Raw genomic sequence first — 57671 nt, 5'->3', positions numbered from 1 at the left:
AATATTGTAGGAGCGGGAAAAACAGAAGGCTCTGTAGATGCGGGCAATCTGCTCAAGCCCTCGCTTGCAAGGGGCGAGCTTCGCTGCATAGGCGCTACCACCCTCGCTGAATACCGTAAGCAAATCGAGAAAGATGCCGCCCTTGAGAGGAGGTTTCAGCCGGTGCTGGTGGAGGCGCCGTCTGTGGAGGAAACTGTTGCGATACTGCGCGGCCTGAAAGACCGCTACGACGCCCATCACGGCGTGCGTATTCAGGATTCTGCTCTCGTCTCAGCGGCCACTCTCTCCAACCGCTACATAACAGACCGCTGGCTTCCCGATAAGGCTATAGACCTCATAGACGAGGCGGCCTCGAAGCTGCGCATTGAAAACGACTCGCTCCCCGAGGAGCTTGATAAGATAAGGCGGAGGATCGTTCAGCTGCAGATTGAGCGGGAGGCTCTGAAGAAAGAGAGCGATGAGGCAAGCCAGAAACAGCTCGCAGAAACCGAAAAACAGCTTGAAGAGCTTGAAAAAGAGAATCAAAAGCTTACAGAGCAGTGGGACCGTGAGAAGGAAGGTATCGATGAGCTCAAATCGATAAAGCAGGAAGTTGAGAAGGCTCATAACGAATTCGAGGAAGCCCAGCGCAACGGCGAGCTGGAGAAGGCAGCCCGTATAAAGTACGGCAAGATTATCGAGCTGGAAAAACAGCTTGAAGAGGCCGAGAAAAAGGCACGCGAGGAAGGCAGCGGCGAGCCGAAGCTCATCCAGAACGAGGTAACAGCGGAGCATATCGCAGAGGTAGTTTCCAGCTGGACGGGAATCCCCGTTTCGAATCTGATGGTGGGCGAGAGGGAGAAGCTCATCAATATGGAAACAAAGCTCAAAGAACGTGTTGTCGGGCAGGATCAGGCAGTATCCTCGCTTTCGAATGCCGTTAGGCGGAGCAGGGCAGGGCTCAGCGATCCGAAACGCCCGATAGGCGTATTCCTGTTTCTCGGGCCTACAGGCGTTGGAAAAACAGAGCTTGCCAAGGCGCTTGCTGAGTTTATGTTCAACGATGAGAACGCCATGATTCGAATCGATATGAGCGAGTTTATGGAAGCTCATTCTGTTTCTCGGCTTATCGGAGCTCCTCCGGGATACGTGGGCTATGAAGAAGGCGGCAAACTCACCGAATCTGTGCGGAGGCGGCCTTATTCTGTTGTCCTGCTCGATGAGATCGAAAAGGCTCATGAAGACGTGTTTAACGTGATGCTTCAGATCTTTGATGACGGCCGGCTTACCGACGGGAAGGGCAGAACCGTTGACTTCAAAAACACCGTTATCATTATGACCAGCAACCTCGCAGGCGATCAGATAAGATCGCTCACTCAGGAAGACGGGGCAGACTGGGAGATAGAAGCGCACGTTCGAGATGTGCTTACTCAGGTGTTCCGCCCGGAATTTCTCAACAGGATCGATGAGAAGCTCGTATTCAAAACGCTCGGAAAAGAAGAGCTCAAGCAGATTGTTGAGCTCCAGCTTGAAAACCTCAGGCAGAGGCTCGCGGAGAGGGATGTTGAGGTTGAATTTACCGATGCAGCAACAGAGCTGATTATGGATGAAGGATACGATCCGGTATTCGGGGCAAGGCCGCTCAAGCGGGCTATCCAGCACCGGCTCGAAAACAAACTCGCCTCGGAGATGCTCGAAGGCAAATTCTCACAGGGCGATAAGATACTCATAGACGCCGACAAATACAGCTACACTGTAAAGAAGCTCGAGGCCGGCGATTAATATAGATTTAGGGGGCGCGAGGCTGCGTCCCCTTCTTTCTTTCCGCTGATTATTTCTTTTCCAGCATAAGCCTTTGCGAGGGTTTAAGGGAATTTATCCCTGATTAATGCTGGCTCTCATTTCTGCTTTCCAGTTTTCGTATTCCTTTGTCAGCTTTTTCACTATTTCAGGGTTTTTGTCTGCTAAGTCATTGGTTTCGCCAATGTCATTTTTCAAGTTGAACAGCTGCGGCTTCTCAGGGAGCGGCTGTTTTCTTCCGCTAATAATATCTTTAGTGAACAGCCTTGCCTTAACCAGCTTCCAGTCGCCGTCGCGAACAGCAAATTGGTCGCCGAAATGCCAAAACAGCGGGCCGCGTTTCTGAGTTTTCTCGGGGCGTTTGAGCATTGGCATAAGATTCTTTCCGTCCAGCGGTTTTCCCTGAATATTCTCCTGCCCCGCTGCGGCGAGAAAGGTTGGCAGAATATCCAGCGTTGATACCACATTCTCGCAAACTTTCCCCTTCGCTGCCTTCCCGGCGGGATACCGCATTATTATCGGGATTCGAATACCACCTTCAAACAGGCTGTATTTCGTACTCTTTAACGGCCGATTCACAGAGCCTGTCTCCCTTGTTGGTGCACCGCCGTTGTCAGGCATAAACACAACGAAAGTGTCTTCTTCAAGATTGAGCTTTTCAAGAGTGTCAAGCAGGCGGCCGATATTATCATCCATACATGCCGTATTAGCAAGGCACCACCGGCGATAGGTTTCATCATCAACATCAGCCTTGCCGTGGCCGTAGCGGTCGTAATAAGTGTAATATTTTCCGTTTTCAGGGTCATACAAAGGCACCTTTTTCGCGCCGAAACGCTCTAAATAACGCTCGGGAACAAGATGCACCAGAGCATGCACTGAATTGTAAGATACGCATGCAAAGAACGGTTTTTCTCTTTGGCGTTTTATGAAGTCTATAGCGTAATCGGTAAAGATTTCAGTAGTATAGCCTTTTTCAAATGATTTTTTGGCATTATTATGGAATAAAGTACCTAATGAAGCGCTTGCTCCGTTTGGATCGGGTGTGGCCTTTTCAATTTTCTCAGACAAATGAAAATAATCGTGGGCATGTGCGGAAAATCCTAAAAACTCGTCAAATCCGTGGTTCATTGGAAATTCACGAACATCCGTGCGGTGATAATTCTGCCCGAAATCGCTTTTGCCGAATTTCCCCGTCTTATAGCCAGCCTGTTTGAGATACTCCGCCAGCATCCTTTCATCTTTTGGCAGAGGCTTAGCCCAGCCCCACATACCCCATCTCTGCTGGTATCGACCAGTATTCAATCCAGCGCGGGAAGGGCTGCACGCAGGCCCGGTAACATATCCTTGCGTAAAACGAACGCCGTCCCGGGCTAATCTGTCCATATTCGGGGTGTTCACATCCGGGGAGGAATGAGCATAAGCGCTTACATCTGCGTAACCAAGATCATCAGCTATTATCAGCAGCACATTCGGTTTGCGGTTGTTTTCAGTGAGGAAAGAGCCTCCGCAGCCGGAGAGAAACGAAGCTGAAGCCCCAATGCATACAGACCTTAAAAAGTTACGCCGGTTCATAGAATTCTCCTTGTTTTGAGTGAAATTTTTACTTTTTCATTTATGCAAACTTAAATATTAGCAAATTACTCGAAAGTTGAAACGCAAAATAGGATAAAAATTCCGCAATTATGTGCAATATAAGCTGCAGGATTATGAGAAACGATTTATGAAAGAATATTGCAGAGCTCTGCTTGAATTCCCATACACGCCGACAGGTACAGCTGCAGTGTAAAGAAGCTCAAAGACCCTGAAGGGGATGTGGTTTTAACTGAATTGATTGGCTTAGCAGGTAAACGATGACACAGATAGCACAGACAGTTTTATGAATGTAAAGCATTGTCATAAAGAAACTTACAACAAGACCCTTCGTGCCCTTGGTGTCCTCCATGGTTCAAACCGAATCCCAAGCTCAAAAATCCTGTCAATCACCTTGAAGGTATTATTGAAATGCGAAGGGACGAACCAGTGCTAACACCCCATTTTTAAGCCGCAAAAGATTATTCGTACTTATGCCCTGCGTTTGCGGCGGATAAATAGCCCGCCAAGCCCGATCAGTGCCATCGTCGTCGGCTCGGGGGTGATTGTAACAGTAGTTACGCTAAATTCTGCATATTCCCCGTTTACATTTTCAACTTCGAAATAGCTGCCGTAAGAATCGCTGAAATCATACTCCCCTAAATAATCCGAGAAATACGCTTCGGGGGGTAAGTAGGTCTGGCTGGAATAGTCAAAGCCGAAGCTGCTATTATCTTCAGTAAATTCGACATATTTCAAATAATCATCGTTTGGCGCAGTGATGCTTAGATTGCTGGAATCTGCAGCTGCAGTAAGATTGAATCCTGTAAAGCTATCAAATCCAAGATCTGTAAAATAAATATCCAAACTGTCAGATGGGTCAGAATTATTCGAATCCGGCGTTTGATATTCTCCAGAAACGCCTGAGCCGTAAATATCAAGGAACACAGGGGCATCTGCGGTGAGCTCTGTTTTCCATAAGTTTTGCGCTTGACTGAATACATCTTCCGTTTGTTCGGTTCTTGAACCGTCAGCAACAAAGCTGAAACTGTAAGACTGGCCTTCCTAATAGCCTAATGCTGTTTCTGAGGCCTCGGCATTGATTGTAAACACAGGATTATACGCCGCCAAACTTACCGAAGCGGTAACAACCAGTACAGTTGGAGTCAGTAAATTTTTCATTTTCACACCTGCCAACTTTAATTCCACTAAACTTTATAAAAACTATTATTTCCTAATCTACCAAATAAAAACGCAGAATTCAAATTAAAATTCAGTATTTTTGGTTATTTTTTAAATTTTTTTAGTAGATTTTCTTGTCCAGAGATGATGTTGATTTCGCTAATTTGTTTTTGTTTTACCACGAAACCCGCGAAACACACGAAGGGGATATGGTTTTGATTTAATTAAAGAAGTTTGGCAGGTAAACGATCTCGCAGATTTATGTCGCATCGAAGTTTATTATCCACAGATGACGCAGATTTTACAGATAATTTTATGAACGTAAAGCATTGTTATAAAATATCTTAAAAAAATTCTTCGCGCCCTTGGAGCGCTTAGTGGTTTAATCCAATCCCCAGCAGTTCAAAATCAATAGTGCATAAGTTTTTTTCGCAGAATTTTCACTCTGCGCAGGCGGGCGTTTGCGCAGGTTCGCCCATGCTCGCCAACAAAACCTTCAGGCAAAAAATCCTTAGCGAGTTTTCCGCCGCAGGCGGACTGGCTCAGTAAATAGATAATAAATTCTGCAAAGCATTGCAGCCTGATGATTTGCATTTTGCCAAAAAATATTGTCGCACACTGCTAAGCTTTTTGCGGATTTTCTGATTTATATTTATTCTGCTGAGGTTAGAATATGCTCGAAGGGTAATACTTAAATACACAAGGCAGAGATCTTTAGAATTTTGGATATAGAGCTAAAAAATAGAAAGTCCGCTCAGAGGTCTGAGCTTAAAGCAGCTTTATCCCGCCTTAGCCCTGAAAATATACAGGCCAAATCGCTTGAGATATGCAAGAGGATTGAGCAGCTTGAGGTTTATATACAGGCAGGTGCGGTAATGGGGTATCTAGCTTACGGCCATGAGGTAAATCTGGACTACCTGCTCGCCAGCGCCCTGAAGCAGGGAAAAGCCGCAGCAGTGCCGGAAGTTCAAGAGGAGAAGGGAAAAATGCGGGCTGTTCGGCTTAATTCGCTTGAAAACTGCATTAAAAAAGATAAATTTGGAATAAGAGTGCCGCAAGACGGTGCTGAGGTTTCGCCGGAGAGGCTTGATTTGATTATACTGCCAGGGCTCGGCTTCGATGTTCAGGGCGGAAGGCTGGGTAAAGGCGGGGGCTACTACGACCGCTTCCTAAGCTCCGATAATGTTCGGGGGCATCTTTGCGGGGTCTGCTTTGAGGTTCAAATTGTGGAGCAGGCAGCTTCCGGGGATAGAGATATTTCGGCGGACACTATAATAACAGAAAAGAGAATATTAACACGTCCATAAGACAAAGGATTGACAATGGCAAGGAAGGGCTATGTGCCTTACAGTTCAAGGCAGAAGAAAAAGAACACATTTATTTTTGCGGTTATAGGTGCTATCATTGCGGCGGGGATATTCTTTGCTTTTAAGGCTCTCAACAAGGCGGAGGAAACTGAGCTTCCAGAATCTTCTCAAACAGCTTTATCGGAAGAACAGGCAGCTTCAGCTGAGACTGCAAGCCAGACCGAGCAGCAGTCATCCTCTCAGGAGCCAGCAGAAAATGAGGCGGACACCGAACAGTCAGGCGAGGCCCCGCGTTATCTTGTAGGTGAGGCGGAAGAGCAAACCCGCGCCGAGCGTGAAATGCCTTTAACTGAAGGCGAAGAGGCCGGCTATGCAGACCAAGATGATACTGAGCAAACCCCTGCTGATACAGATGAAGGAGAAGAGCAAGATTCGGCCTACAGCGATACTATAGGAGAAGATGATGCTTCAGATTCGGAGGATTCAGAAGGTTATACGGATGAATCAGATGTTATCAGCGGCAAGATCTCAAATGCCCGTTCGCTTGTTCGTTCAGGTGAGGTTATCAAGGCGAGGGATATGCTAAACAACACCCTCAGCAGGTATCCTGATTCACTCCAGAGAAGGGCGCTGAAGGATATGCTCGAGAAGCTCTCTGAGAGATGGCTTTTCAGCGAGGATGTTTTAAAAGGCGATCCGCACTGCCATTATTATACTGTTCAGAGAGGCGATATGCTTAGCCGAATAGGCGATGAGTATAATGTTCCTTGGGAATTTCTGCTGAAGATAAACGATATGCTCAGGCCAGAACAGCTCCGTGCCGGCGAAGATATCAAGGTGGTTAAAGGGCCTTTCAACCTGATCGTGAATAAAAGCACCTACAATATGGATCTATACCTTGACAATCTTTACGTAAAATCCTATCCGATAGGTATAGGCAGAGAAGAGCATGCCACCCCCACAGGTATGTGGGTTGTAAAACCCGGGGGGAAGATGGTTTCGCCAACTTGGACGGACCCGGATTCCGGCAGAACTTATGACGCAATGGATCCGGACTATCCTCTCGGCAAGAGGTGGATAGCTATTAAGGGCATCTCCGGTGATGCAAAGGGCAGGACAGGCTTTGCTATTCACGGAACCAGCGAGCCCGAGAGCATAGGCCAGAAAAGCAGCCGAGGCTGCATAAGGCTGAGCAACGAGGATGTTGTGGAGGTTTACGACCTTATGATGCTGGGCAAATCGCATGTTCAGATTATAAACTGATTTGCTCTAAAATCCTGCTGCTTTTAAAATGCAGAGTTGAAACCGAATTCTAATGATTTTTTTTTATTTCAATAACTTTTACGGGGATTATAATCTGTCGCTCTAATAAAATTATGCAGATATTTTTTACTTGATGGTAATTGAACAGAAAAAAATAGATTATATTGCCCTTGGTCTCACGGTGCTCGTGCACGTTGTGCTTCTGGGTACATTCGCCCTGATACAGTTCTCCAGAGGCGGATTCAAGGAGCTTTTGAACAACCCTGCTGTTGTTGCAGTTCGTGAGCTGGATTTTTTCAGCTCGGGGGATTTTATCGTTGATACTCCTTCAGTAAAGCGTTCCGGCTACAGCAGCGCAGGTTTCGGGGCAGGCCGGTTTGATGTTGATGTAAATATGCGTTCTGAGGGCGTTGCAAGCCTTTCCGGAGCTGGCAGCCTCAGCTCAGTTCTCGGTATTTCAGGGGGCAGCCCTGAAGGTGCGGGCGGCGAAGGCGGCCCGGGCGGAGGTGCAGGAGGACAAGGCGGCGCAAGCGGTGCAGGAGGCGGAGAAGGCGCTGGAACTGGCCAAGGCGGCTCGGAAAGCGGCGCTGGGCAGGGGCAAGAAGGCCAAGGCAGCGGCCAAGGCGGTGAAGGAGGTGGAGAAGGAGGCGGAGAAGGCTCTTCTGAAGGCGCAGGCGAAGGCGGCGGCGGAGGAGAAGCCGGCGGCGGGCTCAGAAAACAGGGCACATACCGCGTTTCAGGCCCGAGGCTCAGCGGACAGATTGCAGGAGTCCCGCAGGCCACCGAAGAACGCCCTGCAACAAAGTCCAACAGGATTGAATTTTTTGGAAACGTTGCAAGCGCTAGGAAGGTTTGCTTCGTGGTTGACTGCTCAGGGAGTATGCTCGGATTCTTTGGAGAAGTGAAGCAGAAGCTCAATGAAGCAATAACAAACCTCAAGCAGGATAATTTCTTTGCGGTTATAGTGTTCCGAGGCTCGGATATACTGGAGCTCGAGCAGAAAAAGCTCATAAGGGCGAGCGATGCAGGCAAGAAGACAGGCCTTGAGATGGTGAAATCGGTTCCTATGCCAATGGGCGGACCCGATGCAATGGAGGCCATTAAGAAGGCAATTGAATACAAAGACAGCATCGGCGATCATGCCGGAGTGATATATTTCCTTACAGACGGATTCGATTATGCAGGCTTCTCGATGGAAGTTGAGCGGTACAGGAAAGAATTTGCGCCGGCTGTGAAGATACATACAATCGGTTTTAGAACTAACAGTAAAGACGCTGCTATGCTCAGGCGGATGGCTGAAAACAGCGGCGGGAAGTTTACACTTTATTCTGAGGGAGTAAATTAAATTGAAAATGAACAAGAACTGGACAAGACTTTGGCTGCTTGTAATAAGCCTTTTCGTACTTATAGGCCTCTCTGCTCAGCTTCATGCTCAAGGAGAAGAATCTTCGCTGGATGAGAGCGCAGTTTTGGAAGGTGATTACGACGAAGGCGTTTCGTTCTTGAGGCAGTTTGTTATTGAGGGCGGCCCGATTGTATGGTTTGTTCTTATGCCTCTATCTTTCTATTCGTGTTATCAGGCAATCGACTTGAGCATTAAGACAAGCAGGGAAATTCTTCTGCCTGAAGAAAATACCAAACAGCTCAAAAAGATTGCAGAAAAGGGCGATAAAGAGGTTATTAAAGCGGCAGCTGCCAAGCAGGATGATTTGCTCAGTTATTCGCTTTCAAGGGCGTTCAACCTCGTAAAAACAAAAGAGGTTGGGTACATGGGGCTTCAGCAGATGGTTTCTGATGTGCTTCAGGAAAGAACGCTTGAGATATTGAGAAAGGTTGAAAGACTGAACCTTACCGGTAACATCTCTCCTATGGTTGGTCTTTTCGGTACGGTTTTTGGTATGATTAAATCGTTTAACACGATTGTTGAGGCAGGCGGTCAGCCGGACGCATCCCAGCTTGCAGGAGGCATATCAATCGCTCTTGTAACCACGTTCTGGGGGCTGTTTGTGGCTATCCCGTCGCTTTTTATCTACGGCTATCTTAGGAACAAGCTTGAAGCAATGGCCAGTGAGGCTGCTGTTGAGGCGGAAACAGTGCTTGATAAGATAGAGGGTATCTATTAATGCTTCTCGAAAAGCTGAGAAATGCTGCAGGATATTTAGAATTTAATATTACCGCTATCATTGATATTATCTTTATTCTGATTATTTTCCTGCTTTTCCTCGGTCAGTTTATCGCTTCGGAGAACTACCCTGTGGAATTGCCCGAGCAGATGCATAAATCTGTTGCGGATGAAGGCTCTAAGCCCGGTGAGGTGGTTCTGAATGTAATGCGGGAGGATGACGGAACGATAATGTGCATCTTTCAGAATTCAAAGCTTGCCCTGGAACCCGGGCAGGGGACGATAGCTGAATTGGAGAGGATGATAAACAGGGGTATTGAACTGCTTCACGGCGAGGCAATGATTAATCTCAGGATGGACAGAGAGCTTGTGTTCAGGGAATACAAGCCTGTTATAACAGCAATCGCTAAAAGCAACGCCTCAGAAATGATTATATCCGGTCTTCAGGAGAAGAGAGATAAAAACGCTGCAATAGGCACTAATGCCCCGCAAACTGACCCTGCCGCAGAGTAGTCTGTCAATTTGACATTTCCAAGTGAATCCAATTGGTTGGCAGAGAAGTTTAGTCTGCCTGTAATTGAACCTGCTTAAGCTGTGTAAGCTCTTTATTTACAAGCTTTTGCAATTTCTGCCCGATTGGAGTCCCCCGTTTTAGAACTGTGCTGGCATTATAGTTGCTTGCAGAGTAATCAGTAAATTGTAAAAATCGATATTACAGGAGCAGTAAAATATGGCAAAAAAAGAACTTTCCTTCGAAACCGATGCGAGAGCATCGCTGCTTAGCGGTGTTGAAAAGCTCTCGGCGGCCGTTAAATCAACACTCGGGCCGCGGGGACGCTGCGCAATAATAGACAAGGGCTGGGGAAGCCCGACAGTAACTAAAGACGGGGTTACTGTAGCAGAAGAGATAGACCTGTTCGATAAGAACGAAAATATGGCAGCCTCACTTGTTAAGGAAGCTGCGAGCAAAACCAACAAAAAGGCAGGCGACGGAACTACCACTGCTACAGTACTTGCTGAGGCAATCTTCAAAGAGGCCTACAGAAATCTTGCCGCCGGCGCAGACCCAATGGCAATGAACAGAGGCATCAAGAAGGCTGTTGAAGCGGCAGTAAAACAGCTGGCAAAGATATCCAAGCCTGTTAATATTGAGAGCAAGAAGGATATTGTGAGTATCGCTTCGATCTCTGCAAACAACGACAAAGAGATCGGAAAGCAGATGGCCGAGGCATTTACCAAGGTCGGCAAGGACGGAGTGATTACTGTGGAAGAGGGCAAAGGCCTTGAAACCTCAGTAGATTACGTTGAAGGTATGCAGTTCGACAGGGGCTTTTTATCCCCCCATTTCGCAACAAACAGCGACAGTATGCTTTGCGAAATGTCAAAGCCATACGTTCTTATATATGAGGACAAAATCAGCAATGTGCAGAAGATTGTTCCCCTTCTCGAAGAGGTTGCCAAAACAAAGCGTCCCCTTCTTATTATTGCAGAGGATGTTGAGGGCGAGGCCCTTGCAACGCTCGTTGTAAATAAGATGAGAGGCGTGGTTGATGTATGTGCTGTTAAGGCCCCCGGCTACGGCGACCGCAGAAAGGCAATGCTCGAAGATATTGCCGCCTGCACAGGCGGAGAGGCAGTTATGAAGGATCTGGGCGTTGAGCTGGACAGCCTTCAGCTTGCTCAGCTCGGACAGGCCAAGAAAATAGTAGTTGACAACGACAGCACGGTTATAGTTGAAGGTGCAGGTGCAGAAAGCGATATCCAAGCCCGCATAAATATGATAAAGGGCGAGATAGAAGCCACCACCAGCGACTACGACCGCGAGAAGCTTCAGGAAAGAATGGCCAAGCTCACCGGCGGCGTTGCCCAGATTAACGTTGGCGCTGGAAGCGAAGCGGAGATGAAGGAAAAGAAGGCACGAATCGAAGACGCCCTTCACGCTACAAGAGCCGCACTTGAGGAAGGTATCGTAGCAGGCGGAGGTGTTGCTCTGGTTCGCTGCATGGATGCCGTTAAGAAGCTCAAGCTCAAGGGTGATGAAAAAACCGGAGCCAATGCTGTAGCAAATGCCCTGAAGATGCCGTGCCACTGCATTGCAGAGAATGCCGGTGCAGTTGCCAATCTCGTTGTTAATAACGTTTTAGAAGGTGAAGACGGCTACGGATACAATGCAAATACAGGCAAATACGAAAACCTTATCGAGGCAGGCGTGATTGATCCTGTTAAGGTTACCAGAATCGCCCTTGAAAACAGCGCAAGCGTTGCAGGTCTTTTGATGACTACAGACTGCGTTGTAACACAGAGCCCTGATGAAGATTCCGGCGCAGGCGCTGGAATGGACCCGTCCGGCGGAATGGGTGGTATGGGCGGTATGCCCGGCATGGGCGGCATGGGAGGAATGGGCGGTATGCCCGGTATGGGGATGATGTAGTCCCTGCTCCCGTTTAGCTCATAGGAAATTTTGATAATACTAACTGTCTGCCAATTATTATACAGGAGATAAAAAAATGAAAATAAAACCTCTCAGTGATAGAGTAGTGATTGAGCCTTCAGAGGCTGAAGAAGTAACACAGGGCGGGATTATTCTCCCGGATACAGCAAAAGAAAAACCCCTCATGGGCAAGATTACTGCCGTAGGCGAGGGTAAAACGCTCAAAAACGGCGAAAATGCCGAGATGAGCGTTAAAGTTGGTGATCTTGTGGCGTTCGGCCGCTTCGCCGGTACCGATTTCAAGGTTGACGGCAAAGAGTATAAGATTATGCACGAAACCGATATTCTGGGCGTAATTGAGTAATTCATTGACACTGACTTAATGGCCTTAGTCGGCCGGAGGATATAAAATGGCAAAACAAATGATGTACGATACAGATGCGAGAAAGCAGCTGCTCGAAGGGCTTCAAACCCTTGCATCTGCAGTGAAGGTAACAATGGGGCCTACCGGAAAAAACGTGCTCCTTTCTAAAAGCTTCGGGGCCCCGAAGGTAACAAAAGACGGCGTTTCTGTGAGCAAGGAGATCGAGCTTGAAGACCCGTTCAAAAATATGGGCACCAAGATGGTTAATCAGGTGGCCAATAAAACCAGCGACAATGTTGGTGACGGCACTACAACAGCTACAGTGCTCGCTGAGGCTATCTTTTCAGAAGGCCTCAGGCACGTAACTGCAGGAGCGAATCCTGTGGCAGTTCAGCGCGGGATAAACAAGGCTGCTGAGGCGGCTGTTGAGTTTATTCAGCAAAGCTCCAAAAAGGTACGCGGACACGAAGACATAGCCAAGGTGGCATCTATCAGCGCCAACAACAACAAACAGGTAGGCGAGATGATCGCTGATGCTATGGACAAGGTTGGCAAAGAAGGCGTTATCGAGGTGGAAGAAGGCAAGGCAATGCAGACAGAGGTTAGCGTTGTCGAAGGTATGCAGTTCGACCGAGGTTACCTTTCTCCATACTTTATGACCAACACCGAATCTCTCGAAGCCCAGCTCGAAGATGCCTACATCCTTCTCTATGAGAAGAAGATTACTAACGTAAAAGAGATCGTTCCGCTTCTGGAAAAGGTTTCTCAGTCCGGCAAGCCATTGCTTATCATCTCTGAGAACATTGAAGGCGAGGCTCTTACGGCTCTTGTAATAAACCGCCTGCAGGGCGTTCTCAAGATTGCAGCTGTAAAGGCTCCGGGCTTTGGAGACCGCCGAAAGGCAATGCTCGAGGATATTGCAGTGCTTACTGGCGGAGAGGTTATCACAGAAGACCTCGGCGTGAAGCTTGAGTCTGTGGAGCTTTCTCAGCTCGGGAAGGCAAGGAAAGTAGTTGTGGGCAAGGAAACTACAACTATAATTGAAGGCGAAGGAAAGAAGAAAGATATCAAGGCGCGCTGCGAGCAGATCAGGGCTATACTGGAAAAATCAACCAGCAGCTATGATCAGGAAAAGCTTCAGGAACGCCTTGCCAAACTTACCGGCGGTGTAGCGGTAATCAAGGCCGGCGCTGCTACGGAAGTGGAAATGAAAGAACGCAAAGACCTTCTCGACGATGCTCTCTGTGCTACAAGGGCAGCGAGCGAGGAAGGAATCGTTGCCGGCGGCGGAGTGATATTCCTCCGTGCAATTAAAGGCCTTAGCGAAGCGAGAAACAAAGTTCGCGGCGATGAGAAGCTCGGTTTTGATATAATGACAAACGCCCTGAAAGCCCCTGCGATTCAAATCGTGAAAAACGGCGGCGGCGACGGCGATGTTGTTGCAGAGCAGATCCTCGAGATGACGGGCAGCAAAGGCTACAATGCTGCAACAGGTGAATTTGTTGATATGATTCAGGCGGGTATTATAGACCCTGCGAAGGTGTCTCGAATTGCCCTTCAGAATGCAGCGTCTGTCGCAGGCCTTATGCTTACAACGAACGTTATGATTACCGATTACGAGCAGAAGGAAGATGAAGCCGATATTCCGGGCTCTGTTCACTAAAAGATATTGAATCAGCCAGACCGCAGGGCCTTTAGCTCGGAGTTTATTTGAGTTTTGCCCTGCGGTTTTTTCTTAAACGCAGCTCTTCCGAGTTGTTCGGAGTTGCCCGTGTCTCAGGTCTTGCCAAGGCCAGCGGGTTTCTTATGTAAACAGGCGAGGCGGAAATGACAGCTTGAGCTCGGCCCTTGAGTCGGGCTGCGAATTAAAAACGGGCAGAAGTTATGACAAAAAGAGATTACTACGAAATACTGGGCGTAAGCAAAGATGCAAGCGCAGATGAAATAAAAAAGGCTTACAGAAAGCTCGCAGTTAAGTATCACCCCGATAAGAATAAGGGGGATAAAGAGGCTGAGGAGAAATTCAAGGAGTGCGCTGAGGCATACGAGGTTCTCAGCAACCCCGAGAAACGCAAGAAATACGATCAGTTCGGACATGAAGGCCTGAGAGGTTCAGGCGTTCATGATTATTCGAATATGAACGTTGATGATATATTCTCGAACTTCGGCGATATATTCGGCGATATATTCGGCGGCGGCTTCAGCAGCGGCTTTGGCGGAGGTTTCGGGCGAAGAGCAAACCCGAACGCACCGCGCAAAGGTCTCGATCTTGAGACAAGCGTTGAGCTTACGCTGGAAGAGGCAGCTAAAGAGAGCAAAAGAACTATAGACTTTACCCGTCAGGATAAGTGCGATAAGTGTGATGGCAGCGGATGCGAACCGGGGACGAATCCCAAAACCTGCCCAACCTGCGGCGGAAGCGGACAGGTTAGCACTACACGAATGGGCGGTTTTTTCCAGACAATCTCTACCTGCCCAAGCTGTAAAGGCACTGGCAAAGTAATATCCAACCCATGCACAAAATGCAAGGGCAGCGGAAGGATGCCGGTCAAGAGAAAGGTTACCGTTAAGATCCCTGCTGGAATACATGAAGGACAGGCGGTTAGAGTGGCCGGTGAGGGCGAGCCGGGCGTAAACGGAGGCCCGAACGGCGATCTTTACTGCTATGTTGATATAAAAAAGCATCCGTTCCTCGTTAGAGACCGGAACGATTTGATAGCTGTAGTTCCAGTAAGCTTTACTCAGGCGGCTCTCGGGGCAAAGATTGATGTCCCAAGCCTTGAAGGCAGAAAACAGCTTACAATACCTGCCGGAACGCAGTATGGTGATGTGTTCAGGATAAAGGGGCAGGGAATGCCTGATCTGAGAAGCTCAAGAAAAGGCGATGAGCTTGTCCGGGTAACTGTGGAGATACCCAAGAAACTCAAACCAAAACAGGAGCAGCTGCTTAAGGATTTCGCAGAAACGGAAGATAAGCACGTTTCTCCTGAGAGGGATAATTTTTTCAAAAAATTGAAAGATTATTTCGGGAATAAAAAATGACTGAAGAAAAAAACAAAAACACTCAAAATCATGAGCACAGCAAAGCTCAGGACATAAACTCAAAGCCCGAAGAGAAAAAGGCCGATTTGGGCAGCGAGAAAAACGCTAAGGAACAGAAAAAGCTTAGCAAAAAAGAAAAAATTGAGCAGCTCCAGAAGGAGTATAATGAGCTTGAAGAGAAGTTCCAGAGGCTCAGAGCAGACTATGCCAATTATCAAAAACGCGTTCCGAAGATGATTCAGGACGAGGTAAACTACAAGGTGGAGTCTTTTATCAAGGCGCTTCTGCCCGGGCTGGATAATTTTGAGCATGCAATAAAGCATTCTGAAAACAGCGAGAATGTAGAAGGCGTTGTAGAAGGCGTGCAGATGGTGTATTCGAACCTGCTTGAGATACTGAAAACTCAGGGGCTCGAGCAGATTGCTGCCAAGGGCGAGCAGTTCGACCCGTCTGTACACAGGGCAGTTGTGAATCAGAGCCTTGAAGACAAGGACGACGGGGTCGTTCTGGAGGAAATCCAGAAAGGCTACCGCATTAAGGATAAGGTTGTCCGTCCGGCAATGGTGGCAGTGAATAAGCTTCAAAAGCAGAAAAATGCAGAGCAAAGCCAGCAGCCTGAGAGTGAGAATAAATCACAGCAGGCCGAAGCCGCCCCGGATGCCTCTGAGCAAAATGCTGAGAAGGGTGAAAATTCTGAACAAACTCAGGAGGATAAAAACGATGCCGACGTATGACTACAAGTGCAGTGAATGCGGGTATGAGTTTGAGAAGTTTCAGCAGATAACCGCCTCGCCCCTTAGAAAATGTCCCGAATGCGGAAAGATGAAGCTCAAAAGGCTTATCGGCACCGGAGCCGGCGCAATCTTCAAGGGCTCAGGCTTCTATGAAACCGATTACCGCTCCGAAAGCTATAAGGCAGGCGAGAAAAAGGCCAGCGAGGCAAAATCAGAGAAAAAGAGCGGGAAGGATGCCGCCAAAAGCGAGAAATCTCCCAGCTCCGAATCAAAACCCCAAGATGGCAAACCTGCGGAAACAAAATCCGCCTGATTCTACCCCCGCTTTGCTTTTTTCAAACCCTCAGGCACGTCTCCGAGCATAGAGGCGAGCTTTCTTCGCATCGAATTCAAAACCGAATCGCTGCCGGGCTTTTTCGCAAGGTTGTGCCATTCGTATGGGTCGCTGCTGTGGTCGTATAGCTCTTCATCGCCGTTTCGATACACAATATAGCGGTGATTTAGTGTGCGCACAGACCAGTTCTGCTTCATAGGGTCGGTGCCGGTTTCCCCGCCTGCATAGATCATTGAAATCGCTGCATCAGGCCCTTCCCACTCCATACTCTTCGGGTTCTCCAGAAACGGCCTCATGCTGAAGCCGTCGAGCTTTGCGCCTTTGGAATTCTTCCTCGTATCGCCCTTCAGCCCGCAGAGGTCTTTAAGCGTTGGGTAAATATCGATCAGCGAAACAGGATGCTCTGCCTTCGTGCCCGGTTTGGTAAGCCCGGGAGCCCGCACTATCAGCGGAACGCGAGTGCTTTCCTCCCAGAGCGAATTTTTGAACAGATAATCCTTCTCGCCCATATTCCAGCCGTGGTCGCTGGTTAAAACAACGATCGTGTTATCCTTGAATGAGCTGCTGTTCAGGCTATCTAAAACTTTGCCGATGCAGTCGTCAACTGCTGCTATGCTCGCAAGATATCCCTGCGTGAAGTGCCTGAGCCCCTCTTCAATGCTTGAATAGGATTCTCCAAGCGTTTTGAAATATCTCGGGCCTTTCTGTTTCTCGTCGTAAACGTCGAGGTAGTGGGTGTCTTCTTTATCGCCAAGCTTTATCATCGGCACCTTCACATCCTCCGCGGGAAACATATCGAAGTATTTCTTCGGAACGTGAAACGGAGTATGCGGCCTTACAAACCCAACGCCCAGCATAAACGGGCGGCTGTCTTGCGAGTTTTCAAACTCTTTTATCTTCCCCGCAGCCCAGTCTGCATTTTTCTCATCAGGTGTGGGGTCTCTGTGGTCAGGGTCTTTGTATTCCATCTTTTTGTTTTCGCCCCAAGGGTAGCCGTAAATCCAGCCTTTCTTTCCGGATTCATCGTTTGGAAACGGGTTATCGCTAAGCGGTGCGTAAGACCCGTCAACAGCTCCAATCTCGCTGTATGGCTCGGGCACAGACGGGTGAGCGATTCGGTTTTCCCCGTCGAAAACGAACGGCCCATAATCGGGATGGTATTTGTGCTCGTTCCACTCATTCGGCCGGCAGTGGTGCATAAGCTTGCCCGAGCCGGCAGTTTTGTAGCCGTTTTCGCTGAAGTATTTCATCAAGCTCTTGGAATTTTTCAGCACCGGATTCCTGAACCATTTATCGAAGAACAGATTCTTTGATGTTTGCGGGTATATCCCGGTGAGGAAGCTTGCCCTGGAAGGAGCGCATACCGGATTGCTGCTGTATGCCCGTTTGAAGAGAGTACCCGATTCAGCGAGCTTCTCTATGTTGGGCGTTTTCGCCTGCGGATGGCCTCCCATCCCCTGAACATAGTCGTTGAGGTCGTCGCAGACAATCAGCAAAACGTTCGGCTTTTGTTTCTCAGCAGCTGAAACGCTGGAAGACCATAGCGTGCTCAGCCATGCTGAGGCGCAAACCCCTGCAGCACTTTTTAAAAAAGTTCTTCTTTGCATGGTTATAATCCTCTGATTAAAGTATGTTTTCATCTAAGTATGTTTTTAAGCGTGTTTTTTTTTCTAATTTTTTAGGGAAAAGGTAAAAAGACTTTAATCCGAGTCCGTACTTTTTTAGAGCTGCTCACTTGGCTAAGTACTCTCTTTTATTCAATAATTTGAAGATTCAATTACAGCTGCACGGGAGACAACAAGGGCGTTATCCCAACGGCGGTAAACTGGGCAGGCAGCGACTGCTGATTTTCGATTTTGGGATTAAGCTTGAACATCCCGCCTTTAGTTTTAAAATGCTGTTTTGGCCTGAGAGCTTGATTATGAAAATATTTAGAAAAAAAATTAATGCCAGAAGAAAGCAGGTTCGCAACACCAGGGCTGCTGAGCGGGCATCGAGATACAACGAGTTTGTAAAGCAGGGCTATATGGCAGCTGTTATCACTGCTGTTATATTTGCTCTTCTATGCAGTGCGGTTCTCTCGTTCAGTCTGGAAGGTTCGGTTGTGAAAACAGTCGGATTGGGGGAATTTCTGGCTTATTTCGCTTTGATGATGCTTATCACAGCCGGCATGGGCGTTTATACATACCTATACCGGCCTCGAATTGTCCGCAAACGGGCAAGGCTCCTTGCGTTAACAGGCCTCCTTCTGCTTCTTCTTGTTATCGCAAAAACAGGCTCAGGTTCGGAGGAATGGGTTTACCTTACAACGGGTACAGGTGTAGTCTCAGCTATGATTCTAACAATCACCTACTCCCAGCGGTATTCACTCACCATATCCCTTTTTTATGCACTTATGGCCTCCTTTGTTTTGCCCGGGCAGGAGGCTGTGGAGCTGTTTTTAACGATGGTTGCCGGCATATTTGCCTGCTGTTTTACAATGAAGGAAATACGCAACCGCTGGAAGCTCATACAGGTAAGTATGTTTGCTGCGATATGCGTAATGGCGGTATCGGTTTCCATGGGAGTTATCAACGGGCTTGAGGGGCTGCAAGTGGTTCAAAAGGCCGGTACGGCCGCTTTATCAACGTTTTTCGTAGGCGTGATAATTCAGGGGATTCTTCCTGTAATAGAGAAGGTTTTTGGCGTCGTTACGAGTATGACTCTGCTGGACTATTCCGATGCAAACCAGCCACTTCTCAAGAAGCTTGCCATGGAGGCCCCCGGAACATACAGCCACAGCCTCCTGCTCGGTTCGCTTGCCGAAAATGCTGCCGAAGCTATCGGCGCAAACGGACTTCTTTGCAGGGTTGGGGCGTATTACCACGATATCGGCAAAACAAATAAGCCAAAGTATTTTGTTGAAAATCAAATGGGTCAGGCAAACAAGCACGACACAATCACCCCTGCTATGAGCCAGCTTGTGATTGTAGGGCATGTAAAAGACGGGATTGAGATTGCAAAGGAGTATAACCTCCCCCCGACGATAAGGCAGTTTATAGAAACCCATCACGGCACCACAATTATTAAATATTTTTACGAAGAGGCGAAAAAGCAGAGGGGCGAGCAGAACGTATCTGAAGATGATTTCAGGTATCCAGGGCCAAAACCCAGCACCAGAGAGGCGGCTATCCTGATGCTCTGCGACGGGACAGAAGGAGCTACAAGAGCCCTCTCCGAACCCACGCCTTCAAAGATCTCGGCTGTGGTTCATAATATTCTGATGTCCCGCCTGAGGGACGGGCAGTTTAACGACTGCGAAATAACGATTAAAGAGCTGAGCAAAATAGAGAAGGCGCTTGTTAAGAGCCTTACGGCGCATTATCACGGCAGAGTTAAGTATCCGGAAGAAAATAACGGCGAACAGAAAGCTGAAAACGGTAATGGTGGAAACGGAAATAAACATTCAACTCACAAAACTCAGCCTCTGCGAGAGGCGATTGAGAAATCTGACTGAGTTTGCATGCGAGAGACTCGAGCTTGAAGATGCATTTATAAGCATTGCGGTCGTGGGCGACGAGGCTGTCAGCGAGGTGCACAGGCTCTTTATGGCAGACGATAAGACCACCGATGTAATAAGCTTTGACCTCACAGAGCCGGAAGGCGGAGAGGTTAATTTCGAGATTATCGTAAATTATCAGATGGCCGCAAGAACCGCTGAAGACATGCCCCACTCAGCAGAAGATGAGCTGATGCTGTACTTGCTTCACGGCCTTCTGCATAACCTTGGATTTGACGATACTACCGAAGAGGCTTTCCATAAGATGCACAAGGAAGAAGACGATATACTCGAGGAATTCGGAGTCGGCCGCATCTTCGGCGAGAGAAAGTTTGAGCCGAAGGGTTAGCTTCAGCTTGTGTGGCTCTGGATAATGCTTATAAATTTCGCTTCTAAAATATCAAACTGCCAGTCGTTCAGCTGCAGCACTTCTCTAAGCTCGGCTTCGGTCTGAGGTTTTCTTCGGGAAATTTCCTCAATACCTGCCTTGTTTACCAGAATGGACGGGTCTATGCCTCTTTCTTCCGCAGCCTGAAGAACAAAAGACCTTAGTTTTTTTGTGAGAGCCTTGTCGTGTGAAGGCGGTTTTCCTCTTTTTACAAACCTCTCCGGCCATCTGCTTTCGGGAAGCTTTCTTGCGTGTTCTATTCGCTTCTTCAGCACACCGTAAAACTCGCCTTTGCATGTTTTCGGCAGGAATTTGCTTTTTGCAAGGCTGTAAGAAGGCTTCTCGGCAAGTTTTTTAGACAGCTCAATCATCGATGAGCTTCTCATTACCTTGAACGGAGGCAGGTCTATTTTAGCGGCAATATCTTCGCGCAATTCCCATATTTCCCTTAGAAATCTCAGCCCCGCCGGTTCGAGAGCGGAGTACCCTTTTACCCTCCACTTTTCGCGGGAGCTTTTAACTTTGTATTTCGGCGTATTTTTTGCCCTGTCTTTCATAGACTGGCTCACCCATTCGCTTCTTCCCATACTATCAAGAAGCTCTGTGAGCTTATCGGCAAGCGGTTTGAGGTAGGCCGTATCTGCAGCTGCATAGGAAAGCTGTTTTTCTGTGAGCGGTCTTTTTGTCCAGTCCGAAAGCTGCTGGTCTTTGGGATGTGATAATCCGAGAAACTCTTTGAGCAGCTCCGAAAGGCTTGTCTTTTGGATTCCTGCTAGGGAGGCGGCCTGCTGAGTATCAAAAATTTTAAACTTCGGCTTGAATCCAAAATCTTTATCAAGCATACGCAGGTCGTAGTCGCCGCCGTGAAGGATTAAAAGCTTTTGTTCGAGTGTTTTAGTAAAGCCGGAAAAATCAATATCCTTTAACGTGTCAACAATAAAGCTGCCGTTTTCTATACTTATCTGCATAAGACACACCCTTTCATAGTAAGAGTGCATCGAATTTCCTTCTATATCTAAAGCTGCGAAGCTTGATTCGGCAATACCCTTTTCAAGTTTGTCAAGCTGGATTTGCGTGTCTATGTATTTATAAGAAATTGTGTTCATAAACTGAATATTACCAGCAATTGCTAAACAAGTCAATCCCGACTTCTAATTGCTTTTCTGGCTGGAAATAAAAAGATTTCGCCAAGAAGCCGGACCAGCCTTAAAAATTAAGTTTGTGTGCTGGATTGGCTGTCGAGAAGATAATTGTGCAGGATTTCCTAATACGCTGTTTTTATCATAATTTTCTTGCTTCCTGAGCTTGTTGTTATCTCGATGTTTGCAAGATTTACTTTGGAGAGAAGGGTTTGAGGCAGCTATGATTTTTTTTATTCTTTTTTGCAATTTGTCTAAATTTTTCCTTCACAATGAAATTTAATCGATTAGAATGTTTCTTTATGCAGTTACGCATTACTCTTTATTGAAAGGTTTTTGTTATGTATATGGGTATTGAAAGCGGGTTTGTATTCACCGGGTATATACTCTGTATAGCCAGTGCCGTTCTGTGTGTGGTTTACGGGCTCTTGAACTGGAACAAGGGCAGCGAAAAGGTTGACATCGAAGATGTTAAGTGGGCAGACAAAGAGAAGGATGTAGAAAAAGAATTTTAGCGTTTTTAAAATTCATCTAATAACTGTCATTTAATAGCAATTGAGAGGAAAGTTATGAAAAGGTTAGTTTTACTGCTTGTGTTGTGCGCATTTCTACCGAAGTTTCCGGCAAAAGCCGAAAATTCACTCTTGGAAACGCTCAAGAATCCTGTAGAAGGTATGGAGATCTACGGCGATTTCCGATACCGCAGGGTTTACGGGGAAGAGTGGTTTCTGAACAACTCCGCCAAAGACGGTCATCAGAATTACGACAGGATCCGTGCCCGCCTCGGGGCAAAACATCAGTTCACCGATGAGATTGGCGTTGATTTCAGGCTGGTTCAGGAGATGTACTGCTACGACGATCCTAAGGAGAATTCCGTTGATTTTGATGAGGTGATTATAGACCGCTTGAATGTGAAGCTGGGCAATTTCCTTGATATGCCCGTAACGGCAGTAGTAGGTCGTCAGGATATTATCCTGAGCAAGTGGCTCGTTTTAGACGGCACGCCTCTTGACGGTTCAAGGACGATCTTTTTTGATGCAGCAAGGTTCACAGTGGATATGGAGGAAGGCAGAACGCTGGACCTTGTGTACACGCAGAACTACGCAGATGCATCAAAGACGCTTGAGCCTTTCGGCGAGCAGGCAGACCGCCGGCTAACGCAGCACGATGAACAGGGCGTAATAATGTACTACACAGACAAATCGCAAGAGGCCTTCAGCTGGGAAGCATACTTTATGCTCAAGGAAGATGATGTGGCGGAAATCGCTCCGAGATACAATCCGGACTGGAGCAGGGAATCCGAGATCTACACCTTCGGCGGAGCTCTCAACGGCGGGATTAGTGAAAATATGAGCTACCGCCTCGAAGCAGCAGTTCAGACGGGCGAGAAGGCGATCGATTCCAGCTCAGAACCGCAAGACCTCAATGCCTTCGGAACGCTGAACAGCCTCTGCTACTCGTTCAACGACGAAATGAACAATATGCTCACGCTCGAATACGAATATCTTTCAGGCGATAATCCTTCCACAGACGACAACGAAGGCTTCGACCCGCTCTGGGGTGAGTGGCCGAGATACTCTGAGATGTACGTGTACACTCAGGCCCTTGAAGGCTCGCTTGCAGACCATACCAACCTTCACAGAGTTGGGCTTACCCATAAATTCGATCCTACCGAGAAAACGAAATGGACAAACGCCTTCCATCTGCTATGGGCAGCTCAGGACAGGCAAGGCGCACCTTACGGCGGCGACAGCGACGTATTCAGAGGACAGCTCTTAACAAGCGTTTTGAGGCACAGAATTTCGAAGCATTTCTCCACAAGACTCAACGCAGAATATTTCATTCCGGGCAATTATTACTCAGATGACTTTCGGAACGAATCTCTCTTTTTGAGGGCGGAAGTGGTTTACTCATTCTAAAAAGAGAGTAAAATATAAGACTAACGCAGCCTGTTGTGCTTGAGCATAGCAGGCTTTTTTAGTTGTTTTTCGGAACCTTATTTTTATGTGGATAACGCTTGGAATATTAAGCTCGCTTTTTCTCGGCCTCTACGACCTGAGCAAAAAGCATTCGCTGCAGAACAACGCTGTTCTGCCGGTGCTGTTTCTATCTACCCTCTCAGGGCTGGCTGCGGTGCTTCCGTTTCTGTTTATCTCAAGAGCTGCCCCCGGGATTCTTGAGGACACCATCTTTTACGTGGCCCCGCTGAGCCTAAAGAGCCATCTTATCATAGGCGCGAAATCTTTTATTGTGGCGGGAAGCTGGGTTTTCGGATACTATGCCCTCAAGCATCTGCCTATATCTATCGTTGCCCCGATAAGGGCAACCTCGCCTTTCTGGGTGCTGATAGGGGCTGTGCTGATATTCGGTGAATCGCCAAATCTTATTCAGCTCTCCGGTGTGATTATCATCATAGTATCTTTCTACTGCTTCTCTGTTTTGGGAAGGCTCGAAGGGATACATTTCGAGAAAAACCGCTGGATTATTTTCACTCTCATAGCAATGGGGCTGGGCATATGCAGCGGTCTGTATGATAAGTTTCTCATCTCTCGGGCGGGGTATGCCCCGATAGCCGTTCAGCTCTGGTTTACTTTTTATATGGTGCTGATATTCGGGCTGATGAACATTTTCCTCTGGTATCCCTCGCGCAAACAGACCACGCCTTTCCGCTGGAGCATCAGCATAGTGCTGATCGGGGTATTTCTTATCCTCGCAGACTTTGCATACTTCACCTCGCTGAGCATTGAGGGCTCACTGCTTACTATCCTTGCGGCTCTCAGAAGAGCAAGCGTTTTGTTTGTATTTACCATAGGAGCGGTTATATTTAAGGAAGTGAACAAAGGCAAAAAGGCATACGCGCTGATTGGCGTTGTTGCCGGCGTGATGTTAATATTATTCGGTTCACAGGGATAACGATATGAACTCGCAGAAATTCATACTCGCCTCCGCCTCCCCGAGACGCAGAGAACTGCTTGAGGAGGCTGGATACATTTTCGATATTGTGCCTTCCGGCGTGGACGAAGAGGGCTTCAAATCCGCCGGCCTAACCCCCGCGGGCTACACCGAAAAGCTTGCAGGGGCCAAGGCTGAGGCTGTGGCAGAGGATTATCCGGATATCCCCGTGCTCGGTTCAGACTGCATTGTAGAGCTGGAAGGGGAGATCTTCGAAAAACCCGAGGATGGCAGGGATGCTGAGAGAATTATCAGAACGCTTTTCAGCAGTCCGCACAACGTTATAACATCAGTTGCTGTTGTGCTCAGGTCAGGCGGGAGGAAGAGCGTTCGCACAGCGATTACAAGAATCTACCCCGCCAAGCTTACTCAGGAACAGATCAGCCATCATATAAGTACAGGCAAATGGCGCGGCAGGTCTGGCGGCTACGGCGTTCAGGACCCGCACACCGAGGAATATATCGAGAAGATTGAAGGCAGCTTTACGAATGTTGTAGGTCTGCCGATGGAGCTAACAAGCGAAATGCTCAAGGAATTCGGTATTACACCCGAGCTTCAGGAGAATTAGAATAAGGAGTTTTTATTATGTATGAATCGCCTTGGATACTGATAATTGTTTCAGCGGCTGTTTTTGTTGCGGTTTCGCTTTTCAGGATGTTTATGCCTGAGAAGAAGGCTTGGTATCAGCTTTTGATTCCCGCTGCTGTTCTTGCCTCGGCATTTATCGTTGATTTTGCCGTTGAGACGGACAGAGAGGCTATAAAGGCTGTAATCAGTAATACGAAAGAGGCTGTGGTAACCCGAGATGTTGAGCTTCTGAAATCCACGGTTTCAAAAGACTACAGAGATTCAAGAAACGGCACATATCAGGGGCTGATTTCAGTGTTTGAGAGGTTTTTCAAAAGCCCTTTTCTAAAGGATTTGAACCTGCGCGGAGTTGAGATATCACACGACAATTCCAAAGGCAGCTTCTCGGCGACTGCCTTCTGCAAATTCGACCCGCAGAGCGAATACTCCTCTTATGCGGGAGTGGTGATAGTGGAAGGGAAGGCCAATCTGGAAAAGCAGGGCGGTGAGTGGAAGATTGTGAACGTGGATATAGACAGTATAAACAATCACGACGTAAGCAATTTAGGCTTTTGAAACCGGCTCAAGCAGGTAGTTTTCACCTTCAGCAGAGCTTATTCGGAAAATCCCGCTCAATATCCTGCCTGTGAATTTTAATTTTTCCCCTTCCAGCGTGATGTATTCCCCCTGGTCTGCTCTTCGTGCATAACCCTTGCCCTTGTTCACCGGCCCTTCGTATGTGAGGAATTTTTTGTCGTGGTCTTTGATTTTAACGATCATTCTGGCTGTTCGCGTTAAATCTGAAAGCTCCTCAACACGGTACGTTTCCAGATGGTTTTCCCTTTCGAGCATAAGATCGAAATGGTCATTGGTGTACGGGCATTTATGTTCTATAAGTACAAATCTCATTTCTCAGGCTCTTTCAATACATCGGGCTTGAGATTGTCGAACTTGTCAAAGGTTGTAAGCGTGGTAAGTTTCAGGTTCAGATAGCCGGTAAAGGTCATAGTAATGAATATCGCAATCATTATCGCAATCTGATACTTAATTGCAGTCATGGGCATAGAGCCCCCGAGAATCTGGCCTGTCATAACGCCCGGAAGAGAAACAATGCCAACCGTAGCAATTACTGTGAGTGTGGGTATAAGCGAGGCTCTCAGGGCTTCGGTCATAAAAGGCCTCATCGCTTCGCTGCGGGTGGCTCCCATAAGCAGATAACTTGAATAGAGCTTTCGGCTTTCTTCCATCTTCGTGTAGAACCGCTCAAGCACAAGCACATTGCCGCGCATTGAGTTGCCGAGAATCATACCGGTAAGCGGGATGAAATATCTCGCATCGTAGAACGGCTCGGGACGTATTACCAGAATAATCAGAAACGAGGCTACAATTATCGTGGAAATGGCGATTCCTGCGAGAACGGGAAGAAAAAAATATTTCTTTCTCAGACCTGCGTTTGATGTAACGCTCAGATTTGCCGCAACGAGCATAACCATAAGCCATGCCGTATTCAGCAGAAAATTATTGAAAAGGAAGATATACTTCAGGAAAATCCCTACCAGAAGAAGCTGGCCTGTCATCCGAAATATCGCAATCACAGCTCTCTTGGTAAGACCGAGCTTATAGCGGATTATTATCGCAAGCGACGGGATCAGCAGGGCATACATAAAAATAAGCTTCCAGATTCCAATCTCTATCGTTTGACTGTTCATATCAGCAGCCTGCCTTCCTTCATTGTAAGCTTTTCATGGCAGAAGCCGATCCAGTCTGGGTCGTGGCTTACAGAAAGCACAGTATATTCATTCTCGCCAAGGAGCTTGAGCAGTCTTTCCTTGCTCTCGGGGTCTAAGGCTGATGTTGGTTCATCCAGAAGAAGAACGTCTTTCTCAAGAAGAATCGCCCTTATTAGAGCTAACCGCTGCTTCTCCCCGCCTGAGATGAATTTGTTTTTCTTTTGCAGGATTGATTTATCCAGAGCGAGTTTTTCAGCAAGCTGCTCCACTTTCTCCCTCGGAGGCATTTTATGTTTATTCGCCTTGAATTCGAAAGGCTTTAGCACGGCTTCAATGGCCGCAGTGCTGCCGAGCTCGGGTTCCTGAGATACAAATCCTATCTTTCTTCTCAGTTTGCCTATAGAGAAATGATCAATCTTTTCGCCTTCAAAGAGAATCTGGCCTTCAAATGCCGGAAGAATGCCTGCGATTGCCATCAGAAGCGATGTCTTTCCCGAACCGGACGCTCCGGAAATCACATATCGTCTGCCTTGCTTAAAAGAGAAGCTCACATTATCGAGGATCAGTGCATCAGCGTTTTTTGCTGTTATATTTTTCAGCTCAATCATTGTATAAGCTTTTTTTATCTTCAGAGAGGATTTTTTCTGCTCTGCGGCAGTCTGCATCTATCTGCTCTGCGAGCTTATCCTTATTCGGGAACACCCTCTGCTCACGCAGCTTTGCGATAAAGTCCATAGCCATCCATCTTCCTTCAAGGCCTTCCTCAAGCTCCCTGCTGCTTTGCAGAAGGTGCGCTTCTGTCAGGATGGGGTTACCTTGTTCAAAGGTTCTTGCCCGCCCGATGCTGTAAACTGAAGGCTGAAGCTTTTGCCTGTCTATCCTGCAAACCTCCTCACGGCTTTCCCCTATCTGCACAAATCCTGTATAAACTCCGTCCGAAGGGCGTATCTGCATAGTCGGATTGATATTCGCTGTTGGGAAACCAATCTGGCGGCCAATCCCGCGCCCCGGTACAACTTCGCCTATGAGCCTATAAGGACGCCATAGAGCTTTCATAGCATCCTCTGCAAGCCCCTGTTCGATAAATCCACGTATCAAAGAGCTTGAAACCCTTCGCCTGCCTACCGAGAATTCTAACTCGGCAAGCTCTTCGCAGCAGGCCCTGAAGCCGTGAACTTTCCCTAACTCCTTCAGCGTGTCTATATCGCCGCTCCTTGAGTATCCGAAGCGAAAATCGCACCCCTCTACTATAGCTGCAGGATTGAATCTGCCGGTAAGAAAATCCTTGGCAAATTCTTCCGGTGCCATATTTAAAAGCCGAGTGCTGTCTGTAATAACAGCGAGCTCATCAACCCCAGCCTTTTCCAGAAGGTTCGCCTTCATCTCTAGCGGGGTAATTATCTTCGGAGCTTTATCGGGTTTGAGAAGGTAAACAGGATGCGGCTCGAATGTTACCGCGGTAATTTTCTCTGCATCTAATTCTTCTGCCGCTTCAAAACATTTATTTATTATATGCCTGTGGCCTCTGTGGATGCCGTCGAAATTTCCTATTGTGAGAATGCTTTTGGCTTTGGACTGAAAGCTTTCATCAACCTTAAACACTTTCATTGCTGATACTCCCATTTCAGTGTATGTCCGTAAGAGAGATCCACAAATCTTCCGGTCTTATCTGCAAGCTGCCTTACTGTATCTACAGGACTGACGCCTTCCTCTGTAAGGCATTTTTTGCCCGGGTATATCTCGTAGAGCTTTTTTACGTCCCCGGGCGTGAAGTTCGGCATTATCACATTCGCCCCGGCCCTGAGGGCATCGAGCCTTCGGTCGCGGTCTGAGAAGCTTGCGGTAGCCGTGGTTGCGGGCAGGTGCGTATTTTTCGTAACTATTCGGGTAAGGGCGAGCATTTTGAGCGTCATATCAAGGCTGCCGATCTTTTCTGACCTAAGCTCGGTTTGTTTGTGCGGGATGAAAAGCCCCATTCCGAGCATATCAAATCCGTATCGATTAAAGAAGAGGATGTCTTTTGCGAGTATCTCAGGGGTTTGGCCTTTCAGGCCAACGAGGCTTCCGCTGCCGGCCTGATAGCCGAGGTCTATAAGGTCTTCAAGGCATCTGAGCCTGTTTTTAAAGCTCATCTCAGGATGATACTTTTCATATAGCTTTTTGTCCGTAGTTTCAATCTTCAAAAGATACCTGTCTGCGCCGGCATCCTTCCAGAGCTTGTAAACTTCTCTTTCCCATTCGCCTGAGGAGAGTGTTACAGCGAGTCCGAATCTCGTCTTTATCTCGCTTACAATTTCAGCAATAAAATCAGGGCTTATCTCTGGGTCTTCCCCGCCCTGAAGAACTGCGGTTTTTACGCCGCATTTGTGAATAATCTCCGCAGATTCGAGTATCTCATTTTTTCCAAGCCGATAACGCTCTATAGATTCGTTGTTTTTATTCAGCCCGCAGTAAAGGCACCTGTTTCGGCAGTAATTTGTGTATTCAATTATCCCGCGTACGAGGATTCCGTCTCCGCAATACTCCCGCCGCACTTGGTCGGCAGAGTCGAATATTTTCTGCATTTCAGTTTTATCTTCCACTGCCAGAAGAAAGGCGAGATCTTCTGTCTGCGGGGGTTCTGATTTTATTTTTTCTATTAAACGGTTTATTTTTTCCATTTTATGCCTTTTGGCTAAAGCTTTTTCTTAGCCTTTTTGAGTTCATTGCTGCACATCTTCTTCTGCTCCGGATCGCTGAGTTTTTTACAAGCCCTTTCAAGCTGTTTTACAGCATTTTCCGGTTCGTTCAGGTATCTGGAATAAAGCAGGCCCAACATAAGCTCAATATGTTCTATGTATTCGTAGTTCGGATAGTTTGCCTTAAAAATCTTATACGCCTTTTCGGCCTGCTCCGCCTTCCCCCTGCCCATCAGATTGTTTGCTATATCCAGCTGCTCATTTTCCGGAAGAACGCTTTTATGCTCATTATTCAGCAGGCTTACATAACTGTCTGCTGCATCTTTTATTTTTCCTTCAGCTGCCAGCCTGCAAATCTGCTGTTCACTGTCGTTAAGCAATTTATAGCTTTCTGAGGAGTATTTACTGCTTTGTCCTTCAGGCCGGATACTTTTGGCTGCCTTCATTTCATACTGAAGAGAATCTCTCAGGGCTCTGCCTCTTTTCCACCGCTTTATCATATAATGAAAATCTATACCCTCGCTCTTGAGCAGTCTTGTAATAAGCATAAAACCTGTAACCACTACCCCAAAGGCATATCCGGAAAGATGCGCATCATAGGCTACTTTCGAATTGACGTAATTTGCCGGTATTACATTGTCAATCAGAACCATCTTCACAAGTATAAACCAGAATGCAGGTATTGGGAAAGTGTAGAAAAACAGCCACCCCATAAGCGTAATATTGCTCCGGGGGTACAGGATAAGGTACGCGCCGGTAACCGCAGCTACAGCCCCGCTCGCTCCGAGCATAGCAGTTTCGTGCAGGTAAGAATATCCAACTGCAGCGAATATCGCACCGGATATAAAAAAGCAAAGATAGCCGATGTGTCCGAGCCGGTAGTTTATTTTGTTCCCGAAGAGAAACAGGAAAAACATATTCCCCGCTATATGAACTATATTCGAATGCAGGAAGGCATAAGTGATAAACTGCCAAACCTTAGGCTGGTCTGAGTGAAGCACGAAGGTATCCGCCCAGGGCTTGAGCGGTTCGACAAACGTTTTATACCCATACTTCACCTCCACCGGCGAGTATGTAGCCAGAAATACAGCAATGCAAACCGCAATGAGGAAATAGTTCATCAGCGGCGGCTTTGTTATTCTTACATCTGTTTTAATAGGTATAAACATTTTCTGCTTCTTTTAAAATCGAGTTTAGAGGAAACATTCTATTACCCGAGCCACCTGTTACAAGTGATTTCTGCGCAAAGCTTAGTTTCAGTCAGGGCTCAGCCTGCCTGGTTTTACGAAGGGTTCTGCATCTTATAAAGAAGCCTTCAAACCCTCATTGAGCAGCTTAACAGCGGCAGCGGATTATCTGATTTTCAGTGTCAGCATAGCGATAGCGGCGCAGATTGCCCCAATCAGCCAGAATCGAACAACCACCTGCTCTTCTTTCCAGCCCTTGAGGTTGAAATGGTGGTGCAGTGGGGCGCATTCGAATACACGCCTTCCCTTGCCGAACTTGTGTTTGGTGTATTTAAAGTATCCCACTTGCAGCATCACGCTGAAGAGCTCCATCATAAATACTCCGCCGATTATCAGAAGCAGAACTTCATTTCGGGTTACGAGTGCGCCGTATCCTACAGCCGCTCCGAGCGGGAGCGAGCCGGTATCGCCCATAAATACCATCGCAGGACTGCAGTTGTACCAGAGGAAGCCGAGAATCGCTCCGAACATTGAGGCGAAAAAAACCGAAAGCTCTCCCGCCTGCGGTATATGCGGAAGCAGGAGATACTTCGCCCAGTACATATCACTGCCTCTGCCCATCTTCTCGCTTGCTACAAAACACAAAAACGCCAGCGAGGCTGCTACAACCGCCGTGCATCCGGCAGCGAGCCCGTCCATACCGTCTGTTAGGTTCACTGCGTTGCTCGTTGCTGTTATGTAGCAGAATGCGAGGATAACGAAAAGCCATACAGGAAGGTGTATTCCCTGCTTGTAGAACGGCAGCCACAGCATCGGGGCATCGGGGATGTTTTCCAGATCAAAATATACAAACAGCGATACAAGAAGCGCGCCGGCTATCTGAAATATTGCCTTTTCGTGCGTGAGAAGGCCGTCTCGTGTTTTGCCCTTCTGCTTGAGCTTGAGCCAGTCGTCAACGCCGCCAAGAAGGCCGAACCATATCATAATAAACATCGCCTTGCGGACAAAGGGATTGTCCAGCCTTGCCCAGAGAAGCGTGCCTGCGAAGATTGAGAGCAAAATGATTATGCCGCCCATCGTGGGAGTGTTGCGTTTGTTCTTCATACACTCATTGAGAGCCTTAGTGTTGAAATCCGGCACGTCCTTTATCTTCATCGAAAGCAGCCATTTGATTATACGCTTGCCGAAGATGAATGTTACAAGGAAGCTGGTTATCATTGCAAGCAGACCCCGGAATGTTACTTCCTGATAGGCGTAGAAGCCTAATGATTCGAGCTGTTCTCTGAAAAGGTTCAGTAAATGGAAGAGCATATCTTAACCCTTTGAATATGAGTTTATATTTTCAATTCTGCTTATTAAAGGCTCTATAAGCCTTTCAAGCCGCATGGAACGGGAGCCTTTTATTAGCAGTGCTTCGTTTCCTTTCAGCTCCTCCAAAAGAGAGCTCTCAAGAGCTTCGTAATCATTAAAAGCCATCCCTGCCTCTGCTCCGAATCCCTCAACGATACTGCCTGCAAAAACGCCAAAGGCAAACAGCTTGTCAGCGCCGGCCTCTCTGAGCTTTCTGCCCGCCTGAATATGAAACTCCTCCGAGCTTTCTCCCAGCTCCTTCATATCGCCTGCAGCAGCAATCTTAACCTCTTGGTTCTGCGAGGCAAGAACCTCAGCAGCATTTGCAAGCGAGCCCGGATTCGAATTGTAGCAGTCATTTATTACTGCCGCCTGTCCGCAGCGGATAATCTCGAGCCTTCCGCCTTCGGTTTTTAATCCTCGGGAAGCTTCTTTTATCTGTTCATCGCTTAGTCCGCAGCGGATTGCTGCAAGCCTTGCGGCGAGAAAATTCTCGAGATTGCCTCTGCCCGGAAGCGGAATTTGGAACTCCGTTCCGCAGATTGTTATTTTAGAGCTGTCATTGTTAATCTCAAAGCTTTCTATATCATTTTCTCCGCCGGCAGGGCGGCTTTTCAGTAAGAAATACTGTATGTTCACCGAGCTTGCAGTAAGGGCATCCTTAAGCTCCTTCTGATTTTTGCAGATTAATGTGCCTTGCGGTTTCAGTCCTTTGATTATAGAGGCTTTCTCTTGAGCAACGTTTTCCAGAGACCCGAAACCTTCTATATGTGCATGAAGAACGCAGGTGATAACTGCGATATCAGGCCTTGCGATTTTTGAGAGCTTTTCTATTTCACCGGCAGCGTTAGTGCCGGCCTCGAGAACGAGAAATTCGTCATCTTTTCTTGCGTTGAGGATGCTTATTGGAAGGCCGATTTGGTTGTTGAAGCTTTTTCCCGCTCCGCTTGTCCTGCGGTACTTCGAGAGGATCGTCTTGAGCATCTCGCGGGTTGTGGTTTTGCCTGCTGAGCCGGTAACAGCGATTACCTTTGCGTTTATCTTTTTCCGCCAGGCGGAGGCGATTTGACCAAGAGCTTCTACAGAGTTTTGAGCAAGGAGAATGTTATCATATTTTTCTCTCAAAATGCGGGCAATTTCGGGATTGTCTAATACTGCCCCTGCTGCTCCCTTGCTGAGTGCCTCTTCAGCAAAGCGGTTTGCATCGAATTGTTCGCCTTTTATCGCTATGAAGCAGTCGCCGGAAGTGATTTTTCGAGAATCGATGCAGAAACCGTGAATCTCAGCTTTATCCACTTCGCTCGAGGATTCATCTCCAACTATATCTGCCAGCTCACTAAAAGAAAACATCATTTTTCCATAATCATTCTTGCTGTTTTTGTGTCGCTGAAATCACGCCTGCCTTCGGCGCAGTCCTGATATTCTTCGTGCCCCTTGCCCGCTATAAGTACGGCATCTTCAGGACGGGCAAGGCTTAAAGCCTTCTCAATCGCCTTTTCTCTGTCCGGCAGCCTTAAAACGTTTTCATTTGATGAAAATCCCTCGCTTATCTCATCGAGTATTTTATCGGGGTCTTCTGTTCGGGGGTTGTCGTTTGTGATGATAGAGACATCCGAATACCTTTCGCTTACCTCTGCCATACGAGGCCTCTTGGCCTTATCTCTGCACCCTCCGCACCCGAAAACCGTAATCAGCCTTCCTTCGGTTACTCCCCGAAGGGTTCTCAGCACATTTTCAAGGGCATCGTCGGTATGGGCATAATCCACAAACACGTTCAGCCCTTTTTCATTCGGCACTCTCTCGAGCCTGCCCTTTGGCGGGGCGCATTTTTTCAAACCCTGAGCGATTTGTTCGATATCCAGCCCTGCTGCCAAAGCAAGCCCTGCTGCAGCAAGCTGATTGCTGATATTGAAGCGGCCTGTCATTCGGGTTTGCACTGGCAATTCCCTGCCGTCCCAGCATAGCTTGAAGCGGGCAGAAGACGGCGAAAAGCTCACCTCTTTTGCTCTCATCGCTGCTTCTTTGCTGTTTTTCAGCGAATATCCGATTACTCTGCACTCCAGTTCCCCTGCAAGCTGCCTGCCTTCCGGTGAGTCCAGATTTATTACAGCAGTGGAAATCGGCGGTTTGCGGTGGAAAAGCTTTTTCTTTGCGGCGAAATAATTCTCCAGCGTTTTGTGGTAGTCTAAATGTTCGCCGGAGAGGTTGGTAAAAGCAGCGGCTTCAATCTTCACCCCAGCGAGCCTTTCCTGATCGAGGGCATGACTGCTTGCCTCTATGCAAACAGCTTTCCCCCCATTTTTTGCTGTTTTTTGCAGCATTCTGGATAAAGAGTCGGCAGGAGGGGTAGTCATAAACGCCTGGCTTTTCCCCTCGCTGCCGCATAGATCGTTCCATACCGTTCCAATCAGTCCTGTCTTTATTCCTGCCTTTTCCAGCAGCTGTTTGGAAAGCGAGGCAGTGGTTGTTTTCCCGTTTGTGCCGGTAACAGCGAGGCAGCAGAGTTTATCCGATGGATTTCCGCAGGCAAAGTTGGAGAGGATTCCAAGGGCCTTGCGGGAATTCTCTATTTTAAGAGAGGGCGTTCCAGGCGTGAAATTGCCGTTTTGATAAACAATAAAGCCTGCTCCGTTCTGCTCGGCCTGCCGAATAAAGTTATGTCCGTCTGCGAGACCGCCCTTAACTGCTGCAAACAAATCGCCGCTTTGAACCTCACGGGAATCGCTGGTTACACGCGGATTGGCGATTGATTTGAGATATTTTAATGCAGGCGATAAATCCATTTCTCACAAACTTTATTAAACGAGTTTCGATATGCACCTTGCCAGTTCGCGGAGGTCTTTTTCTTCGATTATATATTTAAGCTGGGCAGGTTTTATGTCTAATTTCTTCAGCTGGGTTTCAGCTTTTTTCCATAGGCCTGCCTGTTTCTTTTCCGATTCACAGATATAAAGCTCTGATACACTCTCCTGTAGCTTTTGGAGTGCTATTGTGTCGAGGTTTTTGTAGTAGTTTTTGATAATGTTTTTTTGATGCTGTGAAAATCCCCTGGCCATAAAAGAATTCCCTGATTCGAGTTTCTAATAAGTTGAGTTTAACCCTGTATAGTGGTATTGTACAATTATGAGTGGATATTGAAAGGGTAAATATTGGCATAAAATGAAAATATCACTGTTAAATTTGAAAGATGATGGAAAAATTTTAAATTTTTTTGGAAATTTTCCTTGATTCGCTGATTTTACAAGGTATATTCTAATATTGAACCAACACCTTTATTAAGGTTTGGTTGTAGCGGCAGCCGAAAACTTCTTACTAAAAGGAAGGCGGAAAATTGGCTTTTTTGTCCGGAGAATACGATCATAAGATAGACCCCGAATCCAACAGGGTTAGTCTGAAGGTTGAGCTCAAGAAGATGCTCACCGATACCGGCTTCACCGGGACATACTATCTCACCCTCGGAGAGCGAGGGGTTCTCTGCCTATATCCTGAAAAAGTGTACGAGCAGTTTGTCTTCAAGGGCGCCCCCAAAAACGAAGGGGGTGAGGTGAAGGATGATCAAATCGTGGCTTATGAGAGGATGAATTTCGGTTTTGCCACAAGGTGCGAGCTCGATAAACAGGGACGTTTACTTATCCCCCAGCGGATAAGGCGAAGAGCAGTACTCGGGACAGATATAGTTATTGTGGGTGTGAACGATCATCTCGAAATATGGGATCCGGACAGATGGGAAGCCTATGCAGAGCAGATGCTCCCTGTTCACAATCAGCAGCACGGAGGTGCAAGGAAAGCCGCCTTCGAGGAAGCTTTGTCCCGAAAATTATGATTTAGAAAATCTTTCATGGATGGTTTGTCGGTCAGGATGACCATTTTAAGTTCTTTGAAAACGATATAACTCAGGATGTGAAAGCCGGCAGAAACGCAGATGGCAGGGATTAGCCTTTTGTTAAGATTTTTCTGCAATTAGCTTTGATTTAGATTTGATTAGCAGTACAATTCTTACTCAAGACCAGATGGAATTGATTCTTAAAACCAAAGGCAAAAAGCAGAAAGTATATGTCGGCAAAACACATACCGGTTCTTGCAGAAACTCTTCTTCAGTGGATAAGCATAGGAAAGGATGCTGTTTTTGTTGACTGTACTCTCGGGCACGGAGGCCACGCTTATCTTATCTCGAAGAAGCTCAGCAGCAGTGGTATGATTATAGGCTTTGATGTAGATCAGAAGAGCCTTGATTATTCAGCAGATGTCCTTGCCGGTGCCGAGTGCAGGGCAGCGCTGGTAAAAAGCAATTTTTGCCGGGTTAAGGATAACCTCCATCGGTTGGGCATAGAAAAAGCTGATTTGATTCTCGCTGATCTGGGATTTTCCTCCGGACAGGTGGAAGACCCCGACAGGGGGATGAGTTTCCAGAACAATATGCCTCTGGATATGAGGCTTGATGAAGATATTGAGATTACCGCTGCGGATATAGTGAACACTGTGCCGGAAGAAGAGCTTGCTGATATAATCTATCAGTACGGCGAGGAAAGGGCTTCAAGGAAGATAGCCCGTCTGATATGCCAAAGACGGCAGCATCAGAAAATCACTTCAACCGGGCAGCTCGCCTCGCTGACAGCAAGGGTAGTTAGAACCGGCGGTAAGCAGCACCCGGCAACGAGAACCTTTCAGGCTCTCAGGATAGCGGTTAACGACGAATTGGGTGCTCTTGGAAAGCTTCTTCAAGATGCTCCGGATATTCTCAACCCGGGCGGGCAGATTGCAGTGATAAGCTTTCACAGCCTTGAGGACAGGATCGTGAAACAGAACTTTAAAGAAAACAAGCAGGCAGGTATTTACGAAATCGTAACGAAAAAGCCTCTGACTGCTTCTGAAGGCGAGGTTAGTGAAAATCCCCGCAGCAGAAGCGCCAAGCTGAGAATAGCAAAACTAAATTGATTTCTTTAGCGCAGCAGCAGTTTCAGAGAGGGTGTAGAGATGTCAGGAAAAGAAAAAACAGGTTTACTTATAGCTTTCGCAGTGGTAGCGGGAGTGTGGATAGCGGTTCAGGGCGCGTCCCCGCGTCCGGAAGGATTCTTTTCGCAGAAGCAGAGCGAAGGAATTTTGCCGTTTCAAACGCAGGAAGTAGTGTTCAAAGATTCAGATGTGCTGGATTCCGCAAAAGATGCTGTAATGGTGATCTCCGGGCCGGAGATTTCTCAGCAGCCCGAACCGGCCAAGAAGAAAGAAACTGCTTCTTTTGCTTCTAACAAAAATGAGGCTGAGAAAATCGTTGCTACAAAAGAGAATCAGGCCAGAGCGGCCAAAAGCGTTGAAGACGTTATAAAGAACAAGCCAAAACAGGTGGTTAGATACCGTTCTTACCAAGTGAAGAAAGGCGAGAGCCTCAGTAAGATTGCACTAAAGATATACGGCAAAGGAGACCTCAGCGAGAAGGTTGAAAAGATTTATTCGGCAAACAAGGATGTGCTGAAATCCAAGAACAGCGTTATTGCCGGCCAGGAACTCAAGATACCGCCGGATAATGAAATTTCTGGTTCTAAAAGCCTCAAAAAGCTTGCAAAGAAACACTCCGAAAGCCTCGAATACACCGCAGGAAATTCTTCAAAGAGAACATACGTTGTTAAAGACGGAGACAGCCTCTGGAAGATTGCCAAGAAAAAGCTTGGAAAGGGCAGCAGGTATCAGGAGATTATAAAGCTCAACAGGGATAAGGTGTCTAACAATAAAGCACTCAAGCCGGGAGTTCAGATTCTCCTGCCAAGCTGAAAATGAGCAATTAAAGTGATTTCTGTCCATTGTTTTTGAAGCCAAATATTATGCAGTTATTCAGGTTTTTGTTTTTTATAATATCGCTCACAGCAGCTCTGCTTGCTGTGGTTAATCTCCGCACAATCAACTCACAGCAGTATTATCAGTGCAGGCGGAATATAGTTAAGATAGAAAAGCTTCGAAACGACCTCACCGATCATCGCATTGAGATCGAACGGATGATTAACCCCAAGGCGGTTAAGCAGGCGGCAAAATCTTCAGCCACCGATGATAATTCATCAAAGAGCCAATAATCCCAGTCTCAATGTGCTTGGCGAGGGAATCATTTCTGCAATCAGAATATAAACTTTTTCTTTTGTGATATGCCTGTTGGAAGCGGAGAAAATAGCCTTCTGCTGCTTCAAAGGCTTTGCTCTAAATCTAATTTTCTTCTCAATTGTTCTGCTTTTAAAGCCTCTCTGCGACGTCCGAATCTTAGCGTTTTAATTTGCCGGCTTCTGTTCCCCCAATTAGCTCATTTCTATTAGGCTGAATAAATCTTCTGCCGTGATACCAAATCCTTATTTCCTTTATATAAATGAAAAGAGCAGCAAATCTTTTAATATGGCTGTTTTAACCGGCCAAATGAGACGCATTCGTTATTCGAATTAACCAAAAATACAAACAAAAATTGAGATTTGCTGTAACAATCTAAACCTTTAGCGGTTGAATTTGTGATTGACAGTTACAAAAAAGAGCTTTAAAATCGCAAGTTCATTGCGCAGAAACTGAAAGACTGCTGCACAGCGGCATAATTATAAGGAAATAGAATTGAGTAATAAATATATACAAATTCGCGGGGCACATGAACACAACCTCAAAATGATTGATATAGACATTCCCCGAGAAAGTTTTGTAGTAGTAACAGGATTGAGCGGGTCGGGCAAGAGCTCGCTGGCCTTTGATACGATTTACGCTGAGGGGCAGAGGAAATATGTTGAATCGCTTAGCACTTATGCAAGGCAGTTCCTTGATATTGCCCAGAAGCCGAAGGTTGAAAGCATATCCGGGCTGAGCCCGACGATAGCAATAGAGCAGAGGAAAAGCTCGCACAACCCGCGTTCTACCGTTGCAACGACAACCGAAATCTACGACTACTGCCGCGTGCTTTTTGCAAGGGCAGGCATCCCCCACTGCTGGAAATGCAACAAGCCCATATCAAGCCAGAGCGCAACGCAGATTGTGGATTCTGTTTTGGAGCTGCCTGAGGGAACGAGGATTCAAATTTGCTCCCCGCTGATTAGAGGCGCAAAGGGCGAGCATAAGGACGCTCTGGCACGAATCCGCAGGGAGGGATTTGTCCGCGTGCGTCTGGACGGAAGCATATACGATTTGAAAAAAGTTCCCGCTATGGAGAAGAACAAAAAGCACAGCCTTGAGGCGGTGGTTGACAGGCTCGTTATGAAGGAAAGCATCCGTTCAAGGCTGGCAGATTCTGTAGAAACTGCCCTGAAATTCGGGGACGGGTCGGTTATTGTGATGGTGCAGAAAAAAAACGAAGACGGCAGCTACGGCAAATGGCAGGATCATCTCTACAGCGAGAAATTCGCCTGCGCAGACCATCCCGAGGTTTCGCTGGATGAGGTGAGCCCGAGGCTTTTCAGCTTTAATTCGCCATACGGGGCATGCGATGAATGCGACGGGCTCGGAATTGTTCTCGAATTCGATCCCGATCTCGTTGTTCCGGATAAGAGCGTTTCGATTCAGGACGGGGCGATAGATGCCTGGCGCAAAAGCGGCAGACAGCTGAATATGTATTATGCCAAGATGATAAGGCAGTTCTGCAGGCATTTTGATGTCAGCCCGACAAGCCCTTTCTCCAAGCTTACCGAAGAGAAAAAACGCATACTTATGCAAGGGACTTCTCAGGCTGTTCAGGATAAATACGGCTGGAGCTTTGAGGGCGTGATCCCCAATCTTCAAAGACGCTGGGAAAACACCACAAGCGAGTATGTTAAAACCCGTCTCCACGGCTATCTTTCTGAGAGGCCATGCAGAAAATGCGGCGGGGCAAGGCTCCGAATGGAGGCTCTTCAGGTTACCATAGGCGGGAAAAATATAAGCGAGCTTACCTCTATGAGCATCACAGATGCGTTTGATTTCTTTAATCAACTGAAGCTGGACGAAGAGAAAACCTACATAGCCGCCGAGCCTCTTAAGGAAATCAGGGCAAGACTGAAGTTTCTTCTGGATGTGGGGCTTGGATATCTCACTCTGGCAAGAGCAAGCGCAACCCTCTCCGGAGGCGAAGCCCAGCGAATCCGGCTTGCTACTCAGGTTGGCAGCGGGCTCGTCGGCTGCTGCTATGTGCTCGATGAGCCCACAATCGGCCTTCACAGAAGAGATAACGACCGGCTGAATTCAATCCTCAGGAAGCTTGCAGACATAGGCAATACGGTGCTCGTAGTTGAGCATGATGAAGACGTAATAGACAATGCAGACCATATCATCGATATAGGTCCTGCCGCCGGAACTTACGGCGGAAAACTGATCGCCCAAGGCACTCTGGACGACATAAAAAACGCAGAGCAGTCTATTACAGGTCAGTATCTCAGCGGGCAGCTCTCAATCAGGCTCCCCGAGAAAAGACGAAAGAAAAAGAAGACCAAGCAGGTTGAAGTGCGGGGGGCAAGCGAGAATAATCTCAAAAATATCAACGTAAAATTCCCGCTGGGCGTATTTACCTGTGTAACAGGAGTTTCCGGTTCAGGGAAAAGCACTCTTGTCAGTCAGGTGCTGCTTAAGGCTGTTAAACGAAAGTTATACCGCTCCAGAGATATCCCGGGCAGACATAAAAACGTAGTTGGCACGGGAAACATAGACAAAATAATCGAGATAAATCAGTCTCCAATTGGCAGAACTCCCCGAAGCAACCCCGCCACATACACCGGCGTGTTCGATCTGATAAGGCAGGTGTTTGCCCAAACAAGAGAAGCAAGGATAAGGGGCTATAAGCCCGGCAGATTCAGCTTTAACGTAAAAGGCGGAAGATGCGAATACTGCCAGGGGCAGGGGACGAAGAAAATAGAGATGCATTTTCTGCCTGATGTTTTTGTAACATGCCAGCACTGCAAAGGCAAACGCTACAATCCAGAAACGCTCGAGGTGAGATACAAAGGAAAAAATATTTCAGATGTGCTGGAAATGCAGATTGACGATGCGAAAAAGTTTTTCGAAAACTTTCCCAAGATTTCCCGCCTTCTCCAGAGCCTCTGCAATGTGGGGCTGGGATACGTTAAGCTCGGGCAGTCTTCCACGACCCTCTCCGGAGGAGAGGCGCAGCGAGTTAAGCTTGCCTCAGAGCTGGGCAGACCTGCCACCGGCCACACGCTCTATATTCTTGATGAGCCCACAACAGGCTTGCATTTTGCGGACATAAGCAATCTGCTGAAAGTGCTTCAAACGCTTACGGATATGGGCAATTCCGTAGTTGTGATAGAGCATAACCTCGATGTGGTAAAGATGGCAGACCATATCATAGACCTCGGCCCTGAAGGCGGTGATCAAGGCGGCGAAATTGTAGCCGCAGGCACGCCGGAGGAAGTGGCAGAGAGCGGGAAAGGCTACACTGCAAAATACCTGAAGGAAAGGCTCGCCTATCACAAGCAGGAGGCAGGCGCCGTTTGAGGGCGTCCCTGCTCGTTGATTTTATGAATTAGACGCATTTTTGTTAAACTTTAATTATATAACACTTAATTTTTTGCTTGATTTTTAGCCACGCCTAACTATCTTAGCGCAGCTGAAAGATTTGGCAGTATTTGAGGACAATAAAATTTTACGATGTTATCAACGCCAAAATTTATGGGATTTCGCAAATTAAGTTTGAAATCATTTGTTCGTTCGAAAGACTAATGTTATGCAAGGAATTTAGAATGAAAAATATCACTAAGCTCTTGACTGTTATGCTGGTTTTCCCAGCAGTGAATGGTTTTGCCGAAAAAGCAGAGGCCGAAATCGAATCAGAATCTTCCGCAGTGATGGCTGAAGATAAAGACAATCCAATCGAAGCTGCTGCAGAAAGTTTTGAGGATTCCGGTATTGATATAAGCGTTTCTCTTACGGCTCTTTATCAGGTAAATGTGCATGGCGGATTGAGTACAGGCAAACGCAGCGGAAGGCATTCAGGCAGGTATGATGCGGAGCTCTCAGCAGATCTCGATAAGCTTTTAGGACTTAAAAACAGCAGGCTGTTTATACACGGCTGGGGCGGCTGGCCGGATACGGAAGGGATCGGCGGGCATTCAGTAGGAAGCCAGTGGGGAGTAAATGCTCTTAGCGTAGGAAACCGTTCGATGGATATTGTGGAATTTTTCTATGAGGGCATTTCTTTGACAAGAGCCTCACGCTGAATATAGGCAAGCTCGATTTTACCGGCATATTTGATGCGAGCGAATACGCAGATGATGAATGCAGTCAGTTTTTGAATGCCTCGCTTGTTGATGACCCTGCAATACCGTTTCCTGAACAAGGGCTTGGTATTGCGGCAAGCTGGGATATTACCGATTCATGGTATCTGATGGGCGGGGCTGCTGATGCACAGGCAGACAGCAGAGCCAGCGGCTTTGATACTGCTTTTAACGATGAACCAGCCTATTTTTACGCATTGGAAACAGGAAAATCCATCAGCCTCAGTTCAGCCAAAGGCAATTTGCCCGGGACATACAGGGCAGGATTATGGGTTGACCGGCAGGATAAGACCGGCTTTGCAGCATCAAAAAGCACCTCCGAGGATACGGGCTTTTATATAAGCTGCGATCAGATGCTGATTAAAGAAAATCAGGACCCTGACGATTCTCAGGGTCTGGGAGGATTCTTCCGCTGGGGCTGGGCAGACAGCGAGTACAATTCGGTTACAAATTTTTTCAGTTTCGGTGTTCAGGCTGCCGGCCTTATCGATACCAGAGATGAGGATATCCTCGGGATTGGTTATTCCAGAGGCTTTTTCAGCGACCAAGCAAGCCAAACTTATCTAAACGATTATGAAAGTGTTATGGAATGGTATTACAGCTTCCAGTTCTCGTCTTCTTTTGTCTTGAGCCCGAACCTGCAGTATGTTTCCAATCCGGGCGGGCAGGATGTAAGCGATGCGTTTATAATGGGGCTCAGGATGCAGCTCATTTATTAACAGAAGCTATCAAACACAGATTTCATCGAGCACAGCGGTGCCATCCGATTGATATTAACACCTCGCAATGGTTTACCAATGAACGTAAACTTCCTGCGGCGGACAGACGGGACGGAATAAGTGGGCAGCAGACGGAGCGGAAATGGAGGGGAGAATTTTTTGACGGGATTTACAGGATTGACAGGATTGACAGGATTTTTCGGCGGGTAATTTGTTTAAACCGCGAAGGGAGCGAAGGGGCGCGAAGGATTTTTTGTAAGTTGTTTTACAGAAATGCTTTACATTCATAAAAATATCTGCGTTGTTTAACATCTCCCGTACTACAGCGGTGTTCGCCGTGGCGGACCCGCTAGGCATTCTTTTAGAGAAGATTTTTCGCTTACCGCCGGCTCTTCACGTTTCGCTATCCTAGCGGGAGCTTGCGCTCCACCGCTGTACGACGCTGCATTATTAAGCAGCGAACCGCTGGCTCAGTAAATAGATAATAAATACTGCATAGCATTGCAGCATGATGATTTGCATATTGCCAAAAAAAATACTGCTGCACACTTCTCAATTGCGGGAGAAATTTTGAGATTGACATTTTAAGGCAAAACTTATTATATTAGGCTTCTTGATTGCGGGAGAAAAAATGAGCAAAGATAAAGAATTGTCGGCCAGTCTGGAAGATTATCTGGAAGCCATATTCACTATAATAGCAGAAAAGGGAGCCGTCAGGGCGAAGGACATTGCCGCTAAGCTGAATGTTAAGGCGGGGTCTGTAACGATTGCGCTGAAGTCTCTGGCGCAGACAGGGCACATAAACTACAAGCCTTACGAAGTGATAACGCTTACCCCCAAAGGCAGGCAGGAAGCGAAGGAAATTGTTCGAAAGCGTGAAATACTCAGGGATTTCTTTGTGGAGATCCTCGGGGCAGACCAAGACACAGCAGAACAAGGTGCCTGCAGCATGGAGCATGTTATATCGGAAGACCTGGTTAAGCGTCTAATCTGCTTCACTGAATTTATTCAGGCCTGCCCGCGATGCGGAAACGATATAATAAAGAAATTTCAAGAATACTTTGACAAAAACCTTCTCTGCAGCTCGGGAAACTGCGACGGATGTCTTACCGAGGGGATCGGCCGCTTAAAAGAAGAGAAGCAGAGGCTCAGGGGCAGCTCCGAGGAAATTACTTTGTCTGATATTCCGATAGGCAGCAAATGCGTTGTAAGAAGGCTGAAAAATTCAACAGTCTTAAAGCGTTTTGCTGAGATGGGCATCGGCAGAGGCGCTGTTATTGAGGTGGAGAGGGTTGCCCCGCTCGGCGATCCGATTGAGGTGAAAGTTAGAGGGTATCATCTTTCTATCAGAAAAGATGAGGCGATTTATATCATAGTAGAAAAGCAGTAAAGGCCGAATTGCCCTTACTGCTTCAAACCAGAGTCCTAATCATCCGAAAAAATTTTGATTTACTGAAGCACCCCAAAGCCTTTTTCTTCAAGCCTTAAAAGCTGTATCTTACAGCGGTATATATGTTTGTATTATCTCTGAACTGCCCGAAGAATGTGTAGGGGTAGTCGCCCCAGAATACATTCGCCCCCAGCTCAACAGCGAGATTGTCATCAACTTTGTAGTGTATATTCGGCCTCATATAAACGTCTTTATCCGAGGGCGAGAAATATGTAAACAGAGAGGTTGTGAGGTTTTGATTGAAGTAAAGCTTAGTGATCCTAAAGGTTAAAAGCTGGCGGTACTGGTCTATCGTTGCCTCCTGTCCGGCCGGAAGGCTGTCTTCGTAGCTCTCATACCGCATTGTCTGTTCAACGTAAAACTGCACAGCAGCGGTAAGGTCGTTGGCGATCTCCGGGAAATCCTGCTCATAGCCCACCAAATACCTCATCTGGCTGTTTGCTGCAAACGGGTCGTCGCCGTCCTGATCGTCGCGTGAGTCGTAGTAGCCAAGCTCGATATTTCCGATACCGGCTCCTACCTGCCCGCGTACGCTGGCTCCGTAAACATTGAGATCATTGAATGTGAATTCGCCTGTGGCTGGGATCTGCCCTGAAGGGCTCTTCCAGTATCCCCAGTAGCCGTAGGCAGCGAGCTCATATCCCTGAACATTTTTCGACACCCTAACAGCCCATTCATCATCCCTGAACCACTGATCAGGCTTTTCAGTGCGAAGCAGAGAATCCTCCCCTGCGGTCTGCATACCGTTCCAGTATGAGTTTCGCTCGCCGTTGATATAGCGGTCGGAATCGAATCTGGGCGTATATACAACATCAACGTTTGCGATATCTGTATAGAAGCTCGCCTTTGCTGCGTCTGAGGGAGCCTTGAGGTATTCGGTATCTCTTCCGCTGAAGAAAGACTGCCAGTCCTTCGGGAACATATCGTTGATAAAAATCAAATCTCCAGTACCCCAAGTAAGCACCTGACGTCCAGCCTTGATGTCAACGAAATCTGCCGGGGAAAACAGCACATTCGCCTCGCGGAGGTCTAAGAAACCCTCGCCTCGCTCGAGATCCACTCTATGCCCGCCGTATGCCCAGTCGTAGTAGATATCGGAGGTAACTGCGAAGGTTATTCCTTCCCAGTATTTTTCCATCTCGAGCTGAAGCCTCGTTTCGCCGATAGACATATCCTGCTGATGCTCGTCGTTCTGGAGCCTCCAGCCGCTTCTGAATTCCAAGAAGCCGGTAAGACCGGTTAGGCCGGAATCAAAGAATGATTCGCTGCCGGCATCATCTTCGCTTTCTTCGGCTTTCTCTAAATCAGATTCTCCTGCGAGCCCTGAAGGCAGTGAAGGACTGGAATCCTCGCTGCTCTCAGAGCTGCCTGAGCCGAGTCCTGAAGGAAGAGAGGGTGAGCCTGAGCTCTTCTCCCCTTCATCAGAGAGCCCGGAAGGGAGGCTGGGCGGGGCAGCGAATGCCAGCCCGCCCAGTAAAACTGCAATAGAAAAAGCTCTGAGAATAAAACTCATCTTTATATTCATAGCAATTTTCCCTGTAAACAGGATTAGTCTTCCTCGAGAGGTTTGTGGCAGAACCACCAGTCGTAGTTGTCGTAATCCCTTATCCTCTGCTCTGCTGCTTCAACGTCCGTAGCCGGCGGGAGAATAACGTTATTGCCGATAAGCTCGTTGTTTGGCCAGCCTGCGGGAATAGCTCCCTGATTGTCAGATATCTGCAGGGCCTTAACCGAGCGAACAACCTCATCGATGTTTCGTCCGATCTCCTGCGGGTAGTACATTATCAGTCTAACCTTGCCCTGCGGGTCAACGATGAATACTGCCCTTACCGTGTTTGAGCCTTTCACCTCGTGCAGCATCCCCAGCTTCTTTGCAACCTTCTCATCCGCAGCAACCACCGGAAATTCGATTGTAACCCCGAGCTCTTCCTTAATCCACTGAACCCACTTGATATGCGAGAACACCTGATCTACAGACATCCCAACGAGCTTGCAGCCGATCTTGTCGAACTGGTCTTTCCTCTTCTGAAAAGCAACGAATTCCGTTGTGCATACCGGAGTGAAGTCTGCCGGATGGCTGAACAGCACAAACCAGCTTCCCTTCAAATCTTCCGGAATGTTCATTTGTCCGTGAGTCGTCGCAACGTCAAGTTTGGGGAAGTCGTCCCCGAGAAGCGGCATATTGAAATTTGTATTTTCCATATATCACCCTTTCTGAAATTAAAATTACCTTAAGTATTTCCTTGCAGGTCTCCTGAGATAACGCTCAGTAAAGACCGATTCCTCGATACCAATATTATATTCAACATCTGAATAAGTCAGCACTGTATAACCCCCGCTGTCCAGATCGGTCATTTTGGATTTGGTTACAGTAGGGTAGCCCTCGATATCTTTAACTTCCTGAACCTCGTAAACCCTGTATGGTTCGTCCTGAGCGTTGTAGTATTCAGATTTAACCACTACGAAGCTGTCCTTGTGAATCCACATCTTGTAATACTCAAACTCAACGAGTTCTTTGTCCTTGGGAGTATTCTTCAGAACGTAATAATTGTCAGTGGTTTCAACAAGCTCGTGCTTATCGTCTTTAATGCTTCTTCCGGAAACATCCTCATAGAAGAAGTGAGAACCTACAAAGCTCGTGCGTTTGTCAGTAGCGGAGATCCTTTTCACAAGATCCAGCGCCGGCAGATACATCCACCTGTCATCATCTTTGGTTAAATGCTTCCAAACCATAAATACGGTTTTGTTCACATCAGCAGGGCGGGTGAAGTAGGCATAGATTTTCTGCTCTTTGCAGTAGCTGTCGTCCTTTCTTGCCTTCTCTTCAGGCAGTGATGGGTTGAGCTCATCCCTGCGAAGGATAATAAGCTCCCTGTTTCGCTCCCTGTCCTTGCTGTCAACGATTTTCATACTCACCTCAGCTTTGCCGTCGTAGCCTTGATAGTAGGATACCCTGTTGGCATTGTGAACGATTTTTTCAACAGTCATCTCGCTCTTCTGCTCTTCAGCGGAAAATGCCGGAGAGCTAAACATAAGAGCTGAAACTGCGGCTAATGTTAATAATTTTCTCATTCTAATTCTCCCTTCCTTTCGTTTTTGAATAATCTTTTCTCGAAAACCCTCACAAGCGCCGGCAGCAGAAGCAGCGTACCAACTCCGGAAACAGTGAGTATTGTTGCAAGCAGTATTCCTACTGTTTTGTAAGGCGTAAGCGGTGCGAGTATCAGCGGGAGGAATCCAACCGCAAGCACGATGATATTACGTGTTATCGCAAGAGCCGGTTCAGCAAATACCGCCGGCACAGTTTTCCGCCATGAATTGCCGAATTGCGGATAAAGAGCCCGAGTTCTGGCAAGGAAATGGATCGCAAAGTCGATAGCCAACCCGAGAGTCATTGAGCTGAGAACCGCAACAGGCATATCATAATCCTTGCCTACAAGCCCTACGCCTCCATAGATGGCAACTATTGTTATTGTAAGCGGTATCATAGACATCAGCCCCCAGAGAGGAGAGCGGAAGAGCAGAGCCATCATCAGGAATACTACGATAAAGCTTCCTGCAAATGCCTCCAGCATACCGTTTACCATTTTCTTCTGCCATATTACGTTGATGTATGTAAGCCCGTACCAGTGATGCTCCAGGTTTTTCGGCGGCGGATTATCTGCGATATAATCATCGATCTGGTCAACAACTTTCGTCATATCCTTGTTGTCTCCGCTCTTGAGCTGCACCCAGAGACTCGATTTCTTGTAGTCCGGGGTTACAAAGTGCCAGAGGTCTCCCGGGCGGTGGCTGGACTGATAAGTAAGCATACACTGAGCCACAGCCTGCGGCGTATCGGGAACTTTGAACTGGCTTTCTTTGCCCTCAAAAAGCTCACGGTGCACAGTTTTTACGATGTCCGTTACGGAGTTGGATTTTCCCACAACGCCCGTATTTGCGAGCTCCTTCTGGAGGTCTTCGATATACTCAAGCACCTCAGGGTCTTTGAACGTGTCGTCCATCTGCTCTGCCTCATTGATAAACAGCGACGCTTCATCAAGCGCAAAGGCCATCTCGCCTTCAGCAGAGCTGAGCTTTTCTTCATTCTCAGCTTTCAGGCTTTCAAGCAGGCCGGCCGGGCTGGAAGCTGTTTTGTTCATTTCGGAAATGCTCTCTTTGAGATTCTCAAACACTTCCACTGCTTCAGGCCAGCTTTCCTGCTGATACTGTTTAATCTTGGCATCGGCTTTTTCTGTTAATGTTTCAGCGAGCTTCTTAGCAGACTCTTTCGGGCTGTCCTCTTGGCTTTCAAGGGCTAGGTAGGCCATATACGTCCCGCCGAAGTGCTCGTTGAGCACTCTGTCCGCCTCACGGATCGGGTGGTCCTTTTCGAACCACTTCACGGGGTTGTCGTTTATCTCAATCTTGCTGATTCCGTAGATGCTTATCGCAATAACTACAGCCGCAGCAGTGAGTATGAGCTTTGTCCTGTTGTACGTCCAGATGCCGTGTTTCCCGAGCCATCTGCCAAGAACAGAATCATCGTCTTTCTTGAAGCCGTTCTCATCGTGTTCACGCCCGAATTTATGAAGCGTCTCGGGTTTGAGGTGCATAACGTATGCGGGGATAAACGTGATTGTGAGAAACCACGCTACCATAATTCCCAGTGCTACGAACACACCGAACACCTGTACAGGAGGTATCGGGGTAAGCGCAAGGGAGGCAAAGCCCGCTGCGGATGTCAGCGATGTGTAGAGCATTGGCACGAACAAGTCTTCCATCACCTTGTGCATGGTTTTCTTGCGGTCTTTGTGTTTCTGGTATATCTCGAAGAACTCGCTGATGATGTGGATCGAATCGAGAACCGCTATAGGCATTATGAATATGGGAATCATACTGCTCATTATATGCACGGGGAATCCCGAGATTATAAGAGCTCCCATAGTTACTATAACCGAGACAAGAGCCACAATCATCGGCGAGATTATCACATGCAGTTTCCTGAAGAAAATCAGCATTATGATAAAGATTATAACCATAGCAGTGGGGGCGGAGATTGCCATCTGCTTGAACATTTCAACGCCGAATGTATCTTCAGCCACAGGAAGACCTGTAATGTGATATTTCTCAGAGCCGCTGAAGGTCTCGATCTTATCCTTCAGCGAGCTGTAAACCTTATAGCTGAGGTCTTTCTTTGTGATTGGTATGTATATTCCCAGAGCCTTCCCGTCTTCGGAAACAAGAGTCCCCTCAAGAAACGGTATGTCTGAGGCGTTGTCTCTGATTGCCTGAGCCTCTTCAGGCGTTTCCGGCGGGGCCGGCATAAGCCACTCAAAGTGAACCGTTCCGAGCCCTCCCTGCTCTATATTGTCAACAGTGGAAGGGGCGATAAGGTCTGCCTTTACCACGCCTTCCTGCTCGCCGTCTTCTGTCCAAGTGAGCGTCTTAATGTATTCGGTGAGCTCGTAAACGTTTTTCAGCGTTTCAACATTGAAAACGCCTTCGGGGTGCTCTTCATTAACCACGCCCACAACTACCATATCGTGCAGCGTGAATTCATCTTTCATCTCATTGTGAAAAACGCGCACCGGCTCATCGTCGGGGAGCATATTTTCAGGATCTGTATCGATCTCTACCTTGTTGAGCCCGCTTAAGGCGTTGGGAAATAAAGACGGACCGCCAGCAAATATAATTGCAAGCAGGGTAACTGCTGTAACAATTGCGGTTACCGCTTTGTGCCTGTGAAGGGAAAACTCTGTCAGCTTTTCACGAAAGTTCATATAAAATCCCTCAGCTTAATAATTGTAATGGGTTGATTGTAACATTGAATTTTGGCTGTTCAATGATTACTTCAGCAAACCCTCAAGTATCTTTTCTTCTTCTTCTACTACTTTACCGCCCATAACCTTTTTGATATTGCCGCCGAAAAGCTTGGACATCAGTGAAAGGTTCATTTCGGAGAGATATGCCTTACCGTTATCTCCCTCCCATACAGCCATCGTGCAGGGCATCATACAGGAGACCCAGCGGTCGCTGGTGAGCACGCTCTTGGCGTAAGGCGCCTTGCACAGCTTAACCAGACGAACTTTGGGCTCGAAATCTACACCCCGTTTGGCCATAGCTGCATTCATATTTATTGGCTTGCCGTGCGAGATGCTCCAGCCGTGTTCGGGGATTCTTTCCTCCAGAGCTGCCACGGTTTCTTCTACGCCCATCTTGCATTCTCTTGTGGTAATCATCATAGACGGCATTACCTGCACCATCAAAATTACGACAGCTGCAGCTGCGACTACCGCTCCTATGATGCCGGATTTCCAGTCGAAACCTTTCTTTACGCCGTTTTGCTGTTCCTGATTCTGCTGAGACTCCTGATTCATTTCTTCAGACATTTCTTGCTCCTATTATGATTTCTGTTTTCAGTTTTCAGGCTGTTCGCCAGTGTAATCGTTGATTTCTTCCTGCGAGCTGCACGCATTGTCTGGTTCTGCACAGCCGCTGCCGCTTAGATTCGTACTGCAGCCTGCTGCAAAAAGCATTGCTGCAACTGCTAAAACGTTCATTGTTTTTCTAATCTTTTTCATTTTATTCCCTTTCAGTTAGAAAATGTTTTTCCTGCCTAACACACAAAATTCGTGCCAATGTTTTTGGAAATTGCAAACAGGGCTCTTACAGCTTTGATGGCGGGTTTGAGGCAAGTACGTAAACTGTTCAGTTAAATGTTAGCGCTAACAATAGTTTACAGTTGCGCAGTAAAGTTAGCGCTGATGGGTTCAAAGTAAACATTTCGAACAGGCACACGCTAAAATAAGTATGGAAACTTGAATTTTGTTTTTCGAAAAATTCTTTAACAGCCTTCATAAGAGTTTACAAAAATCAGCTTTGATTTATAATCACTGTTTGTTTTGTCTTTAATGATACGGGTTTACCGATAAATCAATATTAAGAATAAACGGCTTTAGCCGAAATAGGATTAAAATTATGTTTGAAAGATTTACAGACCGCGCAAGAAAGGTGATGGCGCTTGCCAATCAGGAGGCTCTAAGGTTTAACCATGAGTCTCTTGGTACAGAGCATATACTTCTCGGTCTTTCCAAAGAAGGCAGCGGGGTAGGAGCGAACGTGCTCAAGAATCTCGGTGTTGATGTAAACAAGCTCAGGATTGAGGTTGAGAAGTACGTCAAAAGCGGACCGAACGTTATCTCAGCGGGCAAGCTTCCTCAAACGCCCAAATCAAAGAGGGTGATAGAATACGCAATCGAAGAGGCGAGAAGCCTCAACCACAATTACGTTGGTACTGAACACCTTCTTCTCGGGCTTTTGAGAGTTACAGACGGTATAGCGGCTCAGATTCTGATGAACCTCGGGCTCAAGCTAGACACTGTCCGAGATGAAGTGCTTAATCTTCTCGGCTCGGGTATGGAGCAGGAGGGCATGGATGTTGATGAGATGTCACAGCAGACGCCTCCCGGAATGGGGCAAGGCCCCCAGCAGAGAAGGCAGGGCAGGCCGAAATCCAAAACGCCGGCATTAGACAACTTCGGAAGAGACCTTACAACTCTCGCCAAAAACAACGAGCTGGATCCGGTTATAGGCAGATCCAACGAAATTGAACGCCTCTTGCAGATACTCTGCAGAAGAACGAAGAACAACCCCGTACTTCTTGGAGAGGCAGGCGTAGGAAAAACTGCAATAGTAGAAGGTATGGCGCAGCGGATTGTAGAAAAGTCTATCCCGCCTCTGCTGTACAATAAGAGGCTGATAATCCTAGACCTTGCGATGATGGTAGCAGGAACAAAATACCGCGGCCAGTTTGAAGAGAGGATAAAGGCAGTTATCAATGAGGTAAAGCGTGAAAAGAACGTGATCCTCTTTATCGATGAGCTCCATACGCTTGTAGGGGCAGGGGGTGCTGAAGGGGCTATAGATGCCTCAAATGTTCTAAAGCCTGCCTTAGCAAGAGGCGAGCTCCAGTGTATCGGGGCTACAACGCTCGATGAATACCGCAAGCACATTGAGAAGGACTCTGCACTTGAACGCAGATTTCAGACGATACAGGTGGACCCGCCTTCAAAAAACGATACCCTCGAAATTCTCCACGGGCTCAGAGAAAAGTATGAAACGCATCACAAAGTTACATACACCGAAAACGCCCTCAATTCCGCTGTGGAACTTTCTTCGCGTTATATTACAGGCAGGTGTCTGCCGGACAAGGCGATCGATATTCTTGATGAAGCCGGCTCGAGTATGAGGCTTAGAAACCTTACCCCTCCGCCGGACTTTACAGATATAAACAGCCGTATCGAAGAGCTCAATGCCCAGAAGGAAGAGGCGGTGCGAAATGCTAATTACGAGCAGGCAGCAGCGCTGAGAGATGAAGCCCAGAAGCTCAACGAAGAGAAAAAGCAGAAGCAGGAAGACTGGGAAAAGGAAAACGAGAGCTTTGTAGGCGAGATCGATGAGGATGTTATCGCCGAAATCGTGAGCAAGATAACTGGCGTCCCTCTTACGAGAGTGGAAAAAGACGATGCCGAAAAACTGCTTGAAATTGAATCTGAACTGCACAAAACTGTCGTGTCTCAGGATCAGGCCATCACTGCTGTGGCAAAGGCGGTAAGGCGGAGCCGTTCAGGTATAAAAGACCCTAACAGGCCTATCGCGAGCTTCCTGTTTATTGGTCCGAGCGGTGTTGGTAAAACGCTTCTTGCAAGGGCTCTTGCCGAATTTATGTTCGGCGATGAAAGCGCCCTGATACAGCTGGATATGAGCGAATATATGGAGAAGTACAATGTGAGCAAGCTCATAGGCGCTCCTCCTGGATACGTTGGATACGAAGAAGGCGGCCAGCTCACCGAGAGAATCCGCAGAAGGCCTTACGCTGTTCTGCTTCTTGATGAGATCGAGAAGGCGCATCCGGATGTGTCCAATATGCTGCTTCAGATAATGGAAGAAGGCCGGCTCACAGACAGCTACGGACGCAAGGTGGATTTCAGGAACGTAATTTTGATTATGACCAGCAACATCGGCGCTGATATGATCAGAAATCAGACAGGCTTCGGCTTTGGTAAAAGAACAGAGCAGGACAACTACGAAAAGATGTCTTCTCTCTTGGAGAAAGAAATAGAAAAACATTTCAGGCCGGAGTTTATGAATCGTCTCGACGATAATATTGTATTCCGCGGCCTGACCAAGGAAGACCTTACCGTTATTATTCAGTATGAACTGGATAAGGTGCTGAACAGGATAAGAGAGAAGGGAATCAAAATTGACGTGGACGAAAGCGCTAAGGATTTCCTTATAGATAAGGGTTATAATCCTGAACACGGTGCAAGGCCGCTGAGAAGGGCTATCGAGAAGTATATCGAAGATCCGCTCTCAGAAGCGCTTCTCAGGAACGAGTTTGATAAGTCTGAGCATATTACCATTACGGTGAAAGACGAAGACAGCCTCAAGTTCGAGTATTCTGCTCAGCCGGTGAGCAGCTGATAAAAGCTGAAAAAGAAAACGCATAAGGGAACGCGAAAAACAAGCGTTCCCTTTTTTTTGGCCAGATTTTTAACCAATCCGTTCTTGTATTTATCGCGGCTTCTTAGAAAAAAGGTTGTAATTTAGGTTGTTTACGAATAGAATTACTTCAAAATGTTGATTTAATTCGCACAGGAGGCTATATGCTTGCCAGACTGAACAGCCTTACACTTTCGGGGATTGAAGGGCATATCTGCGAGGTGGAGGTGCACATAAGCGGAGATGATACCCGCCTTCTTATTGTGGGGCTTCCGGATGCAGCTATTAAGGAGAGCTGCGAGAGGGTTAGAAGCGCTTTAATCAACAGCGGATTCAAGTATCCTTTTGAACAGATTACAGTTAATCTCGCACCCGCAGACCTCAAGAAGGAAGGCCCAGCCTTCGACCTTTCGATTGGAGTTGGGATTCTAAGCGCAAGCGGAGCAGTGCAGCTGGAAGGGCTTAAAAATGAGATAATGGTAGGCGAACTCGCCCTCGACGGCAGGGTTCGTCCCGTCAACGGCGTTTTGAGTTTGGCGATGAGCGCAAAGGCAGCTGGCTTTGAGAGGATGATAGTGCCGATAGAGAACGCCCCTGAAGCAGCAGTTGTGCAGGGAATAGATATCTTCGGAGTTGGCTCGCTGACCGAGACAGTTGGGTTTCTCTCCGGGAATCTGCCCATAGAGCCGACATACACAGATATAGACAGGCTCTTTGAGATAAAACGAAAATACGACATTGATTTCGAAGACGTGAAGGGGCAGGAAACGGTTAAGCGTGCCCTTACGATAGCTGCTGCCGGCGGGCATAACGTGATGATGATGGGGCCTCCGGGCTCCGGGAAAACTATGCTCAGCAAACGCGTAGCAAGCATTCTCCCAGAGCTCTCCCTTGAAGAATCCCTTGAGACAACTCGAATCTATTCATCTGTAGGCCTTCTCGAGAGGCAGCAGGCTCTGATTGCAACGAGGCCTTTTCGCAGTCCGCACCATTCCGCAAGTGCGCCCGCTCTTATTGGAGGGTCTGCCCATCCAAGGCCGGGAGAGCTGAGCCTCGCTCATCACGGAATTCTGTTTCTCGATGAGTTTCCCGAATTCTCACGCACTGTGCTGGAAACGATTCGCCAGCCCTTGGAGGACAGTCAGGTTACCATAGCCCGAGCGCAGGCCACGGTTACATTCCCCGCAGATTTTATGCTTATAGCTTCGGCCAATCCGTGCCCCTGCGGGTATTACGGCTCCACCCAGAAAGAATGCCGCTGCACGCCCGCCCAGATTGAGAAGTATCTCTCAAAGCTCTCCGGGCCGCTTTTGGACAGAATCGATATACAGATCGAAGTGCCTGCTGTGGATTATCGTGCACTCAGGAACAAGGCCAAGGGGCAGAGCTCAGCAAATATGAGAGAGCAGGTTAACTGCGCAAGGAAAGTACAGAACATCCGCTTCAGAGGCGATTCAAGGCGGGTTAATGCGGGCATGTCTCACAGGGAGATAGAAGTTTTCTGCGAGCTCGAGCCAAAATCAGAGATTATGCTCAAAAGCGCAATGAAAGACCTTTCCCTAAGTGCAAGGGCGCACGATAAGATATGCAAACTCGCAAGAACCATTGCAGACCTTGCAGGAAGCGAGGAAATAAGACCTGAACATATTGGTGAGGCCGTGAGTTACAGAAGGCTTGATAAGATGTTCTGAATAGCGAAATGACCGATTGTTTCTGGCGATGAGGAGCGTTGTAAAAAAAAATTAAAAAATTTTTATTTTTTGTTTGACACCGACCTTGAGAAATGCTAATATGACATCAGATTTGATAGTTCATTAACAGTGCTATAAAGTTTGGGTTTACGCAGAGATGCGTGTAATTCTTTTTTCCAAATAAAATAAAGTTTTAGTAGTTGAGACAGGTTTATATATCTAGTATTTTTATCTTATTTTTGAATTGTCTCGACGAAGGCTGGTTTCTTCTGATACCAGCCTTTTTTCTTGCGCAAAGTTGGTGAAATAATTGAAAGTTCCTTTTGAAACAGAACCAGACTTAGACCTCGAATCCTTTTTCAGCGACAGCGGAAGGATAGCCCGTTTACTGCCCGGATATGAACAGCGCCCAGGTCAGAAGGAGATGGCTCTAAAGCTGGAGCAGTGTTTTGAGCAGGGCAGGCATACAGTTATCGAAGCCGGCACAGGTACCGGCAAGAGCCTCGCTTATATCGTCCCTGCCGTGAAATATGCGGTAAAAAGCGGGGTGAAGGCTGTTATCAGCACATACACAATCAACCTTCAGGAACAGCTGATAAATCAGGATATACCGTTCACAGCAAGAGCGGTGGATTTTGAATTCAAGGCAGGGATCGCAAAGGGAAGAAACAACTATATCTGCAAGCGAAGGCTGCATTATGCCCTCGAAAACAAAAAAACCCTTTTCGATGCCCCTCCCGGCGAGCTTGCCGAGCTGAAGCAGTGGGCGGAGACAACCAATGACGGCTCGCTCAGCACGATTCCCTTTAATCCGTCTCCCTCGGTTTGGGACGCGGTAAAAAGCGAACACGGCAACTGCAAGGGCAGGAAATGCCCGCACAGGAAAGAGTGTTTCTACTCAAAGGCAAGAAAAGAGCTCGAGCAGTGTGAGCTGATCGTTTTGAATCATTCTCTCCTGCTCAGCGATCTTATGCTCAGAAGCAGAGGCGCAAGCATTCTCCCTTCATACGAGGCCGTTGTAATAGACGAAGCTCACAACCTCCAGAAAGCTGCTGAAGACCACTTCGGAATCAATATATCAAACAATGCAGTAGATTTTACTCTCCGCGGGCTTTATGACAGTAAAAAACGAAAAGGCCTTCTTGCCCAATTCGATGATGAGAAGCTCAAAACAAAGCTGAAAAATTCCAGAAAGGCCTGCGAGGTTTTCTTTAAGCAGGTGGAATCCTATTACGAACATACCTGCCGGGAAAACAATGGAAAATGCGGACCTGAAGATTTAACCGACAACCTCTCCGTCGAGCTCAAAGAGCTAAGGCTCGCTCTCTCTAATATCAGAGAAAAATTCAGCGAGGAAGAAAAGAAATCAGATACTGCCGAGGAGCTGAGAAGAGCAGTTGAGAGGCTCAGCGCGTTTGAGAGTGATATAAGCTCATTCGTTCAGCAGCCCAAAGCCGCTGACGACGAAAATCGCCATATTTACTGGATTGAAAAAGGCGGAAAGAAGCAGTTCCCAAGATACAGCCTCAGAAGCGCCCCGATAAATGCAGGCAAAGACCTCAAGGAGTGTTTGTTTGACAAATTCGAGTCTGTTGCCCTTACAAGCGCTACGCTGAGCTGCTCATCTGGAAAAAAGGGATTCTCGTTCTTCGCCGGAAACGTTGGGCTGGAAGAATACGATTCGCTTATGCTCGGGAGTTTTTTCGACTATAAGAAAAATGTGAAGGTGGTAGCGGAGGCAGACCTGCCAGAGCCCTCAAGCCCGGATTTCGTGCCCGCAGCTGCCCAAGCGCTCAAAGGCTGGATTGCAAATGCAGGCGGCGGAACGCTTGTACTCTTTACAAGCTATTATATGCTGAAAAATTTTGCAGAGGAGCTTGAATACTGGGCATTCGAAAACAGCAGAGAAATATTTATGCAGCAGAAGGGGATTTCGCGCACGAGGCTCGTTGAAAATTTCAAAAACAGCGACAGCGGCATTCTCCTCGGCACTGAGAGCTTTTGGCAGGGGGTTGACCTGCCCGGCGATGCACTCAAATGCGTTGCGATAATGAGGCTTCCATTTTCCGTCCCGAACCACCCGCTCACGCAGGGAAAAATCGAACAGATCAAAGCTAACGGCCAGAATCCATTCATAAGCTTTCAGCTGCCCTCTGCGATAATACGCTTCAAACAGGGCTTCGGAAGGCTGATACGCAGAAAAACCGATTCCGGCTCTGTAGTGATTTTAGACAGCAGAGTGATGAAAAAATTCTACGGAAAGAAATTTCTCGAAGTCCTCCCTGAGTGCAGTATGTTTGCAAAATCCCAAGGCCAGCTCCACCCGCTCAATATAAATCAGAGAGAATGAATATTAAACCAGCGCCAGAAAGCTCTATTTTTTCCTTCAAACCTAAGCTTTATAATCTTTTTCAGCCTTAAATATATTTTCAATCAATCGGTAAACAGTTGTGCCCTT

Annotated in this window: 50 protein-coding genes and 1 pseudogene (2 of these 51 only partly in view); 30 read left to right on the top strand and 21 right to left on the bottom strand. The window is 47.4% G+C overall.

Annotated features, from left to right (window positions below):
* Positions 1-1761, top strand: partial view of an ATP-dependent chaperone ClpB gene (gene clpB, locus L21SP3_RS06960; RefSeq protein ID WP_077540166.1) — the 3' portion only. The gene continues 840 nt to the left of window position 1, outside the view; 1761 of the gene's 2601 nt are visible here — the last part of the coding sequence; its start codon lies off the left edge, out of view; its stop codon occupies positions 1759-1761.
* A gap of 93 nt (positions 1762-1854) precedes the next feature.
* Here clpB and L21SP3_RS06955 read toward each other — a convergent pair whose 3' ends face one another.
* Both L21SP3_RS06955 and L21SP3_RS06950 read right to left on the bottom strand, forming a co-directional pair.
* Positions 1855-3351: a sulfatase-like hydrolase/transferase gene (locus L21SP3_RS06955; protein ID WP_077540165.1), complete on the bottom strand. Its 1497-nt coding sequence runs from the start codon at positions 3349-3351 to the stop codon at positions 1855-1857.
* A gap of 489 nt (positions 3352-3840) precedes the next feature.
* Positions 3841-4296, bottom strand: coding sequence for a PEP-CTERM sorting domain-containing protein (locus tag L21SP3_RS06950; RefSeq protein ID WP_077540164.1), 456 nt, complete (start codon positions 4294-4296; stop codon positions 3841-3843).
* Between the two features lie 956 nt (positions 4297-5252).
* Here L21SP3_RS06950 and L21SP3_RS06940 point away from each other — a divergent pair.
* From L21SP3_RS06940 to L21SP3_RS06885, 11 genes are all read left to right on the top strand, one after another.
* Positions 5253-5837, top strand: a complete 585-nt coding sequence (locus tag L21SP3_RS06940; protein WP_161488135.1) for a 5-formyltetrahydrofolate cyclo-ligase — start codon at positions 5253-5255, stop codon at positions 5835-5837.
* Positions 5838-5852: 15 nt separating this feature from the next.
* Positions 5853-7100, top strand: coding sequence for a L,D-transpeptidase family protein (locus tag L21SP3_RS06935; RefSeq protein ID WP_077540161.1), 1248 nt, complete (start codon positions 5853-5855; stop codon positions 7098-7100).
* A gap of 133 nt (positions 7101-7233) precedes the next feature.
* The gene (locus L21SP3_RS11905; protein ID WP_123785155.1) at positions 7234-8445 is read left to right on the top strand and encodes a vWA domain-containing protein; all 1212 of its coding nucleotides are present in this window, start codon (positions 7234-7236) and stop codon (positions 8443-8445) included.
* Positions 8446-8452: 7 nt separating this feature from the next.
* Positions 8453-9223, top strand: coding sequence for a MotA/TolQ/ExbB proton channel family protein (locus L21SP3_RS06920; protein ID WP_227806840.1), 771 nt, complete (start codon positions 8453-8455; stop codon positions 9221-9223).
* Positions 9223-9735: a biopolymer transporter ExbD gene (locus L21SP3_RS06915; RefSeq protein WP_077540158.1), complete on the top strand. Its 513-nt coding sequence runs from the start codon at positions 9223-9225 to the stop codon at positions 9733-9735. The genes L21SP3_RS06920 and L21SP3_RS06915 overlap by 1 nt, the downstream gene beginning before the upstream one ends.
* A gap of 217 nt (positions 9736-9952) precedes the next feature.
* The gene (gene groL, locus L21SP3_RS06910) at positions 9953-11653 is read left to right on the top strand and encodes a chaperonin GroEL (protein WP_077540157.1); all 1701 of its coding nucleotides are present in this window, start codon (positions 9953-9955) and stop codon (positions 11651-11653) included.
* A gap of 76 nt (positions 11654-11729) precedes the next feature.
* Entirely contained in the window at positions 11730-12017 is a 288-nt protein-coding gene (gene groES / locus L21SP3_RS06905) for a co-chaperone GroES (protein ID WP_077540156.1), read from the top strand.
* Between the two features lie 46 nt (positions 12018-12063).
* Positions 12064-13680 (top strand): chaperonin GroEL, encoded by a 1617-nt coding sequence (gene groL / locus L21SP3_RS06900; RefSeq protein WP_077540155.1) that lies wholly within the window; start codon positions 12064-12066, stop codon positions 13678-13680.
* Positions 13681-13901: 221 nt separating this feature from the next.
* Positions 13902-15059, top strand: coding sequence for a molecular chaperone DnaJ (gene dnaJ / locus L21SP3_RS06895; RefSeq protein WP_077540154.1), 1158 nt, complete (start codon positions 13902-13904; stop codon positions 15057-15059).
* On the top strand, positions 15056-15793 hold the full coding sequence (gene grpE / locus L21SP3_RS06890) for a nucleotide exchange factor GrpE (RefSeq protein ID WP_077540153.1): 738 nt from the start codon (positions 15056-15058) through the stop codon (positions 15791-15793). Before dnaJ ends, grpE begins: the two co-directional genes overlap by 4 nt.
* A complete protein-coding gene (locus L21SP3_RS06885; protein WP_077540152.1) occupies positions 15780-16106 on the top strand; it encodes an FmdB family zinc ribbon protein in 327 nt (108 codons plus the stop codon). The genes grpE and L21SP3_RS06885 overlap by 14 nt, the downstream gene beginning before the upstream one ends.
* Before the next feature lie 2 nt (positions 16107-16108).
* Here the strand turns inward: L21SP3_RS06885 and L21SP3_RS06880 are convergent, their stop codons facing one another.
* Entirely contained in the window at positions 16109-17734 is a 1626-nt protein-coding gene (locus tag L21SP3_RS06880) for a sulfatase (RefSeq protein ID WP_161488134.1), read from the bottom strand.
* Between the two features lie 314 nt (positions 17735-18048).
* Between L21SP3_RS06880 and L21SP3_RS06875 the strand changes: the two genes are divergently transcribed.
* Entirely contained in the window at positions 18049-19623 is a 1575-nt protein-coding gene (locus tag L21SP3_RS06875) for an HD family phosphohydrolase (protein ID WP_161488133.1), read from the top strand.
* Positions 19607-20014: an rRNA maturation RNase YbeY gene (gene ybeY / locus L21SP3_RS06870; RefSeq protein WP_161488132.1), complete on the top strand. Its 408-nt coding sequence runs from the start codon at positions 19607-19609 to the stop codon at positions 20012-20014. Before L21SP3_RS06875 ends, ybeY begins: the two co-directional genes overlap by 17 nt.
* A gap of 2 nt (positions 20015-20016) precedes the next feature.
* Here ybeY and L21SP3_RS06865 read toward each other — a convergent pair whose 3' ends face one another.
* The gene (locus L21SP3_RS06865) at positions 20017-21159 is read right to left on the bottom strand and encodes a ribonuclease D (RefSeq protein ID WP_077540148.1); all 1143 of its coding nucleotides are present in this window, start codon (positions 21157-21159) and stop codon (positions 20017-20019) included.
* A gap of 374 nt (positions 21160-21533) precedes the next feature.
* Here L21SP3_RS06865 and L21SP3_RS12060 point away from each other — a divergent pair, with 374 nt between their 5' ends.
* The 5 genes from L21SP3_RS12060 to L21SP3_RS06840 all read left to right on the top strand — a co-directional run bounded on the left by L21SP3_RS12060 (position 21534) and on the right by L21SP3_RS06840 (position 25287).
* Entirely contained in the window at positions 21534-21707 is a 174-nt protein-coding gene (locus L21SP3_RS12060; protein ID WP_162841539.1) for a symporter small accessory protein, read from the top strand.
* A 54-nt stretch (positions 21708-21761) separates the two neighbouring features.
* Positions 21762-23111 (top strand): alginate export family protein, encoded by a 1350-nt coding sequence (locus tag L21SP3_RS06855; protein ID WP_077540146.1) that lies wholly within the window; start codon positions 21762-21764, stop codon positions 23109-23111.
* A gap of 85 nt (positions 23112-23196) precedes the next feature.
* Positions 23197-24105, top strand: coding sequence for an EamA family transporter (locus tag L21SP3_RS06850; protein ID WP_077540145.1), 909 nt, complete (start codon positions 23197-23199; stop codon positions 24103-24105).
* Positions 24106-24109: 4 nt separating this feature from the next.
* Positions 24110-24712: a Maf family protein gene (locus L21SP3_RS06845; protein WP_077540144.1), complete on the top strand. Its 603-nt coding sequence runs from the start codon at positions 24110-24112 to the stop codon at positions 24710-24712.
* A gap of 17 nt (positions 24713-24729) precedes the next feature.
* Complete coding sequence (locus tag L21SP3_RS06840; protein WP_077540143.1) at positions 24730-25287, top strand: hypothetical protein; 558 nt, start codon at positions 24730-24732, stop codon at positions 25285-25287.
* Here the strand turns inward: L21SP3_RS06840 and L21SP3_RS06835 are convergent.
* The 10 genes from L21SP3_RS06835 to L21SP3_RS06790 all read right to left on the bottom strand — a co-directional run bounded on the left by L21SP3_RS06835 (position 25276) and on the right by L21SP3_RS06790 (position 34712).
* On the bottom strand, positions 25276-25620 hold the full coding sequence (locus L21SP3_RS06835; protein ID WP_077540142.1) for a DNA polymerase ligase N-terminal domain-containing protein: 345 nt from the start codon (positions 25618-25620) through the stop codon (positions 25276-25278). The genes L21SP3_RS06840 and L21SP3_RS06835 overlap by 12 nt on opposite strands.
* On the bottom strand, positions 25617-26420 hold the full coding sequence (locus tag L21SP3_RS06830; protein ID WP_077540141.1) for an ABC transporter permease: 804 nt from the start codon (positions 26418-26420) through the stop codon (positions 25617-25619). Before L21SP3_RS06830 ends, L21SP3_RS06835 begins: the two co-directional genes overlap by 4 nt.
* The gene (locus L21SP3_RS06825) at positions 26417-27049 is read right to left on the bottom strand and encodes an ABC transporter ATP-binding protein (protein WP_161488131.1); all 633 of its coding nucleotides are present in this window, start codon (positions 27047-27049) and stop codon (positions 26417-26419) included. Before L21SP3_RS06825 ends, L21SP3_RS06830 begins: the two co-directional genes overlap by 4 nt.
* On the bottom strand, positions 27042-28049 hold the full coding sequence (gene ribF / locus L21SP3_RS06820) for a riboflavin biosynthesis protein RibF (protein ID WP_161488130.1): 1008 nt from the start codon (positions 28047-28049) through the stop codon (positions 27042-27044). The genes L21SP3_RS06825 and ribF overlap by 8 nt, the downstream gene beginning before the upstream one ends.
* Positions 28046-29101, bottom strand: coding sequence for a [FeFe] hydrogenase H-cluster radical SAM maturase HydE (gene hydE, locus L21SP3_RS06815; RefSeq protein ID WP_077540138.1), 1056 nt, complete (start codon positions 29099-29101; stop codon positions 28046-28048). The genes ribF and hydE overlap by 4 nt, the downstream gene beginning before the upstream one ends.
* Positions 29102-29115: 14 nt before the next feature.
* Positions 29116-30288, bottom strand: a complete 1173-nt coding sequence (locus L21SP3_RS06810) for a rhomboid family intramembrane serine protease (RefSeq protein ID WP_077540137.1) — start codon at positions 30286-30288, stop codon at positions 29116-29118.
* Between the two features lie 183 nt (positions 30289-30471).
* Complete coding sequence (gene mraY / locus L21SP3_RS06805) at positions 30472-31617, bottom strand: phospho-N-acetylmuramoyl-pentapeptide-transferase (RefSeq protein WP_077540136.1); 1146 nt, start codon at positions 31615-31617, stop codon at positions 30472-30474.
* 3 nt (positions 31618-31620) lie between these two features.
* Entirely contained in the window at positions 31621-33009 is a 1389-nt protein-coding gene (locus tag L21SP3_RS06800; RefSeq protein ID WP_077540135.1) for a UDP-N-acetylmuramoyl-tripeptide--D-alanyl-D-alanine ligase, read from the bottom strand.
* Positions 33006-34439 carry a UDP-N-acetylmuramoyl-L-alanyl-D-glutamate--2,6-diaminopimelate ligase gene (locus L21SP3_RS06795; protein WP_077540134.1) on the bottom strand — a complete coding sequence of 478 codons (1434 nt, stop codon included), beginning with the start codon at positions 34437-34439 and terminating at the stop codon, positions 33006-33008. The genes L21SP3_RS06800 and L21SP3_RS06795 overlap by 4 nt, the downstream gene beginning before the upstream one ends.
* A 15-nt stretch (positions 34440-34454) precedes the next feature.
* The gene (locus L21SP3_RS06790; protein WP_077540133.1) at positions 34455-34712 is read right to left on the bottom strand and encodes a hypothetical protein; all 258 of its coding nucleotides are present in this window, start codon (positions 34710-34712) and stop codon (positions 34455-34457) included.
* A 275-nt stretch (positions 34713-34987) separates the two neighbouring features.
* Here L21SP3_RS06790 and L21SP3_RS06785 point away from each other — a divergent pair, with 275 nt between their 5' ends.
* From L21SP3_RS06785 to L21SP3_RS06750, 8 genes are all read left to right on the top strand, one after another.
* A complete protein-coding gene (locus L21SP3_RS06785) occupies positions 34988-35479 on the top strand; it encodes a division/cell wall cluster transcriptional repressor MraZ (protein WP_077540132.1) in 492 nt (163 codons plus the stop codon).
* Positions 35480-35709: 230 nt separating this feature from the next.
* Positions 35710-36591, top strand: coding sequence for a 16S rRNA (cytosine(1402)-N(4))-methyltransferase RsmH (gene rsmH / locus L21SP3_RS06780; RefSeq protein WP_077540131.1), 882 nt, complete (start codon positions 35710-35712; stop codon positions 36589-36591).
* A gap of 39 nt (positions 36592-36630) precedes the next feature.
* Positions 36631-37422 carry a LysM peptidoglycan-binding domain-containing protein gene (locus L21SP3_RS06775; RefSeq protein WP_077540130.1) on the top strand — a complete coding sequence of 264 codons (792 nt, stop codon included), beginning with the start codon at positions 36631-36633 and terminating at the stop codon, positions 37420-37422.
* Positions 37423-37472: 50 nt separating this feature from the next.
* Positions 37473-37718 carry a hypothetical protein gene (locus L21SP3_RS06770; protein WP_077540129.1) on the top strand — a complete coding sequence of 82 codons (246 nt, stop codon included), beginning with the start codon at positions 37473-37475 and terminating at the stop codon, positions 37716-37718.
* Between the two features lie 517 nt (positions 37719-38235).
* Positions 38236-41091: an excinuclease ABC subunit UvrA gene (gene uvrA / locus L21SP3_RS06765; protein WP_077540128.1), complete on the top strand. Its 2856-nt coding sequence runs from the start codon at positions 38236-38238 to the stop codon at positions 41089-41091.
* Positions 41092-41336: 245 nt separating this feature from the next.
* Entirely contained in the window at positions 41337-41813 is a 477-nt protein-coding gene (locus L21SP3_RS06760) for a hypothetical protein (protein ID WP_077540127.1), read from the top strand.
* A complete protein-coding gene (locus L21SP3_RS06755; protein ID WP_077540126.1) occupies positions 41810-42589 on the top strand; it encodes a carbohydrate porin in 780 nt (259 codons plus the stop codon). Before L21SP3_RS06760 ends, L21SP3_RS06755 begins: the two co-directional genes overlap by 4 nt.
* Positions 42590-43220: 631 nt before the next feature.
* Positions 43221-43979: a metal-dependent transcriptional regulator gene (locus L21SP3_RS06750; RefSeq protein WP_077540125.1), complete on the top strand. Its 759-nt coding sequence runs from the start codon at positions 43221-43223 to the stop codon at positions 43977-43979.
* Between the two features lie 94 nt (positions 43980-44073).
* On the opposite strand, the gene L21SP3_RS06745 is transcribed toward L21SP3_RS06750, so the two are convergent.
* From L21SP3_RS06745 to L21SP3_RS11995, 6 genes are all read right to left on the bottom strand, one after another.
* Positions 44074-45564, bottom strand: a complete 1491-nt coding sequence (locus tag L21SP3_RS06745) for a DUF1302 domain-containing protein (RefSeq protein ID WP_227806745.1) — start codon at positions 45562-45564, stop codon at positions 44074-44076.
* Positions 45565-45587: 23 nt separating this feature from the next.
* Positions 45588-46241, bottom strand: a complete 654-nt coding sequence (locus L21SP3_RS06740; RefSeq protein ID WP_077540124.1) for a peroxiredoxin — start codon at positions 46239-46241, stop codon at positions 45588-45590.
* A gap of 24 nt (positions 46242-46265) precedes the next feature.
* Positions 46266-47111 carry an outer membrane lipoprotein-sorting protein gene (locus tag L21SP3_RS06735; protein ID WP_077540123.1) on the bottom strand — a complete coding sequence of 282 codons (846 nt, stop codon included), beginning with the start codon at positions 47109-47111 and terminating at the stop codon, positions 46266-46268.
* Positions 47108-49801, bottom strand: coding sequence for an efflux RND transporter permease subunit (locus tag L21SP3_RS06730; protein ID WP_077540122.1), 2694 nt, complete (start codon positions 49799-49801; stop codon positions 47108-47110). Before L21SP3_RS06730 ends, L21SP3_RS06735 begins: the two co-directional genes overlap by 4 nt.
* A 66-nt stretch (positions 49802-49867) precedes the next feature.
* On the bottom strand, positions 49868-50410 hold the full coding sequence (locus L21SP3_RS06725) for a DUF302 domain-containing protein (RefSeq protein ID WP_077540121.1): 543 nt from the start codon (positions 50408-50410) through the stop codon (positions 49868-49870).
* Between the two features lie 27 nt (positions 50411-50437).
* Positions 50438-50602, bottom strand: coding sequence for a hypothetical protein (locus L21SP3_RS11995; protein WP_161488129.1), 165 nt, complete (start codon positions 50600-50602; stop codon positions 50438-50440).
* 397 nt (positions 50603-50999) lie between these two features.
* Between L21SP3_RS11995 and L21SP3_RS06720 the strand changes: the two genes are divergently transcribed.
* The 3 genes from L21SP3_RS06720 (at position 51000) to L21SP3_RS06710 (ending at position 57563) form a co-directional block, all read left to right on the top strand.
* Positions 51000-53504 carry an ATP-dependent Clp protease ATP-binding subunit gene (locus L21SP3_RS06720; protein WP_077540120.1) on the top strand — a complete coding sequence of 835 codons (2505 nt, stop codon included), beginning with the start codon at positions 51000-51002 and terminating at the stop codon, positions 53502-53504.
* 182 nt (positions 53505-53686) lie between these two features.
* Positions 53687-55213 carry a YifB family Mg chelatase-like AAA ATPase gene (locus L21SP3_RS06715; RefSeq protein ID WP_077540119.1) on the top strand — a complete coding sequence of 509 codons (1527 nt, stop codon included), beginning with the start codon at positions 53687-53689 and terminating at the stop codon, positions 55211-55213.
* Positions 55214-55523: 310 nt separating this feature from the next.
* Positions 55524-57563, top strand: coding sequence for an ATP-dependent DNA helicase (locus L21SP3_RS06710; RefSeq protein WP_077540118.1), 2040 nt, complete (start codon positions 55524-55526; stop codon positions 57561-57563).
* 42 nt (positions 57564-57605) lie between these two features.
* Here L21SP3_RS06710 and L21SP3_RS06705 read toward each other — a convergent pair.
* Positions 57606-57671: pseudogene (locus tag L21SP3_RS06705) on the bottom strand (RloB family protein); its annotated part runs 309 nt beyond the window's last position; the annotation flags it as partial.

The organism is Sedimentisphaera cyanobacteriorum (genome assembly GCF_001997385.1).
In the GTDB taxonomy this organism is placed as follows: domain Bacteria; phylum Planctomycetota; class Phycisphaerae; order Sedimentisphaerales; family Sedimentisphaeraceae; genus Sedimentisphaera; species Sedimentisphaera cyanobacteriorum.
The sequence above is the reverse complement of the archived record's forward strand: the minus strand, read 5'-3'. Positions and strand labels throughout refer to the sequence as shown.

Bases quoted from the DNA above. Each gene is read 5' to 3' on its own strand.
- L21SP3_RS06955 (WP_077540165.1), bottom strand. From the start codon at position 3,351: ATGAACCGGCGTAACTTTTTAAGGTCTGTATGCATTGGGGCTTCAGCT.
- L21SP3_RS06935 (WP_077540161.1), top strand. From the start codon at position 5,853: ATGGCAAGGAAGGGCTATGTGCCTTACAGTTCAAGGCAGAAGAAAAAG.
- L21SP3_RS11905 (WP_123785155.1), top strand. From the start codon at position 7,234: ATGGTAATTGAACAGAAAAAAATAGATTATATTGCCCTTGGTCTCACG.
- L21SP3_RS06920 (WP_227806840.1), top strand. From the start codon at position 8,453: ATGAACAAGAACTGGACAAGACTTTGGCTGCTTGTAATAAGCCTTTTC.
- L21SP3_RS06915 (WP_077540158.1), top strand. From the start codon at position 9,223: ATGCTTCTCGAAAAGCTGAGAAATGCTGCAGGATATTTAGAATTTAAT.
- groL (WP_077540157.1), top strand. From the start codon at position 9,953: ATGGCAAAAAAAGAACTTTCCTTCGAAACCGATGCGAGAGCATCGCTG.
- groES (WP_077540156.1), top strand. From the start codon at position 11,730: ATGAAAATAAAACCTCTCAGTGATAGAGTAGTGATTGAGCCTTCAGAG.
- groL (WP_077540155.1), top strand. From the start codon at position 12,064: ATGGCAAAACAAATGATGTACGATACAGATGCGAGAAAGCAGCTGCTC.
- dnaJ (WP_077540154.1), top strand. From the start codon at position 13,902: ATGACAAAAAGAGATTACTACGAAATACTGGGCGTAAGCAAAGATGCA.
- grpE (WP_077540153.1), top strand. From the start codon at position 15,056: ATGACTGAAGAAAAAAACAAAAACACTCAAAATCATGAGCACAGCAAA.
- L21SP3_RS06885 (WP_077540152.1), top strand. From the start codon at position 15,780: ATGCCGACGTATGACTACAAGTGCAGTGAATGCGGGTATGAGTTTGAG.
- L21SP3_RS06880 (WP_161488134.1), bottom strand. From the start codon at position 17,734: ATGCAAAGAAGAACTTTTTTAAAAAGTGCTGCAGGGGTTTGCGCCTCA.
- L21SP3_RS06875 (WP_161488133.1), top strand. From the start codon at position 18,049: ATGAAAATATTTAGAAAAAAAATTAATGCCAGAAGAAAGCAGGTTCGC.
- L21SP3_RS06865 (WP_077540148.1), bottom strand. From the start codon at position 21,159: ATGAACACAATTTCTTATAAATACATAGACACGCAAATCCAGCTTGAC.
- L21SP3_RS12060 (WP_162841539.1), top strand. From the start codon at position 21,534: ATGTATATGGGTATTGAAAGCGGGTTTGTATTCACCGGGTATATACTC.
- L21SP3_RS06855 (WP_077540146.1), top strand. From the start codon at position 21,762: ATGAAAAGGTTAGTTTTACTGCTTGTGTTGTGCGCATTTCTACCGAAG.
- L21SP3_RS06850 (WP_077540145.1), top strand. From the start codon at position 23,197: ATGTGGATAACGCTTGGAATATTAAGCTCGCTTTTTCTCGGCCTCTAC.
- L21SP3_RS06845 (WP_077540144.1), top strand. From the start codon at position 24,110: ATGAACTCGCAGAAATTCATACTCGCCTCCGCCTCCCCGAGACGCAGA.
- L21SP3_RS06840 (WP_077540143.1), top strand. From the start codon at position 24,730: ATGTATGAATCGCCTTGGATACTGATAATTGTTTCAGCGGCTGTTTTT.
- L21SP3_RS06835 (WP_077540142.1), bottom strand. From the start codon at position 25,620: ATGAGATTTGTACTTATAGAACATAAATGCCCGTACACCAATGACCAT.
- L21SP3_RS06830 (WP_077540141.1), bottom strand. From the start codon at position 26,420: ATGAACAGTCAAACGATAGAGATTGGAATCTGGAAGCTTATTTTTATG.
- L21SP3_RS06825 (WP_161488131.1), bottom strand. From the start codon at position 27,049: ATGATTGAGCTGAAAAATATAACAGCAAAAAACGCTGATGCACTGATC.
- ribF (WP_161488130.1), bottom strand. From the start codon at position 28,049: ATGAAAGTGTTTAAGGTTGATGAAAGCTTTCAGTCCAAAGCCAAAAGC.
- hydE (WP_077540138.1), bottom strand. From the start codon at position 29,101: ATGGAAAAAATAAACCGTTTAATAGAAAAAATAAAATCAGAACCCCCG.
- L21SP3_RS06810 (WP_077540137.1), bottom strand. From the start codon at position 30,288: ATGTTTATACCTATTAAAACAGATGTAAGAATAACAAAGCCGCCGCTG.
- mraY (WP_077540136.1), bottom strand. From the start codon at position 31,617: ATGCTCTTCCATTTACTGAACCTTTTCAGAGAACAGCTCGAATCATTA.
- L21SP3_RS06800 (WP_077540135.1), bottom strand. From the start codon at position 33,009: ATGATGTTTTCTTTTAGTGAGCTGGCAGATATAGTTGGAGATGAATCC.
- L21SP3_RS06795 (WP_077540134.1), bottom strand. From the start codon at position 34,439: ATGGATTTATCGCCTGCATTAAAATATCTCAAATCAATCGCCAATCCG.
- L21SP3_RS06790 (WP_077540133.1), bottom strand. From the start codon at position 34,712: ATGGCCAGGGGATTTTCACAGCATCAAAAAAACATTATCAAAAACTAC.
- rsmH (WP_077540131.1), top strand. From the start codon at position 35,710: ATGTCGGCAAAACACATACCGGTTCTTGCAGAAACTCTTCTTCAGTGG.
- L21SP3_RS06775 (WP_077540130.1), top strand. From the start codon at position 36,631: ATGTCAGGAAAAGAAAAAACAGGTTTACTTATAGCTTTCGCAGTGGTA.
- L21SP3_RS06770 (WP_077540129.1), top strand. From the start codon at position 37,473: ATGCAGTTATTCAGGTTTTTGTTTTTTATAATATCGCTCACAGCAGCT.
- L21SP3_RS06760 (WP_077540127.1), top strand. From the start codon at position 41,337: ATGAAAAATATCACTAAGCTCTTGACTGTTATGCTGGTTTTCCCAGCA.
- L21SP3_RS06750 (WP_077540125.1), top strand. From the start codon at position 43,221: ATGAGCAAAGATAAAGAATTGTCGGCCAGTCTGGAAGATTATCTGGAA.
- L21SP3_RS06745 (WP_227806745.1), bottom strand. From the start codon at position 45,564: ATGAATATAAAGATGAGTTTTATTCTCAGAGCTTTTTCTATTGCAGTT.
- L21SP3_RS06740 (WP_077540124.1), bottom strand. From the start codon at position 46,241: ATGGAAAATACAAATTTCAATATGCCGCTTCTCGGGGACGACTTCCCC.
- L21SP3_RS06735 (WP_077540123.1), bottom strand. From the start codon at position 47,111: ATGAGAAAATTATTAACATTAGCCGCAGTTTCAGCTCTTATGTTTAGC.
- L21SP3_RS06730 (WP_077540122.1), bottom strand. From the start codon at position 49,801: ATGAACTTTCGTGAAAAGCTGACAGAGTTTTCCCTTCACAGGCACAAA.
- L21SP3_RS06725 (WP_077540121.1), bottom strand. From the start codon at position 50,410: ATGTCTGAAGAAATGAATCAGGAGTCTCAGCAGAATCAGGAACAGCAA.
- L21SP3_RS11995 (WP_161488129.1), bottom strand. From the start codon at position 50,602: ATGAAAAAGATTAGAAAAACAATGAACGTTTTAGCAGTTGCAGCAATG.
- L21SP3_RS06720 (WP_077540120.1), top strand. From the start codon at position 51,000: ATGTTTGAAAGATTTACAGACCGCGCAAGAAAGGTGATGGCGCTTGCC.
- L21SP3_RS06715 (WP_077540119.1), top strand. From the start codon at position 53,687: ATGCTTGCCAGACTGAACAGCCTTACACTTTCGGGGATTGAAGGGCAT.